This window comes from Mesorhizobium muleiense (assembly GCF_900099905.1).
Lineage (GTDB): Bacteria > Pseudomonadota > Alphaproteobacteria > Rhizobiales > Rhizobiaceae > Mesorhizobium > Mesorhizobium muleiense.
The window spans coordinates 1-57,671 of the sequence record NZ_FNEE01000027.1 but is presented as its reverse complement, the minus strand read 5'-3'; the positions used below and the strand labels follow the sequence as shown (position 1 = coordinate 57,671).

At 63.6% G+C, this 57,671-nt stretch carries 50 protein-coding genes and 1 pseudogene (1 of these 51 running past the window's edge); 25 read left to right on the top strand and 26 right to left on the bottom strand.

Annotated elements, in window-relative coordinates; genetic code table 11:
- The 8 genes in view from BLT09_RS29230 to BLT09_RS29195 are tightly spaced (at most 49 nt apart) and all read left to right on the top strand, a layout consistent with a single transcriptional unit that may run on beyond the window.
- A protein-coding gene (locus tag BLT09_RS29230; RefSeq protein ID WP_091599904.1) for a carbohydrate ABC transporter permease crosses the window boundary here: on the top strand, positions 1–825 show its 3' portion. The gene continues 99 nt to the left of window position 1, outside the view; 825 of the gene's 924 nt are visible here — the last part of the coding sequence; its start codon lies beyond the left edge, outside the window; its stop codon occupies positions 823–825.
- Between the two features lie 9 nt (positions 826–834).
- Positions 835–1,692 carry a carbohydrate ABC transporter permease gene (locus BLT09_RS29225; RefSeq protein ID WP_023800184.1) on the top strand — a complete coding sequence of 286 codons (858 nt, stop codon included), beginning with the start codon at positions 835–837 and terminating at the stop codon, positions 1,690–1,692.
- Positions 1,693–1,698: 6 nt separating this feature from the next.
- Positions 1,699–2,817 carry an ABC transporter ATP-binding protein gene (locus BLT09_RS29220; RefSeq protein WP_091599902.1) on the top strand — a complete coding sequence of 373 codons (1,119 nt, stop codon included), beginning with the start codon at positions 1,699–1,701 and terminating at the stop codon, positions 2,815–2,817.
- A complete protein-coding gene (locus BLT09_RS29215) occupies positions 2,814–3,938 on the top strand; it encodes an ABC transporter ATP-binding protein (protein WP_091599900.1) in 1,125 nt (374 codons plus the stop codon). Before BLT09_RS29220 ends, BLT09_RS29215 begins: the two co-directional genes overlap by 4 nt.
- Complete coding sequence (locus BLT09_RS29210) at positions 3,938–5,491, top strand: FGGY-family carbohydrate kinase (protein ID WP_091599898.1); 1,554 nt, start codon at positions 3,938–3,940, stop codon at positions 5,489–5,491. The genes BLT09_RS29215 and BLT09_RS29210 overlap by 1 nt, the downstream gene beginning before the upstream one ends.
- A gap of 10 nt (positions 5,492–5,501) precedes the next feature.
- Positions 5,502–6,542, top strand: coding sequence for a 2-hydroxyacid dehydrogenase (locus BLT09_RS29205; RefSeq protein WP_091599896.1), 1,041 nt, complete (start codon positions 5,502–5,504; stop codon positions 6,540–6,542).
- A 49-nt stretch (positions 6,543–6,591) separates the two neighbouring features.
- Positions 6,592–8,109, top strand: a complete 1,518-nt coding sequence (locus BLT09_RS29200) for a glycerol-3-phosphate dehydrogenase (RefSeq protein WP_091599894.1) — start codon at positions 6,592–6,594, stop codon at positions 8,107–8,109.
- On the top strand, positions 8,109–9,050 hold the full coding sequence (locus tag BLT09_RS29195) for a sugar phosphate isomerase/epimerase family protein (RefSeq protein ID WP_091599892.1): 942 nt from the start codon (positions 8,109–8,111) through the stop codon (positions 9,048–9,050). The genes BLT09_RS29200 and BLT09_RS29195 overlap by 1 nt, the downstream gene beginning before the upstream one ends.
- A gap of 171 nt (positions 9,051–9,221) precedes the next feature.
- On the opposite strand, the gene fba is transcribed toward BLT09_RS29195, so the two are convergent.
- Positions 9,222–10,286: a class II fructose-bisphosphate aldolase gene (fba, locus tag BLT09_RS29190; protein ID WP_091599890.1), complete on the bottom strand. Its 1,065-nt coding sequence runs from the start codon at positions 10,284–10,286 to the stop codon at positions 9,222–9,224.
- Positions 10,287–10,577: 291 nt separating this feature from the next.
- Here fba and BLT09_RS29185 point away from each other — a divergent pair, with 291 nt between their 5' ends.
- The 3 genes from BLT09_RS29185 to derI all read left to right on the top strand — a co-directional run bounded on the left by BLT09_RS29185 (position 10,578) and on the right by derI (position 12,785).
- Positions 10,578–11,345, top strand: coding sequence for a DeoR/GlpR family DNA-binding transcription regulator (locus BLT09_RS29185; protein ID WP_091599888.1), 768 nt, complete (start codon positions 10,578–10,580; stop codon positions 11,343–11,345).
- A gap of 83 nt (positions 11,346–11,428) precedes the next feature.
- Positions 11,429–12,214: a triose-phosphate isomerase gene (locus BLT09_RS29180; RefSeq protein ID WP_091599886.1), complete on the top strand. Its 786-nt coding sequence runs from the start codon at positions 11,429–11,431 to the stop codon at positions 12,212–12,214.
- Between the two features lie 127 nt (positions 12,215–12,341).
- Positions 12,342–12,785, top strand: coding sequence for a D-erythrulose-4-phosphate isomerase (derI, locus tag BLT09_RS29175; protein WP_027152577.1), 444 nt, complete (start codon positions 12,342–12,344; stop codon positions 12,783–12,785).
- A gap of 112 nt (positions 12,786–12,897) precedes the next feature.
- Here derI and dhaL read toward each other — a convergent pair whose 3' ends face one another.
- The 8 genes from dhaL to oiaX form a co-directional block, all read right to left on the bottom strand.
- Entirely contained in the window at positions 12,898–13,536 is a 639-nt protein-coding gene (gene dhaL, locus BLT09_RS29170; protein ID WP_091599884.1) for a dihydroxyacetone kinase subunit DhaL, read from the bottom strand.
- A gap of 12 nt (positions 13,537–13,548) precedes the next feature.
- A complete protein-coding gene (locus tag BLT09_RS29165; protein WP_091599882.1) occupies positions 13,549–14,556 on the bottom strand; it encodes a dihydroxyacetone kinase subunit DhaK in 1,008 nt (335 codons plus the stop codon).
- A gap of 173 nt (positions 14,557–14,729) precedes the next feature.
- Positions 14,730–17,015 (bottom strand): xanthine dehydrogenase family protein molybdopterin-binding subunit, encoded by a 2,286-nt coding sequence (locus BLT09_RS29160; protein ID WP_091599951.1) that lies wholly within the window; start codon positions 17,013–17,015, stop codon positions 14,730–14,732.
- A 9-nt stretch (positions 17,016–17,024) separates the two neighbouring features.
- Positions 17,025–18,011 (bottom strand): FAD binding domain-containing protein, encoded by a 987-nt coding sequence (locus BLT09_RS29155; RefSeq protein WP_091599880.1) that lies wholly within the window; start codon positions 18,009–18,011, stop codon positions 17,025–17,027.
- A gap of 3 nt (positions 18,012–18,014) precedes the next feature.
- A complete protein-coding gene (locus BLT09_RS29150; RefSeq protein ID WP_091599878.1) occupies positions 18,015–18,674 on the bottom strand; it encodes a 2Fe-2S iron-sulfur cluster-binding protein in 660 nt (219 codons plus the stop codon).
- Positions 18,675–18,764: 90 nt separating this feature from the next.
- On the bottom strand, positions 18,765–19,649 hold the full coding sequence (locus tag BLT09_RS29145; protein WP_091599949.1) for a helix-turn-helix domain-containing protein: 885 nt from the start codon (positions 19,647–19,649) through the stop codon (positions 18,765–18,767).
- Positions 19,650–19,817: 168 nt separating this feature from the next.
- Positions 19,818–21,149 carry a four-carbon acid sugar kinase family protein gene (locus tag BLT09_RS29140; protein ID WP_091599876.1) on the bottom strand — a complete coding sequence of 444 codons (1,332 nt, stop codon included), beginning with the start codon at positions 21,147–21,149 and terminating at the stop codon, positions 19,818–19,820.
- 4 nt (positions 21,150–21,153) lie between these two features.
- A complete protein-coding gene (gene oiaX / locus BLT09_RS29135; RefSeq protein ID WP_091599874.1) occupies positions 21,154–22,404 on the bottom strand; it encodes a 3-oxo-isoapionate-4-phosphate decarboxylase OiaX in 1,251 nt (416 codons plus the stop codon).
- Between the two features lie 141 nt (positions 22,405–22,545).
- Here oiaX and BLT09_RS29130 point away from each other — a divergent pair, with 141 nt between their 5' ends.
- Positions 22,546–23,256: a transcriptional regulator NanR gene (locus BLT09_RS29130; protein ID WP_091599872.1), complete on the top strand. Its 711-nt coding sequence runs from the start codon at positions 22,546–22,548 to the stop codon at positions 23,254–23,256.
- A gap of 18 nt (positions 23,257–23,274) precedes the next feature.
- Here the strand turns inward: BLT09_RS29130 and BLT09_RS36025 are convergent, their stop codons facing one another.
- From BLT09_RS36025 to BLT09_RS29100, 7 genes and pseudogenes are all read right to left on the bottom strand, one after another.
- The gene (locus BLT09_RS36025; protein WP_483127913.1) at positions 23,275–23,379 is read right to left on the bottom strand and encodes a hypothetical protein; all 105 of its coding nucleotides are present in this window, start codon (positions 23,377–23,379) and stop codon (positions 23,275–23,277) included.
- Positions 23,380–24,541 (bottom strand): annotated as a pseudogene (locus tag BLT09_RS29125) (D-apionate lactonase family protein); the annotation flags it as partial.
- Positions 24,538–25,572: a Gfo/Idh/MocA family protein gene (locus BLT09_RS29120; protein ID WP_091599870.1), complete on the bottom strand. Its 1,035-nt coding sequence runs from the start codon at positions 25,570–25,572 to the stop codon at positions 24,538–24,540. The pseudogene BLT09_RS29125 and the gene BLT09_RS29120, both read right to left, overlap by 4 nt.
- Positions 25,573–25,575: 3 nt before the next feature.
- Positions 25,576–26,640 carry an ABC transporter permease gene (locus BLT09_RS29115; protein WP_023800208.1) on the bottom strand — a complete coding sequence of 355 codons (1,065 nt, stop codon included), beginning with the start codon at positions 26,638–26,640 and terminating at the stop codon, positions 25,576–25,578.
- Complete coding sequence (locus BLT09_RS29110; protein WP_091599868.1) at positions 26,637–28,187, bottom strand: sugar ABC transporter ATP-binding protein; 1,551 nt, start codon at positions 28,185–28,187, stop codon at positions 26,637–26,639. Before BLT09_RS29110 ends, BLT09_RS29115 begins: the two co-directional genes overlap by 4 nt.
- Positions 28,184–28,828: a DUF2291 family protein gene (locus BLT09_RS29105; protein ID WP_091599866.1), complete on the bottom strand. Its 645-nt coding sequence runs from the start codon at positions 28,826–28,828 to the stop codon at positions 28,184–28,186. Before BLT09_RS29105 ends, BLT09_RS29110 begins: the two co-directional genes overlap by 4 nt.
- Before the next feature lie 93 nt (positions 28,829–28,921).
- On the bottom strand, positions 28,922–29,863 hold the full coding sequence (locus tag BLT09_RS29100) for a D-ribose ABC transporter substrate-binding protein (RefSeq protein WP_031255363.1): 942 nt from the start codon (positions 29,861–29,863) through the stop codon (positions 28,922–28,924).
- A gap of 561 nt (positions 29,864–30,424) precedes the next feature.
- Here BLT09_RS29100 and BLT09_RS29095 point away from each other — a divergent pair.
- Positions 30,425–32,218 carry a polysaccharide biosynthesis/export family protein gene (locus BLT09_RS29095; RefSeq protein WP_091599864.1) on the top strand — a complete coding sequence of 598 codons (1,794 nt, stop codon included), beginning with the start codon at positions 30,425–30,427 and terminating at the stop codon, positions 32,216–32,218.
- A gap of 62 nt (positions 32,219–32,280) precedes the next feature.
- Complete coding sequence (locus BLT09_RS29090) at positions 32,281–33,039, top strand: hypothetical protein (RefSeq protein ID WP_091599947.1); 759 nt, start codon at positions 32,281–32,283, stop codon at positions 33,037–33,039.
- A gap of 50 nt (positions 33,040–33,089) precedes the next feature.
- On the opposite strand, the gene BLT09_RS29085 is transcribed toward BLT09_RS29090, so the two are convergent.
- From BLT09_RS29085 to mtnK, 3 genes are all read right to left on the bottom strand, one after another.
- A complete protein-coding gene (locus BLT09_RS29085) occupies positions 33,090–33,917 on the bottom strand; it encodes a phosphogluconate dehydrogenase C-terminal domain-containing protein (protein WP_091599862.1) in 828 nt (275 codons plus the stop codon).
- A 302-nt stretch (positions 33,918–34,219) separates the two neighbouring features.
- Positions 34,220–35,311: an S-methyl-5-thioribose-1-phosphate isomerase gene (gene mtnA / locus BLT09_RS29080; RefSeq protein WP_091599860.1), complete on the bottom strand. Its 1,092-nt coding sequence runs from the start codon at positions 35,309–35,311 to the stop codon at positions 34,220–34,222.
- Positions 35,308–36,579 carry an S-methyl-5-thioribose kinase gene (gene mtnK, locus BLT09_RS29075; protein ID WP_091599858.1) on the bottom strand — a complete coding sequence of 424 codons (1,272 nt, stop codon included), beginning with the start codon at positions 36,577–36,579 and terminating at the stop codon, positions 35,308–35,310. Before mtnK ends, mtnA begins: the two co-directional genes overlap by 4 nt.
- A gap of 135 nt (positions 36,580–36,714) precedes the next feature.
- On the opposite strand from mtnK, the gene BLT09_RS29070 reads away from it, so the two are divergent.
- From BLT09_RS29070 to BLT09_RS29060, 3 genes are all read left to right on the top strand, one after another.
- Positions 36,715–38,226, top strand: a complete 1,512-nt coding sequence (locus BLT09_RS29070; RefSeq protein WP_091599856.1) for a sugar ABC transporter ATP-binding protein — start codon at positions 36,715–36,717, stop codon at positions 38,224–38,226.
- A 35-nt stretch (positions 38,227–38,261) separates the two neighbouring features.
- Complete coding sequence (locus BLT09_RS29065) at positions 38,262–39,281, top strand: ABC transporter permease (RefSeq protein WP_236473080.1); 1,020 nt, start codon at positions 38,262–38,264, stop codon at positions 39,279–39,281.
- A 62-nt stretch (positions 39,282–39,343) separates the two neighbouring features.
- Positions 39,344–40,399, top strand: coding sequence for a substrate-binding domain-containing protein (locus BLT09_RS29060; RefSeq protein ID WP_091599852.1), 1,056 nt, complete (start codon positions 39,344–39,346; stop codon positions 40,397–40,399).
- An 88-nt stretch (positions 40,400–40,487) separates the two neighbouring features.
- On the opposite strand, the gene BLT09_RS29055 is transcribed toward BLT09_RS29060, so the two are convergent.
- From BLT09_RS29055 to BLT09_RS29040, 4 genes are all read right to left on the bottom strand, one after another.
- Positions 40,488–40,775: a type II toxin-antitoxin system RelE/ParE family toxin gene (locus tag BLT09_RS29055; protein WP_091599850.1), complete on the bottom strand. Its 288-nt coding sequence runs from the start codon at positions 40,773–40,775 to the stop codon at positions 40,488–40,490.
- Entirely contained in the window at positions 40,768–41,028 is a 261-nt protein-coding gene (locus BLT09_RS29050; RefSeq protein WP_413468400.1) for a type II toxin-antitoxin system ParD family antitoxin, read from the bottom strand. Before BLT09_RS29050 ends, BLT09_RS29055 begins: the two co-directional genes overlap by 8 nt.
- Before the next feature lie 105 nt (positions 41,029–41,133).
- Positions 41,134–43,188, bottom strand: a complete 2,055-nt coding sequence (locus BLT09_RS29045; RefSeq protein ID WP_091599846.1) for a bifunctional aldolase/short-chain dehydrogenase — start codon at positions 43,186–43,188, stop codon at positions 41,134–41,136.
- An 84-nt stretch (positions 43,189–43,272) separates the two neighbouring features.
- Complete coding sequence (locus tag BLT09_RS29040) at positions 43,273–44,238, bottom strand: sugar-binding transcriptional regulator (RefSeq protein ID WP_091599844.1); 966 nt, start codon at positions 44,236–44,238, stop codon at positions 43,273–43,275.
- Positions 44,239–44,375: 137 nt separating this feature from the next.
- On the opposite strand from BLT09_RS29040, the gene BLT09_RS29035 reads away from it, so the two are divergent.
- Genes BLT09_RS29035 through BLT09_RS29025 form a run of 3 tightly spaced genes read left to right on the top strand, consistent with a single transcriptional unit; the run spans position 44,376 to position 46,649 of the window.
- The gene (locus BLT09_RS29035; protein WP_077381476.1) at positions 44,376–44,621 is read left to right on the top strand and encodes a type II toxin-antitoxin system ParD family antitoxin; all 246 of its coding nucleotides are present in this window, start codon (positions 44,376–44,378) and stop codon (positions 44,619–44,621) included.
- Positions 44,622–44,623: 2 nt separating this feature from the next.
- Complete coding sequence (locus tag BLT09_RS29030; protein WP_091599842.1) at positions 44,624–44,953, top strand: type II toxin-antitoxin system RelE/ParE family toxin; 330 nt, start codon at positions 44,624–44,626, stop codon at positions 44,951–44,953.
- A gap of 58 nt (positions 44,954–45,011) precedes the next feature.
- Positions 45,012–46,649 (top strand): acyl-CoA synthetase, encoded by a 1,638-nt coding sequence (locus BLT09_RS29025; protein WP_091599840.1) that lies wholly within the window; start codon positions 45,012–45,014, stop codon positions 46,647–46,649.
- 298 nt (positions 46,650–46,947) lie between these two features.
- Here BLT09_RS29025 and BLT09_RS34535 read toward each other — a convergent pair whose 3' ends face one another.
- Complete coding sequence (locus BLT09_RS34535) at positions 46,948–47,118, bottom strand: VOC family protein (protein WP_167366570.1); 171 nt, start codon at positions 47,116–47,118, stop codon at positions 46,948–46,950.
- Positions 47,119–47,273: 155 nt separating this feature from the next.
- Here BLT09_RS34535 and BLT09_RS29015 point away from each other — a divergent pair, with 155 nt between their 5' ends.
- Positions 47,274–48,797: an MFS transporter gene (locus BLT09_RS29015; protein ID WP_091599838.1), complete on the top strand. Its 1,524-nt coding sequence runs from the start codon at positions 47,274–47,276 to the stop codon at positions 48,795–48,797.
- Positions 48,798–48,960: 163 nt separating this feature from the next.
- On the opposite strand, the gene BLT09_RS29010 is transcribed toward BLT09_RS29015, so the two are convergent.
- Together BLT09_RS29010 and BLT09_RS29005 are read right to left on the bottom strand one after the other, a co-directional pair.
- A complete protein-coding gene (locus BLT09_RS29010; RefSeq protein ID WP_091599836.1) occupies positions 48,961–49,854 on the bottom strand; it encodes a PhzF family phenazine biosynthesis protein in 894 nt (297 codons plus the stop codon).
- A gap of 52 nt (positions 49,855–49,906) precedes the next feature.
- On the bottom strand, positions 49,907–50,260 hold the full coding sequence (locus tag BLT09_RS29005) for a VOC family protein (RefSeq protein WP_091599833.1): 354 nt from the start codon (positions 50,258–50,260) through the stop codon (positions 49,907–49,909).
- Between the two features lie 229 nt (positions 50,261–50,489).
- Between BLT09_RS29005 and BLT09_RS29000 the strand changes: the two genes are divergently transcribed.
- The 4 genes from BLT09_RS29000 to BLT09_RS28985 all read left to right on the top strand — a co-directional run bounded on the left by BLT09_RS29000 (position 50,490) and on the right by BLT09_RS28985 (position 57,568).
- Positions 50,490–51,098 carry a TetR/AcrR family transcriptional regulator gene (locus tag BLT09_RS29000; protein WP_091599945.1) on the top strand — a complete coding sequence of 203 codons (609 nt, stop codon included), beginning with the start codon at positions 50,490–50,492 and terminating at the stop codon, positions 51,096–51,098.
- A gap of 74 nt (positions 51,099–51,172) precedes the next feature.
- Complete coding sequence (locus BLT09_RS28995) at positions 51,173–52,312, top strand: efflux RND transporter periplasmic adaptor subunit (RefSeq protein ID WP_244529167.1); 1,140 nt, start codon at positions 51,173–51,175, stop codon at positions 52,310–52,312.
- A 352-nt stretch (positions 52,313–52,664) separates the two neighbouring features.
- Positions 52,665–55,820, top strand: a complete 3,156-nt coding sequence (locus BLT09_RS28990) for an efflux RND transporter permease subunit (RefSeq protein ID WP_091599832.1) — start codon at positions 52,665–52,667, stop codon at positions 55,818–55,820.
- A gap of 254 nt (positions 55,821–56,074) precedes the next feature.
- The gene (locus BLT09_RS28985; RefSeq protein ID WP_091599830.1) at positions 56,075–57,568 is read left to right on the top strand and encodes an aldehyde dehydrogenase family protein; all 1,494 of its coding nucleotides are present in this window, start codon (positions 56,075–56,077) and stop codon (positions 57,566–57,568) included.
- The last annotated feature ends 103 nt before the right edge of the window (positions 57,569–57,671 follow it).

Below are 57,671 nucleotides of genomic sequence, written 5' to 3'. Positions count from 1 at the left end.
ATCGGCATCCTGATCCCGTTCTTCACATCGGTCGTCTATTCGTTCCAGCGCTACCGGCTGAGCCAGCCCTGGGCGCGGCAGTTCAACTGGGGCGACAACTATATCTCGTTTTTCACCGACCCGAGGTTCTGGAACACGCTGGAGATATCGCTGCTCTATGCCGGCATCACCGTGCTGCTTGAACTGCTTCTCGGTCTCGGCATCGCCATGCTGCTGCAGAAGCGCTCGACGCTGAACAACTTCATCTCGATCATGCTGTTGATGCCGCTGATGACAGCGCCGGCGCTTGCCGCGCTGATGTGGAAGCTGATGACCAATCCCGGCTTTGGCGTGCTGAGCTACCTCGCCAGCCTGATCGGATTGCAGGATTTCCGCTGGGCTTCGTCGCCGTCGACCGCGCTTTTCACGGTGGTGCTTGTCGATATCTGGGTCTACACGCCCTTCATCATGATCCTGCTGCTTGCCGGCCTGCGCAGCCTGCCGACGCAGCCCTTCGAGGCGGCGGCACTTGACGGCGTGCCGCGGAGTTTTGTGTTCTTCCGCATCACCTTGCCGATGCTGACGCCCTACATCCTGACGGCGACGCTGTTTCGCCTGCTGGATTCCATCCAGCAGTTCGACATCATCTATGCCATGACCCAGGGCGGTCCGGGCGACACGCTGACCGTCTTCCAGGTCGAGGCCTATCTCAATTTCTTCCAGTCGACCAATGTCGGCCGCTCGGCGGCGCTGATGATCATCCTGTGGGCGATCACCTATTTCCTCTCGAACATCTTCATCAAGAACTGGCTGCGGCTGCGCGAACGCGCCCGCGGCCTGGCATAGGAGGCCGGGATGGAACACACCTCGCTTCTCGAACGCATCCTGCGTGGCATAGCCCTGACGTTGGTCGTGATCTTCTTCATGTTCCCGATCGTCTGGATCCTCATGATGTCCTTCCAGACCAACGAGACCATCCTGCGGATTCCGCCGCAGCTTGTCTTCAAGCCGACTCTGGCCAACTACACCGCGCTGATCACCGGCAAGCTGACCACGGCGGCCGGCACACTCGACATCGCCTTCATGCGCAACCTGTGGAATTCGGTGTTCCTGTCGGTCACCTCGGTCGCCGTCGCGCTGCTGCTCGGCGTCCCCGCCGCTTACGCCTTTGCCCGGCACAAATTCCGCGGCTCGGAGGACATCGCCTTCACGCTGCTGTCGTTCCGGTTCGCGCCGGCGCTGCTGGTGCTCCTGCCGCTCACCCTCTATTTCCAGAAGCTTGGACTGGCCAACACCTATATCGGGCTGATCTGGGTCTATCAGCTGATCTGCCTGCCGCTGATCCTGTGGATCGTGCGCGGCTATTTCGAGGACATCCCGGCCGATATCGAATACGCCTATCGCATTGCCGGCCATTCCTGGTTCGCCACCTTCCGCAAGATCGCGCTGCCGCTCGCCGGCCCCGGCATCGCGGCTGCCGGCCTGCTCGCCTTCATCTTCGCCTGGAACAATTTCATCTTCGCGCTCGTGCTCGCTTCGGCCGACAAGCAGCCGGTGACGGTCGGCGCGCTCGCCTTCATCACCTCCTCCGGCATCCAGTACGGCCAGATCTCGGCAGCGATCGTGCTGTCGATCACCCCGACGCTGGCGCTCGCCCTTTACGCGCAGCGCTATCTCGTCGAAGGCCTGTCGCTCGGTGCGGTGAAAGGATAGCTCCCGATGGCCAGCCTCGAATTGCGAAATGTCGTCAAGCGCTACAAGAGCCAGACTGTGCTCGACAATCTGTCGTTGAGCGTCGCCGACGGCGAAACCCTGGTCCTGTTCGGACCGTCCGGCGCCGGCAAGACGGTGCTGCTGCGGCTCGTCGCCGGCGTCATCGACCCTGATGAGGGAAAAATCTTCATCGGCGGCGAGGACATGACCGATCTTGACGCCGAGTTCCGCGGCGTCGGCATGGCATTCCAGAATTTCGCGCTGTTTCCGCACATGACCGCCTTCGACAACATCGCCACGCCGCTTCAGGCCAAGCGATCGTCGCAAAGCGCGATGAAGGCGGGTGTCGAGAGCGTCGCCAAGCTGCTGAAGATCGGCCACGTGCTCAGCCACAAGCCACGGGCGCTGTCCAACGGCCAGAAGCAGCGCACCGCGCTCGCCCGCGCTCTGGTCGGCTCGCCGCCGGTGCTGCTGCTCGACGATCCGCTGCGCAACGTCGATGCCAAACTGCGCTTCGAGATGCGGCTCGAACTGCCGAGGCTGCTGGCAGATCGCGGTGCGACCGTCGTCTACGTCACCCAGGACTACAAGGAGGCCATGGCGCTCGGCGATCGCATCGCGGTGATGTCGCAAGGCGTCATCAAGCAGCTCGGCACGCCCGAGCAGATCTATCGCGAGCCGGCCAACATCGAGATCGCGCGGCTGTTCGGCGATCCGACAATCAACCTGCTCGACGTCAAGCCGTCGCGCGATGCCAAGGGCATCTATGTCGGTCTGTCGAATGTCCAGGTCCATCTGACCGGCGCCTATGACGCCACGGTCGGCCGCGATTGCGTGATCGGCTTGCGGCCCGAAGCGCTGCGCTTCGTCGACGAAGGAACATCTGCTGCCATTCCGGTGACCGTCGAGGCGGAGACGCCGCTCAACGAAAAGATCGTCACGCTGGTGCGCACCGTGCGCGGCCGCGAAATCCTGGTCTCCCGGCCGGCCGGAACAGCGGGTCAAACCGAGGGCAGGGCCCATATCGCCGTCGACGGCAAAAGCGCCCTGCTGTTCGATCGTGCCAATGGCGACCGTATCGGCTCGAAAAACGTCGTCAATTTGCGCAGCGGAGAAGCGGCATGAGCCAGAGCGCACTCACCATTTCCGGCGTCGACAAATTCTACGGCCCGATCGACCGAGGTGTGCACGCCGTTCAGAATCTGACAATGGAAATCGACAAGGGCGAGATCGTCGCACTGCTCGGCTCGTCCGGCTGCGGCAAGACTTCGACATTGCGCATGATCGCCGGCTTCGAAGAGGTCTCGCGCGGCAGCATTTCGGTTGCCGGCCGCAAGGTGCACACGCTGCCGCCGGTCAAGCGCAATGTGGCGATGGCGTTCGAGGGCTATTCGCTGTATCCGCCGCTGACCGTGCGCGAGAACATGGCGTTTGCCCTGAAGGCGGCCAGGCTGCCGAAAAGTCAGGTCGACGCGAAAGTTGCCAGCATCGCCAAGCTGCTCGAGATCGAGGACATTCTTGAGCGCTATCCGAGTTCCATCTCCGGCGGCCAGCAACAGCGCGCCAGCCTCGGCCGGGCACTGATCCGCGAGGCCGACCTGCATCTGCTGGACGAACCGATGGGCCAGCTCGAGCCGCAGCTTCGCGCGGTGCTGCGCGGCCGCATCAAGCACTTCATCAAGGAGCGCGGCTTGACCGCGATCCTGGTCACTCACGACCAGACCGAGGCCAATGCATTGGCCGACCGGATCGCGGTGATGGAAGGCGGCGTGCTGCAGCAGTTCGATACGCCCGATATGCTCAAGCAGCGGCCGGCCAACCTGTTCACCGGCACGTTCGTCGGCGAGCCGCCGATGAATGTCTTCGAGGCCTATGTCGGCACGGCCGCCGACAAGATCAATCTGCGGCTGCCCGACGGGCTTTCACTCGACTATGACAAGGACGCGTTCAGCGGCTCGGTTCGCGACGAATTGCTCAAACGGCAGCGGGTCGTCATCGGTGTCAGGCCCTATGCGGTTCGCCGCTCGAAGGACGGCGTGCCGGCTACGGTTTCGGCCAACCAATGGCTCGGCGACCAGACCCATATCGCGGCGGATTTCGCCGGCGGCTCGCTGGTCCTGGTCGAACATGACCGGACCCGGCTGGAGCTTGGCGCGCCGATCAACATCAGCATCGATCCGAAAAATCTGCACGTCTTCGATCAGGCCAGCGGCATGGCCATTTCGCACGGCATGGAGCTTGCCTGATGCGGGATGTGCTGATCGGCATCGACGCCGGCACGTCTGTCATCAAATCCGTCGCCTTCGACACGGCGGGCCGGCAGCTCGCGGCCGCGGCGGTGCCGAACCGGTACGAGACCTTGCCGGGCGGCGGCGCCGAGCAGGATCTGGCACGCACCTGGACCGATACCGCGACCACATTGCGCCAGCTTGCCGACAAGGTGCCGGACCTCGCCAGCCGCATCATTGCGATCGCCGTGACCGGGCAGGGCGACGGCACCTGGCTGATCGACAAGGACGGTGACCCGGTCGCCAAGGGCTGGCTGTGGCTCGACGCGCGCGCTGCCGCCATCGTCGAGGAGATCCGCGCGCGCCCCGATGACCGGCTTCGTTTCGAAAAGACCGGCAGCGGGCTCGCCGCCTGCCAGCAGGGGCCGCAGCTTGCCTTCATGAAGCGCAACGCGCCTGACAGGCTTGCCGGCGCCGCGACAGCGTTCCATTGCAAGGACTGGCTCTATTTCAACCTGACCGGCGAACGCGCCACCGATCCTTCCGAGGGCACCTTCACCTTTGGCGACTTCCGCACCCGCGGCTATTGCGACGAGGTGCTTGAGGTGCTCGGCGTCGCCGACCTCAGGCATCTGCTGCCGCCGATCGTCGACGGCACCAGGCATAGCGCCGGCCTGTCGGCGGCGGCTGCCAAAGCGACCGGGCTGCTTTCCGGTACGCCGGTGGTACTGGCCTATGTCGACGTGGCCTGCACCGCGCTCGGCGCCGGCCTGCTCGACCGCGAGCGCAAGCCTGGCTGCTCGATCATCGGCTCCACCGGCATGCATATGCGGCTTGCTCAGACGCCGGACGAGGTGCTGCTCAACGAGGCCAGGACCGGCTACACGATGACGATGCCGGCGCCCGACGTCTTTGCGCAGATGCAGTCGAACATGGCAGCGACGCTCAACATCGATTGGATCCTTAGCCTCGCCTCCGGCATACTCGCCTCGCAAGGCATCACCCGCAGCAATGGCGAGATGATCGCGTTGGTCGACGAATGGATATCGTCATCGGAGCCGGCCTCGCTGCTCTATCAGCCCTATGTGTCGGAGGCCGGCGAGCGCGGGCCGTTCGTCGATGCCAATGCCAGGGCCGGTTTCGTCGGCATCTCGTCGCGGCACGGTTATGCCGATATGGTTCGCGCTGTTTTTGAGGGGCTGGCATTCGCGTCGCGGGATTGCTACGCCGCCATGGGGCCGCTGCCGAGCGAAATCCGGCTGACCGGCGGCGCCGCCAGAAGCCCGGCTCTGCGCAAGATCCTCGGCGCTGTCGTCGGCGCCGACATTCGCACCAGCCAACGCGAGGAAGCCGGTGCCGCGGGCGCCGCGATGATCGCTGCGGTCTGCGTCGGCCAATACAGTTCGATGGACGAATGCGTCGGCGAATGGGTCACGCCGCTGCTGGGCGCGGCGGAACCGAGCGACCGAAAACTTGCCGCGATCTATGAGCGGGCGGTTCCGTCCTACACATTGGCGCATGAGGCGCTGCGGCCGGTCTGGCGGTCGATGGCCGCGTCCAGGGCAAACTGAGAAGTCGAGCATGCGTAAGAAGATTGCAATCATTGGCGACCGCTTCATGCTTCCCGAGGTCTTTCGCGAGAAAATCGAGAAGGCCTGCGGCGCCAATCTCGACGTTCGCACGCTTGAGGCGGCCTGGCCCGACGAGCCGATGGAATTCGGCAATGCAGCGCTCGGCCTCGACAAGGTGAAGGAGTATTTTGGCGATCCGGACGAGGTGGTCGATTTCATTGGCGACGCCGAGATCTTCGTCACCCAGCTTGCGCCGCTGTCCGAGACCATGATGCAGCGTCTGCCTGCGCTGAAGCTGGTTGCGGTCTCGCGCGGCGGCCCGATCAACATCGACATGGTTGCCGCCAGGGCCCACGGCATCACCGTCGTCAATGTGCCCGGCCGCAATGCAAGTGCTGTGGCCGAGTTCACCATCGGCGCGATCCTTGCCGAGACGCGGCTGATCCGGGTCGGGCACGAGGCCTTGCGCAAAGGGGAATGGCGCGGCGATCTCTACCGGGCCGACCGTACCGGCCGTGAGCTCAACGAAATGACCGTCGGCGTCATCGGCTACGGCAATATCGGCACCAAGGTTGTCCGCTTGCTGCGCGCCTTCGGCTGCCGCATCCTGGTCACCGATCCCTATGTGCAACTGAGCGCCGAAGACCGCAATGACGGCGTCGAACTGGTCGCGCTCGACGATCTCCTGTCCCGCTCCGATGTGGTCACGCTTCATCCCCGGGTGACCGAGGAAACCCGCGGCCTGATCAACAAGGACATCATCGCCCGGATGAAGCCGGGGGTGATCTTCGTCAACACCGCGCGCGGGCCGCTGGTCGATTACGACGCGCTCTACGATGCGCTGGTCTCAGGCCATATCGGCAGCGCCATGCTGGAGACGTTCGCGGTCGAGCCGGTGCCTGCCGACTGGCCGCTGCTGCAGCTTCCAAATGTCACGCTGACGCCGCATATCGCCGGCGCTTCGGTGCGCACGGTGACCTATGCGGCCGAGCAAGCGGCCGAAGAGGTGCGCCGCTTCATCGTCGGGCTCCCGCCGGTCAACCCGTGCTGAAGGTCGCGGCAGCCATGAAACGCAATCCAGGCATAGAGGATCCGGCGAGATGAGCGGCGCCACTGAAATCGTCGATCTGTTCGTCATCGGCGGTGGCGTCAATGGCGCCGGCATCGCGCGCGACGCAGTCGGCCGCGGGCTTTCCGTCATCCTGTGCGAAAAAGACGATCTCGCCGAAGGCACCAGTTCGCGATCGGGAAAGCTCGTCCATGGCGGCCTGCGCTATCTCGAATACTACGAATTCCGGCTGGTGCGCGAGGCGCTGATCGAACGCGAAGTGCTGCTTGAATCGGCTCCGCATATCATCTGGCCGATGCGCTTCGTGCTGCCGCACAGCCCGGACGACCGGCCGGCCTGGCTGGTCCGGCTCGGTCTGTTCCTCTACGATCATCTTGGCGGCCGCAAGCGGCTGCCGGGCACCCGCACGCTCAACCTGCGCACCGCGCCCGAAGGCGCACCGATCAAGGATGCGTTCAAGCGCGGTTTCGAATATTCCGATTGCTGGGTCGACGACGCCCGTCTCGTCATCATCAATGCGCTCGATGCTGCGGAACGGGGGGCCAGGATCTTCACCCGGACCGCCTGCACCGCCGCCCGCCGTGAAAACGGCCTGTGGTCGGTCGAGATGCGCGACAGCCGAACCGGCGTCAGGACCACAGTTCGGGCGCGTGCGCTGATCAACGCCGCCGGTCCCTGGGTCAACGACATCATCAACCGCGTGGCTGGTCAGAACTCCAAGCGGAATGTCCGGCTGGTCAAGGGCAGCCACATCGTCGTGCCGAAATTCTGGGAAGGGCGGCAGGCCTATCTGGTCCAGAACAGCGACAAGCGCGTGATCTTCATCAATCCCTACCAGAACGATCTGGCCCTGATCGGCACCACCGATATTCCCTATGATGGGCGGCCGGAAGACGTAGCGGCGGATGCCAGCGAGATCGACTACCTGATCAAGGTGGTCAACCGCTACTTCAAGCGCGAACTTGCCCGAGACGATGTCATCTACTCGTTCTCGGGTGTCAGGCCGCTCTATGACGACAACGCCGACAATCCGAGCGCGGTGACGCGCGACTATATTTTCGAACTCGACGCATCATCCGGGCAGCCGCCGCTGCTCTCCGTCTTCGGCGGCAAGATCACCACCTTCCGCAAGCTGGCCGAGCATGCGCTGGACCGGATCGCGCCGTTCTTTCCGAAAATGGGCAAGCCGTGGACGTCGAAAGGACATCTGCCGGGCGGCGATATCGCCGACGCCGACTTCGAGCAGTTTCTCGGCGACCTCGGCCGCGAATATCCCTGGATGCCGGCATCGCTGGTCAAGCAGTATGGCCGGCTCTACGGCACCAGGACGCGCGTTCTGGTCGGTGCGTCCAGGTCGCTCACCGAACTGGGCCGGTGCTTCGGCAAGGATTTTTTCGAACGCGAAGCCAGTTATTTGTTCGAGCATGAATGGGCGCTGACCGCTGCCGATATTCTCGAACGGCGCACCAAGCACGGCCTGCATCTGTCCGCCGCGGAAAGAGCCGCCTTCGAGGACTGGTGCGTTGGCCGACTGGTGAGGGCAGGCTGATGACTTTTACGCTTTCCCTCAACACCAATCCGCTGGTCAACCGTTTTGCCGAACCGGACGATCTGATCGACGCGATCGCCTACGACATCGGCATCCGGGACGTGCAGCTCACGCATGAATTCGTCAATCCCGGCTGGCCGGCGGCGACGATCTCGAAATTCGTCCGCCTGTTCCGCACGGCGCTCGACCGCACCGGCGTGCGCGTGACGTCCGGGATGACCGGTCCTTACGGGCGGCTCAACCATTTCGGCCATCCCGACGCCGACGTGCGCCGCTACTACGTCGATTGGTTCAAGACCTTTGCCGACATTTCGGCCGAGCTCGGCGCCAGCGGCATGGGCACGCAGTTCGCGATCTTCACGCACCGGGATTTTGACGATCCCGAGCGTCGCGCGCGGCTTTTCGAGATCGCGCTGGAATGCTGGCGCGACGTCGCCGAGCACGCCAGGGCGGCCGGTTTGACCTATCTGTTCTGGGAGCCGATGTCGGTCGGCCGCGAATTCGGCCATACGATCGAGAGTTGCCGGGCCCTGCACAACGAGATCGAAGCGGCCGGCATGGCCATCCCGCTGAAGATGATGGTCGATATCGACCATGGCGACGTCACCTCGAGCAATCCGGACGACATCGACCCCTATGCCTGGGCCGAAGCCTTTCCCACGGTATCGCCGATCATCCACATCAAGCAGTCGTCGATGAACAAGGGCGGCCATTGGCCGTTCATCGCCGCCTACAACAAGGACGGCCGCATCACACCGGAAAAATTGTTGGAGACGGTTCGCCGCGGCGGCGGCGTCGACAACGAGATCTGCCTCGAACTGTCGTTCCGCGAACGCGAGCCGGTCGACCACCAGGTCGTCGCGATGATCCGCGAGTCGGTCGATTATTGGGCGCCGTTTATCGAGACCGGCAGGGCGGCGATTTTGCCGCGAACAGGATAGAACCGGCGGCGAGTCCCCCTCACCCGGATTGCCAACCGAATTGCAAAGGGCAATTCGGGGCAATCCGACCTCTCCCCGAGGGGAGAGGAGATCGCCAGCGTTGGCGCTAAGCCTCTTCTCCCCAGCGGGGAGAAGGTGGCCGCGAAGCGGCCGGATGAGGGGGAGCCTCACTCAGCCGAACTTCGGGTCGAGACTGCCCGACTTGTAGCGCTTGGCCATTTCCGAGACCGGCAGCGGCTTGATCCTGGGAGCGTTGCCGGCGGTGCCGAACTGCTCGAAGCGCTCTTTGCACAGCTTCCTCATCGCGGCCATTGCCGGCGTCAGATATTTGCGCGGATCGAACTCGCTCGGGTTCTCGGTCAGCACCTTGCGGATCGCGCCGGTCAGCGCCATGCGGTTGTCGGTGTCGATGTTGATCTTGCGCACGCCGTGCTTGATGCCGCGCTGGATCTCCTCGACCGGCACGCCCCATGTCGGCTTCATCTGGCCGCCATATTTGTTGATGATCTCCTGCAGCTCTTCCGGCACCGAGGACGAGCCGTGCATGACCAGGTGCATGTTCGGCAGGCGGCGGTGGATCTCCTCGATCACGTTCATGGCGAGCACCGCGCCGTCCGGCTTGCGCGAGAACTTGTAGGCGCCGTGGCTGGTGCCCATGGCGACGGCCAGCGCATCGACATGCGTGTCCTTGACGAACTGCACCGCCTGCTCCGGATCGGTCAGCAACTGGTCATGGCTGACGGCGCCCTCGACGCCGTGGCCGTCTTCCTGTTCGCCGCCGCCCATCTCCAGGGATCCGAGAACGCCGATCTCGCCTTCCACCGACACGCCGCCCCAATGCGCCATGTCGACGACGCGCCGCGTGATGCCGGAATTATGGTCGTAGTCGGCCGGCGTCTTGCCGTCCTCCTTCAGCGATCCGTCCATCATCACCGAGGTGAAGCCGTGCTGAATCGCGGTCACGCAGGTGGCTTCGTTGTTGCCATGGTCGAGATGCATGCAGACCGGGATATCGGGATGGATCTCGACCAGCGCGTCGATCAGCTTGGCCAGCACGACGTCGTTGGCATAGGCGCGGGCGCCGCGGCTCGCCTGCAGGATGACAGGCGATTTGGTCTCCTTGGCCGCCTCCATGATGGCAAGGCCCTGTTCCATATTGTTCATGTTGAAGGCAGGCACGCCATAGCCGTGTTCGGCGGCATGGTCGAGCAATTGTCTCAATGTGATGCGAGCCACCCAATGGTCTCCCGTATTTGGTTTCAAGCCTATGGTTTGCGAGCTGTCCGGTCGTCATTCAGCCCATTGATGCTTCTGGCCGGATTTCCGGAGAACCGCAACCTCTGGCCATGCCGGCGAGAGCAATTCTTGTTACAAGGCAGCGATCAGAAGCAAGGAATATCCCAAGGAAACATAACACCATCACAAAAAATTTGGCATGCATGCGATTTTATCTGTTATAATAGCTTCTATCAGCCGTTTCTGCCACGGCGGACGCGGCGACACGAATTAAAGGAAACAGGCTGGACGATGAAGAGCGACGGCCGGCGGCAAGGCATCATGGATTTTCTGATGGACACCGGCACGGCCAGTGTCGATGACCTTGCCTCGCGCTTCGGCGTGTCGAAGATGACCGTCCATCGCGACCTCGACGAGCTCGAGGAAAGCGGCTTCCTGCGCAAGATACGCGGCGGCGCCTCGATTCAGCCGAGCGGCCTGTTCGAAAGTGATTTCCGCTACCGTCAGAAGCAGGCCGCCGAAGAGAAGCAGCGCCTGGCGGTTGCCGCCGTGGCTGTCATCGAACCGGGCCAGACGGTGATCATCGACGACGGCTCGACGGCGGGCGGCATTGCGCGCCACCTTGCGGATCTGCGCCCGCTGACCGTGATCTCCAACAATCTGGCCGTGATACAGGATCTGGCCGGCGTTGCCGGTATCACCCTGATCGCGCTCGGCGGCCAGTACAGCAAGAAATTCCACGGTTTCTTCGGACTGCTTGCCGAGGACACGCTGAGATCGTTGCGCGCCGATGTCGCCTTCCTGTCGTCGTCCGCCATCCACGGCGTTTCCGCCTTCCACCAGGACCAGGAAGTGGTCCATACCAAGCGGTTGATGATGGCCGCGGCCGCCCGCAAATATCTGCTGGCCGATCACGGCAAGTTCGGCCGCACCGCCCTGCATTTCCTGACCGATCTCAAGGCGTTCGACGCCGTCTTCACCGGTCGAGAACTGGGACCGCAGATGCGCGAGGCGCTGGATGGCGCCGGCGTTTCGCTGACACTGGTCGAGAAGGACTAGACCATGATCCCGAAAAGTGGGAACCGGTTTTCGGAAAAGATCATGGTCAAGGAAGAAGATAGAGCCCCATCCCGCCTCGCGGGATGGAACAGGCTCTAGAAGGAGGACGCGTGGCTTACTGGGTCGGCACAAGCTGGAAAATGAACAAGACGCTTGCAGAAGCGACTGACTTTGCCAGGGCGCTGGCGGGGTTCGTCCCCGGTTTCGACGACCGGATCCAGCCCTTCGTCATCCCGCCCTTTACGGCGGTCCGCGAGGTCAAGAAAGCGCTGGCATCGACGCGGATCAAGGTCGGTGCCCAGAACATGCACTGGGCCGACGCCGGCGCCTGGACCGGCGAGATCTCGCCGGTGATGCTGACGGACTGCGGGCTCGATCTCGTCGAGCTCGGCCATAGCGAACGGCGCGAGCATTTCGGCGAGACCGACAATACGGTTGGTCTCAAGACCGCAGCGGCGGTGAAGCACGGGTTGGTGCCGCTCATTTGCGTCGGCGAGACATTGGCGCAACGCAACAGCGGCCAGGCCGATGCGGTGCTGGCCTTGCAGGTGCACGGCGCGCTGCAATACCTCGAAGGCCAGGCCAAGGCGGCGACGATCCTGTTTGCTTACGAACCGGTCTGGGCGATCGGCGACAAGGGCATTCCGGCAAGTGCCGACTACGCCGACAGGCAGCAGGCGCTGATCAAGAACATCGCCGGCGATCTTCTGCCGGCCATGCCGCCGGTGCTTTATGGCGGCAGCGTCAATCCGCAAAATGCCGCCGAGCTGATCGGCCAGCCGCATATCGACGGGCTGTTCATCGGCCGCTCCGCCTGGCAGGCGGAAGGCTATATCGACATCCTCGAACGCGCCTCGGCGGCGATCTAGAGCATGATCCCGAAAAGTGGAATCCGGTTTTCGGAAAAGATCATGCCCAACAAAAGTTAGAGCCCCATCCCGATGCCATCGGGATGGAACAGGCTCCAGAGCAATCGAACAGGAAAGGACAGAAAAAATGAAAATAGCCATTGGGGCCGACAGCGCCGGCAAGCCGCTGCTCGACGTCATTGCCGCTCACCTGGCCACCAAGCCTGGCCTCTCCGTCAGCGACGTCAGCCAGGCCGGCTACTATGCCGACCTGTCGCAGAAGCTCGCCCAGACCATCCTCGACGGCGAAAACGATCGCGGCATCTTGTTTTGCGGCACCGGCATCGGCGTTTCCATCTCGGCCAACAAGGTGCCCGGCATTCGCGCCGCACTCACCCATGACACCTATTCGGCGGAGCGCGCGGCGAAATCCAACAATGCCCAGATCATCACCATGGGCGCCCGCGTTATCGGCCCGGAACTGGCCAAGTCGATCGTCGATGCCTGGCTCGCATCGGAGTTCGACGAAAACGGGCCATCGGCCGGCAATGTCCAGGCGATCGACAGGCTCGACGCGGCGAAGCTGGGCTAATGCATGTCGCCCAAAAGCATGCCCTCGGGCGTGAACCGAGGGTGCGCAGCGGTTTTGGGATAACGACATGTATAAAACAGGAGCTTAAGCGCGTCGCATTGATGCGATGCGCTTAAGCCAGGCTTTTTCGCATCGCGCCGATAACGGTGACCGCCGATGCCGCGCCGGGATCGATGTGTCCGAGCGACCGCTCGCCGAGCCGCGACGAGCGGCCCTTCGCGGCGATCATGTCCTTGGTCGCCTCGGCGCCCCGTTCGGCTGCTTCGAGGGCGGCTGCCAGGCTTTCGGACAGGGTCTTGCCGGCGGCATGGGCAGCGGCCGCGGCTTGCGCCGCCGGCAGCCAGGCGTCGACCATCGTCTTCTCGCCGATCTCCGCCTTGCCGCGATCCTGGATGCCTTGCGCCATCGCCTGGAACAGGGCGACGACATCGGCGCCCGCCAAGGTCGCCTTGCCCTTGACGGCAGCCGCACCACGCATGAAGGCCGTCGCGTAGAGCGGGCCCGACGAGGCGCCGACGGCGTTGAGGAACGACTTCGCCGCAGTGTTGAGGAGAACAGTCGGCTCGGTTGCCGTGAGCTCCAGCGGCGCCAGCGCATCGCGCACCGCCCCAAAGCCGAGCGCCATGGCGATGCCATGATCGGCGTCGCCGATGACCCCGTCGAGCTGACAGAGCCTGTCCTTGTCGGCTTCGATCGCCACCGCGATCGCATCGAACATTCTTTTCAGATCGGCTGCATCGATGGATGTCATGGATGCACCCTTTCAGCCGGCGCGGAACATGGCGCAGTCGCAAGGATGGTCGAGCATCGTCTGCAATTCGGCGTCGAGATGCATCAGCGTCACCGAGGCGCCGGCCATTTCGAGCGAGGTGCAATAATTGCCGACCCAGGTCGCGTGAACTGACACGCCGATGTCATCGAGCCGCTGTTTGACGCGCCGGTTCATGATGTAGAGCTCCATCAGCGGCGTCGAGCCGAGCGAATTGATGAGCACGGCGACCTTGTCGCCGCGTGCCGGCGCCATCTCGTCGACGATCTTGTCCAGCATCTCGTCGGTGATCTCGTCGGCGGTTTTCAATTTTCCGCGGGCAATGCCCGGCTCGCCATGGATGCCCATGCCGATCTCCATCTCATCCGGTCCGATCTCAAAATTCGGCCGGCGGGTCTGCGGCAGCGAACAGGGCGACAGCGCCACGCCCATGGTGAAGGTGTGATCATTGGCCTTCCTGGCGATACGCTCGCATTCGTCGAATGACAGCATCCGCTCGCAGGCGGCACCAGCGGCCTTGAAGATGAAGAAATTGCCGGCGACACCACGGCGCTTTTGCCTCTGGTCGCGCGGCGCCGATGCCACGTCGTCGGTGGTCAGCACGGTGCGCACTTCGATGTCATCCATCGCCGCCATCTCTGCGGCCATGTCGAAGTTCATCACGTCGCCGGCATAGTTGCCATACATGAACAGCACGCCGGCGCCGCCGCTGGCCGCCTTGGCGCATTCAAGGATCGGGTCCGGCGGCGGCGAGGCAAAGACATTGCCGATCGCCGCCGCGTCGGCCAGCCCCTTGCCGACGAAACCGAGGAAGGTCGGCTCGTGGCCGGAGCCGCCGCCGATGACGAGGCCGACCTTGCCCTGGCGAGGTCCATCGCGGGCGATGATCGAGCGTGGGCTGCCCTCCATGCTTTTGAGATGGCGGGGATGCGCGGCCAGAATGCCTTCCAGCATCTCGTCGACAGTGCGGTTGCCGTCGTTGATGATCTTCTTGGTCTGCACCGGCAGCCTCCCGATTTCGGTAATTTCGCAGATAGTACAGCGTGTTACCGGAATTTCCACCCGGGGAGGGAGATTTCACGCGGCAATATGTTCCGGCGTGGCCAGTACCTGCACGCAGGGATTGGCAGCCGCTTTGTCCTTGAGCTTGAAATGCCCGAACAAGACTTGCCGCGTCAAATGGCGATCACCGGCAAGGCAGGCAGCAGCTTGTCCAGGGTGATGGGAAAGTCACGCACCCGCACGCCGGTCGCGTTGTAGATGGCGTTGGCAACAGCTGCGCCCGCACCGCAGACGCCGAGTTCGCCGATCCCCTTCGCGCCGAATGGATTGGCCTTGTCGTCATGTTCCTCGAGGAAGACGACCTCCATCTCCGGGACGTCGCCGTTGATCGGGACGTGATACTCGGCAAGATCGTGATTGACGAAGTGGCCGTAACGCCGGTCGAGCACCGTCTGCTCCATCAGCGCCGCACCGATTCCCCAGGTCATGCCGCCGATGATTTGCGAGCGCGCGGTCTTGGGGTTGAGGATACGGCCAGCGCCCATCACCGCCAGCATCCGGCGCATGCGGATCTCACCGGTATCGCAATCGACAGCGACCTCGGCGAAATGCGCGCCATAGGAATGCTGCGAGTAAGCCTTGTATGACGGGGTGGCTGCGCCGGCGGCTACGGAACCCTCGGCCTCGAACCCGTCGGGAGCGATCCGCCGGACGAGGTCGGTCAGGCTTGCCGAACGCTGGCCGAGCCTGACCTCGCCGTCGGCAAAGCTCGCTTCGGTGGCGCCAGCGCCGCGCAACGGCGAGGCTTCGCTCGACCGCGCCGCCTGCAATATCCGTTCCCTAAGGGCGTTGCAGGCGTTGTGCAGCGCCGACCCTGCACTTGCCGCGCCCCAGGACCCGCCGGAGCCGGCGGTACGCGGGAAGCGGCTGTCGCCAAGCTCCACTTTGACGGACGAGATCGGCACGCCGAGGCTGTCCGCGGCGATCTGGGTCAGGATCGTATAGGTGCCGGTCCCGATATCGGTCATGTCGAGCCGCGCCGTCACCCGACCGTCGCGGTCGATCGCAACCCGCGCCGTCGCCGCGCCGATGTAGTTCGGACGGATCGCCGCCGCCATGCCGTAGCCGATGAGCTTGCGGCCCTCTCGGGCGCGGCCCGGCGTCGGGTTTCTTCGCTGCCAACCGAAACGGCGGGCGCCTTCCTCCATGCAGGCGACGAGGTTGCGGGTGGAGAACGGCACGCCGCGCTCGGGATCCTGGGCCGGTTCATTGCGGATCCTGAGTTCGATCGGGTCCAGTCCGAGCCGCTCGGCGAGTTCATCCATGGCGCATTCGAAGGCCAGCATGCCGGGGGCTTCGCCGGGCGAGCGCATCCATTCGCCGCGGTTGATATCCAGCGGGACCAGGCGATGGCGGGTGACACGGTTCGGCGCCGCATAGAGCGAGCGGGCAAAAACTGCCGTTTGCTCGCAGTACTCCTCGAAGCTGGACGTTGCCGACCAGACGTCGTGCGCGATCCCGGTGAGCCGCCCGTCGGTGCCCGTGCTGAGACGCACCTGTTGGATCATCTCTGCGCGATGACCGGCATTGGCGAACATCTGTTGTCGCGTCAGCGCGATCTTGACGGGACGCTGCAGGACCTTTGCAGCAAGCGCGGCCAGGATCGTATCGGCATGGGCAATCAGCTTGGAGCCGAAGCCGCCGCCGATGAACGGGCTGATGATGCGCACACGCTCGGGCGGGATGCGGAGTGTGCTGGCGACCCCCGCCCGGAAATTCGCCAGGGTTTGCGCCGATGTATGGATCGTCAGCTCGTTGCCTGACCAGGCGGCGAGCGTCGCATGGGGCTCCATCGGATTGTGATGTTCGAAGGGCGTCCGGTAAGTGGCATCGACCTTGACCGGAGCTGCGGCAAAGGCGCTCTCGAAGTCGCCGATCACGCTGTCGGTCTCGAAGCCGGCATTGGTCCGCTTTGGTGCGTAGGCGTCGGCCACATGTCCCGACAGATCGTAGAGGCCCGGCTCCTCGTCGTAGCGCACTTTGATGAGGCCGGCGGCAGCACGTGCCGCCTCGAACGTCTCCGCAACGATCAGCGCGACGGGCTCGTCGTAATAGCGCACCCGCTCGCTGTTGAGCGCGGGCCGGGCGCGCGTGAAGACCTCCGGCACCGTCGGCGTGACCGCCGGGCCGAAATCCGGCTGGGCCGGCGCATTCCGGTGCGTCATGACGAGCAGCACTGCCGGCGCCCGTTCGGCTTCGGCCGTGTCGATCTCGGCAATGCGCCCCTTGGCGACGGCAGCGCCGAGAATATAGCCAAAGGCTGTACCCTCCAGCGTATTCTCGTAGGCGTAGGTGGCATCGCCTCTCACCTTGAGCGGACCATCGATGCGATCGAATGGACGCCCGATGATGCCGCTGCGTGTTTCGCGAGGACGGTTTGAGGTCTTCGTCTCTGTCATCATGTCACCTCATGCACTCTCGGCGGCAGCAGCGAGCGTGTGCCGCATCGTCCGTTTCGCCAGCGGGATCTTGAAATCATTGCCGCCATATCCGACGGCTTCGGCGAGCGCGGCTTCGGCCGCGTCGGTAAAGGCGCCGTCGGACGCCGCCGCTCCAGCGAGGGTGCGCTCTGCCTCCGTCGCGCGCCAGGGCTTGGCGGCCACGCCACCCATGGCGATCCGAGCGCTTTGGATACGATCGCCGCTTTTCTCGACGACTGCCGCCACCGATACCAGCGCGAAGGCGTAGGAGGCACGGTCGCGCACCTTGCGGTAAACCTGCCGGCCGGGCGGTGGCGGCGGCAGGGTGACGGCGGCGATCATCTCGCCGTGGTCGAGCACGGTTTCCACATGCGGCGTCGCCTCAGGCAATCGATGGAGATCGCCAATCGGAATCGTGCGGGTCCCGCCGCCGGGCGATATGGTCTCGATCCTGGCGTCGAGCCCGGCCATGGCGACCGCCATGTCGGAGGGATGGACCGCGATGCAGGCCTGGCTGGCGCCGAGCACGGCGTGCATGCGATTGAAACCCTGCAGCGCCGCGCAGCCCGAACCTTGCTCGCGCTTGTTGCAAGGCATGTTGCGGTCGTAGAAATAGGGGCAGCGCGTGCGCTGCAGGAGATTGCCGCTGGTCGAGGCCTTGTTGCGTATCTGGCCGGACGCTCCCGCCAGCAGCGCTTGCGTGAGCATCGGATAGCGCGATCTCACCCGCGGATCGGCGGCAAGATCGCTGTTGCGGACCTGGGCGCCGACCCGAAGCCCGCCTGCCGCCGTCTCCTCGATCCGATCGAGCGGCAGCCGGCTGATATCGACGAGATGCGCAGGGCGCTCGATCTCGAGCTTCATCAGGTCGAGCAGGTTGGTGCCGCCGCTGATGAACTTGGCGTCCGGCCGCTCCGCGACCGCGGCGGCTGCCTGCTCGGCACTTGCCGCACGTTCATAGGTGAAGGATTGCATTGCTCACGCCCCCTCTGCCGCGTCGCGGATTGCAGCGACGATGTTCGGATAAGCGGCACAACGGCAGATGTTGCCGCTCATCCGCTCGCGGATCTCGGCATCGGTGAGAGCGACGGGAACCGCTGCCACGTCGGCGCTCGCATGGCTCGGCCAGCCGGCCCTGGCCTCGCCCAGCATACCGACCGCCGAGCAGATCTGGCCCGGCGTGCAGTAGCCGCACTGGAAGCCGTCGCGGGCAACGAAGGCGGCCTGCACCGGATGCAGCCGGTCGCCCTCGGCCAGGCCCTCGACCGTGGTGATCTCGTCGCCTTCATGCATTGCGGCAAGCGTCAGGCAGGAATTGATCCGGCGCCCATCGACCAGCACTGTGCATGCGCCGCACTGGCCGTGGTCGCAGCCTTTCTTCGAGCCGGTGAGGCCGAGATGGTTGCGCAGCGCGTCGAGCAGCGTCGTCCGCGGGTCGAGTTCGACGGCAAAATCCTTCGCGTTGATCCGCAGCGATATCGGCATCGTTGGCGCCGGCGTCGGCGATGCGGCCGCCGCAACAGCGCCGGCCGGCTCCGCGTATACGGGTATACCTGTAGCCAGAAGCACGCCGGTCGCCACCCCGCCCTCCAGCACCGTTCGACGAGTCGGCCCGCTCCTTGTGTCTGTTTTGGCCATGCATGATCTCCCTGTCGCAGTTCTGTCACCCATCGACCTTGCAGGTGGGGAGGCGCGCGGCGGCTTTCTTTCAAGAAACCGGCGGCAATATCAGGATTCCGGAGAAGAATTCACCCGATAGGCCCGAGGCGTCACGCCCTTGAGACGCCGGAACGTCGTGGTGAAGTGGCTCTGGCTTGAAAAGCCGAGCCGAAAGGCAATGCTGCCGATCGACAAGCCCGTTTCGCTCAGCAGTATCTCGGCTCGCCGGACGCGTTCCTCGATCACATAGGCATAGGGTGCAAGCCCGGTCGTCGCCTTGAATCGGCGCGCAAAACTGTCGACGGCCATATCAGCGACGGCAGCCAACTCGCTTAGCGAAATGTCGGCATTCATATGGGCATCGATGTAACCCCGAACGCGACCAAGCGCGCGACGGCTGAGACAGCCGTGGCGCACCGACGGGTGTTGCTCCCGGTTCAGGGCGGCCACGCGGAGGCTGACCAGGGCGACCAGATGCTCGATATAGGCAGTGTCCGGCTGGTGGCCGAGTGCCATCTCGTCGCGAAGCGAACTTAGCAGCGTGGCGATCACCACGTCTTTCCTGTTCACCAGGATCGGCAGCTCTCTCAGGCGTTCGCAGCCAGGAAGCCTGATATCGGGATCGATCCACAGGGCTGAGTAGGAGAGGTCTACATCGCGATAGAAGCCGTGCCGCTCCGCGCCTGCGGGGACGAAGGTGAGGGCTCCGGGACGGTCCATTCCGTCGTACAGCGATTTTGCCTCGTGCCGGATAGATGTATGGGAGGTTCCGCCTTCTTCGGTCAGCACGATCAGATGATGAGGGGCTGTCCAGCGCAGTTCCGCCTCGCGGCACGCCCACCGCCGGTTGTCGAAAACGATCGAAGAACTGGCCCATGACGCGGTTTGCAGGGGCTCCGACTTCTCCTCCTGGCTCCGAACCCGTCCGTCACCAAGCAATGGTCTGAATGACATCGCGGCATCCCGCTGGTTCATTCGCGGAGCCGTGATCCAGCCCCGCTTGAGCGTTTACGCCGCCCCGCCGCTGCGCGTACGGCGCCTTATGTGGGGCAGCTATCGTGTGTTGGTAACCGCGCCGTGTTCAAGAAGTCGTGAGATCAGGCAAATCCAGCGCGCCTGCTGTCACCCGCCGAGCCCATCGCGGATGGCGCAGAAATAGCGATCGGTACCGACTTGCCCGCCCTTGAGCGCAATCTCCAGTCCGTCGATCGCCTTGACGCGCGAGTGGGCGACGCAAAGCGGCGAGCCCGGCGAGGCGGGCAGCGGCATCCTGACCGTCAGCGCATCGACGCCCATCTGGCCGAGCGCATGGCTCGACGTATCGCCGCCGGCAATGACCACGCGCTGCAATTTCAGTTCGATCGTCAGCTCGCGAAGAAGTTCGCCGAGGCCGCGGCCAAGCTTGTGGCGGGCGCCTTCCTGCCGATCGATTTCGGCGCCCCGGTCGGCTGCGGGACCGAGGGCGGTGTAGAGGACGACGCTGCGACCGGCTTCGAGGCTGGCACGCCCGCTTGCTGCCGCGCGCGCAATCGCATCGCTGGAGGCCTCGGAAACCAGTTCGACAGGGTCCACCGCGACGCCGTCGAAACCGTCCGTCAAAGCATGCCGGATCTGTCGTTCCGTCGTCGGCGAGCAGCTGCCCGAGACCACTGCGATCCGGTCGGCCGCACCCGGCGGCGAAAAGCTGGGCTCGGCACGGACGGTCCGGTTGGCGGCCCATTCGGCCAGCAGCGCATATTCGATGCCCGAAGAGCCGACGACGAATGCGCCCGGCCGGCGAACGCGCCATATCTCCTTGCCGGCAAGCGCCTGACTTTCCAGGCTGGCGACATCCAAAAGCACGATGTTGGTGCCATCGGCGAGCAAGCGATCGAACGCTTCCGAGCGCGATGCCGACTGCAGCGTCGCCAGGTCGACCAGCCCCGAGGTGAGGTCCGTCTGGCGCGACAGATGGATCAGCAGGTCGGATTCATCCATCGGCGTGGTCGGGTGTCGGCTCATCACCGGGTGGCGATCGATACGGAAATATTTGTCGCGGTAGGCAGCAAACAGATGGCCGAAGGCGGTATAGCGCTTGAGCTGCGGCGCGCCGACCACCAGCGGCACGCTGTCCTGGCTAAAAACCGAGCGGCCGATCTCGATAGCCCGGCCGATGCTGCCGATCGCCGGGCTGGAATCGAAGGTCGAGCAGACCTTGTAGTGGCAGATCTCGGCGTTCAGGGTCTTCAGCCAGGCGAAGGCGCGGTTGAGGTGCATGTCCATCCACTGCGGCGTCTCGCTTCGGCTGGTGCCGGCCAGGCCGATGGCACGGCAATGCCCGAACTGCGAAAGCATGGCCTCGTCCGGCTGACGCATGAACAGCACGGTTGGCACGCCGCCGAGCTCGAGCGCCTCCATGACGTCGGTCGAGCCGGTGAGATCATCGCCATAATAGCTCAGAAGCAGGCTTTGCATGGCGTCAGGCCGCTTTGCCGTCGCCGAATTTCTCGATCGACCGCGCCAGTTCCGGGTGGCTCAGGGCGAAGTCTGCCAACGGTATGCCATCGACGGCCGCCTGCCAGGCTTGCTGCACGGCGCGTACGCCGGCGCCCGGTCCGTCAGGATGGCTGACGATGCCGCCGCCGCAGAGATAGAGAAGATCGACCGTTCGGCCGGTTCGCCGGTAGGTTTCGGGGGCTTGTCCACCCCATTGGCCGGAGCCGGCGACCGGCAGCGCGCAATCCTCCGGCGAAAAGATCGGCGTGGTCACCGCCTCGAAGGAACTGATGAAGGACCAGTCAGGCTCCCAGTATTTCGAGGCGATGCCGTTGATCTGGAACTGGTCGACGCCGAGCAGCCGCCAGAACTGCTGCCAGACCTTGAAGTCCATGCCCAGACCGGGGTGGCGGGTGAGGATATCCCAGCCGTTGCGGTGGGCATGGAGCACCAGGCTGGAGCGCTTTCTCAGGTAAGCCATGCCGCCGAAGCCGACGGAATTGATGTTGACCACGGCGCAATTGCCGCCGGCCTTCGCCACCAGATCATGGTTGCGCATCATCTCGTCCGGGTCGGCGTGCGAGATGCCAAAGGCATACATCACCTTTTTGCCGGTCTTCTGCTCATGGTCGAGGACGAGCGGCATGATCGCCTTCACCCGTTCCGACAGCGGCGAATAGGCCGGGCTCATCAACTTCTCGTCGTCCTTGATGAAATCGACGCCGGCGTCGATCAGCTCACCGACCATTTCGGCCGTCTCGTGCGGGCGCAGCCCAAGCGCCGGCTTGACGATCGTTCCGATGATCGGGCGATCCCTGACGCCGGTCAGCCTGCGACTGCCGGCGACACCGAATTGCGGACCCGGATGCGCACCCCGGTATTCCTCCGGCAGCTTCATATCGACGACGCGAATGCCGGACAGGCCCTTGATCGAAAAGGCGCCGCCAATGGCGATGGTCATCAATGCCGAAAGATCGGTGCCGATCGCATCAAGCGGAAATGCGATGTTGACATCCGCCCGCTTGAAGGGCCCGTCGCCGGCTTCGGGAAGGGACGGGCGATCGGCGTCCGGCAGAGGCCGTATCGCCAATACGCGCGCCGCCACCCGGGCCTTGAGCTCCTCGGTCTCGCCGGCCAGCGCGACGAAGGTTCCGGTCGACTGGTCGCTGGCGATCTTGGCCGCCAGCGCCTCGATGCTGCCTGGGGTTTCGATGCGATAGGTGAGGGTGATCATAGTCCGAAAAAAGTTCCCTGATCCTCGAAATCTGGTATAATGAGTACATAAGTATTGCAAGCGATATCCTGCTCGGCCGAGCATTCCGAGATTCGTGATGACGATGCTAAACAGAACCGGTCAAGGGAGTGATTCGCGACGATGAACCGTTCGGAGCCGATCGTCCGGCGCAAACTTTCCGACGAAGTGTTTTTGCGACTGAAGCGCTTGATCACCAGCGGCGAATTGCAGCCGGGCGACGACATGCCGTCGGAGCGCGAGTTGATGGAGCGCTTCGCGGTCGGCAGGCCGGCGATCCGCGAGGCGATGCAGGCGTTGAGCAATATGGGCCTTGTCGCGATCTCGCACGGCGAGCGGGCGAAGGTGCTTCAGCTGACCGCCAAGTCGATCATCAAGCAGGTCGACGCCGCCGCCAAGATCATCCTGTCGTCATCGAAGGACACGCTGGAGCACCTCAAGAGCGCCCGCATCTTCTTCGAGCGCGGCATGGTCAGGGAAGCCGCCGAAAAGGCCGCCGCCGAGGACGTGCAGCGGTTGCGGGCAACAATTGCCGAACAGCGGAGCTTTCGCGGCGATTCCGGAGCCTTCATATCCGCCGATATGAAGTTTCATACCCAGATCGCGGCCATATCCGGCAACCCGATCTATGTCGCGGTCAGCGAAGCAATGCTTGGCTGGTTGAAGGAATATCACACCGAAATGCTGATCTGGACCGGCAAGGAAAATTTTACGCTGCTCGAGCACGAAGAAATCATCAGGCGCATCGAGCAGAAGGATGCGGACGGCGCCGAGAAGGCGATGATCAAGCACCTCGAGCGCTCGCGCGCGCTCTATGTGATGAATTCCGGATGATGAATTCCGGCAGCTGATTCACCCGATCCGGGTGATCGCGTAAGGCGTCATCACCAGGTGGCGTCGCTCGAACCTGGAAATATCAACCGTCACTTCGCTCGCCGTCAGGTTCGCCAGCCACATGACGGTCTGGCCCGCGGCAGAACGGCCGGCCAGCGTGAGCAGCCGCGTCTCATCGCTCGTCCTCGCCGCTACCTGCCTGAAGCCGGCCAGTTCGCAAAGCCCCTGCACGGCCTGGAAGATCGGCCGGGGTTCACCTTCGCCGACGGGTTCCCCGGATGCCGCCAGCACGCCGAACGGTCCGCTGAAGCTGGACAGCGTGAGCATCTCCAGCCCGGCCGGCGCGACCCGCGCGCCATAGCCGATCGTCCATGCTGCCGCGAACAGCCCGGCATGGCGGGGATCCCGGTCGGCCATGGCGATGCGCTGATTGTGCGGGTTGGCCTTGGTCGCGCCGCCATAGGGGTTCTGCCGCATGGCGATGGTCGACGGGCCGATCCGGTAGGGTTTTGCCCCGAAGATCGCTCGCGCCGATCGGGTGATGAACGGCAGCGCCTCCAGCGACTGCATGACGCTGAGATCGTCGGCGGCGTGCACGATCGGGCAGGTGCCTGGCGCACAGTCTGGCCGGCGGGCAGCATGTAGGGCCAAGGCAGCGCCAGCGGCCGGACATAGGTCTTGTAGGACGCGTCCGACCAATTGCGCTGGTCCTCCATCTCGAACGCATCGCCTTCCATCCGGCATTCCGCGGTGACGCCGGGCCGGACCTCATGCGTGATCGCCCGCAGATCCTTGAAAGGCTGCCAGGGGTCGATCAGCTCAGGAAGTTTCGTTGCGACGACGCTGCCGTCGGTGTGCTCGACAGTGACCGGGCTGCCGGCCAGGCCGGCGATCGGATGCAGGATGCAGAAGCCGCAGCGATTGGTCTCGAAAGCGTTTTCGGGAAGCGCGCTCACGTCGAAAACCAGCTGGCCGTCGGCGGAACCTTTGATCGTCGCGCGAAAGTCGAGCCGGCTTCGCTCCGGTCCGACACAGCTTGCCGAATAGCTGACAGTGAAAGTGTCGGCGCCCTGGTCGATGACCAAATCCGTCAGCGCCGGCTCGTAGGTGCCCAGTCGCGATCCCTGACGATATAGGCGATGGCGCGCAGCACCTCGATGCCGCCATGGCGGATGGTGCGCAGATTGCCGTTGACGAAGTCGGCGCTGAGCGCGCCGGCGCGCAAGCTGACTGGCTCGGTCTCGACCGCGTGTGTGCCATAGAGGAGGAAGGCATCCGCGGTCATCTCAGCAAAGCGTCGAGCTGCACCGGTTCACCGCTTGCAGCACCGGCATAGGCGGCCTCGACCAGCGCCAAGGTCTTAAGATTGTCGGCGCCCGAGGTTGCCGGCTCGGTTTTGCTCGCCAAGCAGGCGACCCAGTGCTTTTGGATGGCGACGACGCTTTCCTGGATGTTGTGCCACGGCCGCGATGCCCAGGGCAGCAGCGGCGGCGAGACGTCGCTGACTGCCGTTCCGTTCCTGCCGGTGACGGTGAGCCGGTAATCCTGCTCGAGCCGGATCGTGCCGTCGCTGCCGTCGATCTCGACCAGCGTCTGCGGAAATGGCTCGGCCGCGAGCTTGGTCGCATAGCTGCAGTCGACCACGGACGTTGCACCGCTCTTGTGGTCCATCAGCATGGTAGCGACGTCCTCGCCGGCAATGTTGGGGTTGATGCGAGCGGTTCGGGTCGTGATCGTCGAAACGTCGCCCAGCAGGAAGCGGGCTATGTCGAGACTGTGGATGCCGAGGTCTTCGATGATGAAGCGCTTTCCCGTCGCCAGATAGGGCTGCCCGGAAAACACATCATAGGCCGAGCGGAACGAGATCCGGCCGAAGAAGGGCGTGCCGATGTCGCCGCTGTCGAGCACGGCGCGCACCGCCTGGATCGGCGACTGCCAGCGAAAATTCTCATGCACCATCAACGCCACGCCGGCATCGCTGCATGCCTTCACCATGGCCTTGGCGTCGGCAAGCGTCGGCGCAAACGGCTTTTGGCAGATCGCCGGAACGCGGTTTTGTGCCGCCATCTCGACAAGCGAACGATGGCTCGGCGCGGTGGTGGCGATATCGACGAAATCCAGGCTTTCGCCGGCAAACAGTGCCGCCGCGTCTGTGTAGCGTCGCTCAATGCCGAACTGGTCGCCGAGCACCTTGAGCCGTTCCGGGTCGCGGTCGCAGATGGCGACGATCGAGGCGCTGTCGATGTCGCGCCAGGCATGCATCTGGTTGACGGCAAAGAAGCCGCAGCCGATCAGCGCTCCTCGCAGTTCCGCCACGGGTCAGCCCGCCTTTGCCATCTGCATCAGCGTCACCCGGCTCTGCAGCCGGCGCTGCGCCTGGTCGACGACGACGGCGACGATGATGACCAGGCCCTTGATCACCATCTGCCAGAACGAGCTCACCCCCATCATCACCAGCCCGTCGGAAAGGATGCCGATGACGAAGGCGCCGACGATTGTGCCGCCGATCGTGCCGCGGCCACCCGACATCGAGGTGCCGCCGAGCACAGCCGCGGCGATGGCGTTGAGCTCGAAGCTTTCGCCGGTCGCCGGATGCGAGGCCATCAGTTCGGACGAGATGATCAGCCCGACGACCGCCGCGCAGAAGCCGGAGAACATGTAGACGAACATCTTCACCATGTTGACCCTGACGCCCGAAATCCGCGCCGCCCGTTCGTTGCCGCCGACGGCGAAGATGTGGCGGCCGAGCGGGGTGTATTTGGCCAGATAGGCCGCCCCAACTGCTACGACGACAAGAATCCATATCGAGACCGGCAGGCCGAGCAGCCGGCCGGCGCCGAGGAAGCCGAACCCGGTCGTGCCCAGATCGGGCTTGCCGACGAGGTTCGGAAAGGTGCGACCATCCGACGACAGCAGCGCCAGGCCGCGTGCGACATAGAGCACGCCGAGCGTGGCGATGAACGGCGCGACATTCAGCCTGGTGATCAGCAATCCGTTGACGGCGCCGATCAATATACCGACCGCCAGCGTGATCAGTGCGATCTCGAAGACGTTGAAATAGATCGTGTAGCCGACCTGCAGGTCGATGCCGTTGAGCACGAGATAGCCGGCGACCATGCCGCACAGGCCGACAATCGAGCCGACCGAGAGGTCGATGCCGCCGGTGATGATGACGAAGGTCATGCCCATGGCGAGGAAGGCGTTCAGCGCGACGTGCTTCGACATCAGGATCAGGTTGGCGGCCGACAGGAAATTCGGCGCCGCGATCGAGAAGAAGATCAGGACGGCGATCAACGCAATGAACGTCCTCGCCTTCATCAGCGTCAGCAGCACGGACCCGCTCGAGGCGGAGGCAACCGAAGCCTTGGCCGGGATGTCAGTCATGGGCGTGGCTCCATGTGCGGGACCGGCCCGTGGCCAAGCGCCGATGCGGCGACAAGTGCCGCCTCCGTCGCCTCGGCGCGATCGAACATGCCGGTCAGTTTTCCATTGCTCATCACCGCGATGCGGTCGGACAGCGCCATCACCTCGTCGAGATCGGAGGTGGCGAACAGAATGCCCAGCCCGTCGCGGGACAGTTTGCGCATGGTGCGAAAGACGTCGGCCTTGGCGCCGACATCGATGCCGCGGCTTGGTTCGTCCATCAACAGCACCTTCGGTCCGGTGAGCAGCGCCTTGCCGATCACCACCTTCTGCTGGTTGCCGCCCGACAGCGACGAGACCTCCTGCGCCGGATCGGCGACCTTGATCGCCAGTTCCCGCACCATCTGTGTCACCGCCTGGTTCTCCTTGGCGCCGCTGATATGGAACAGGCGGACAAACCGCGACAGGCTGGCCAGAGTCAGATTGCTGGCGACCGAGAGGATCGACACCAGACCTTCGCGCTGGCGATCCTCGGGGATCAGCGCCAGCCCGCGCCGGATGCGCCGCGTGGTGTCGCGTTCCCTGACCTTCTTGCCGGCAATGAAGATCGCCCCGGTGGCATGGCCGTGGCGCCCCATGATGCAGTCGAACAGCTCGCTGCGTCCGGCGCCCATCAGGCCGTATATGCCGAGGATCTCGCCGGCACGCAGCGACAGCGAGACATGATCGACCGCAAGCCCCCCGGTTACGCGCGGCAGGCAGATATCCTCGGCGCGGAAGATCTCATCGCCCGGAACATGGCCGTCGGGCTTGGCGAAGTCCTTGGCGTCGGAGCCGATCATCTGCCGCACGATCCATTGCGTGTCGACGTTTTTCATCCTCTCCTGGCCGGTGATGCGGCCGTCGCGCAGCACGGTGATGTAGTCGCCGATGCGGATCAGCTCCTCGAGCCGGTGCGAGATGTAGACGATCGCCACGCCGCGCGCCTTGAGGTCGGCGATCACCTTGAACAGGATCTCGACTTCCGCCGCACTCAGCGCCGAGGTCGGCTCGTCCATGATCAGGATGCGCGCATCGAGCGAGACCGCCTTGGCGATCTCGACCAGTTGCTGCTGGCCGATGCGCAAATCCTCGACCAGCATGTCCGGCCGGATGCCGGCCTGCAGGCGCTCGAGAAATTCCGCCGCGCGGCGCTCCTGTTCCCGGCTGTCGATCTTGCGGAACCGGTTGGTGATCTCGCGGGTGGCAAATATGTTTTCGGCGACGCTCAGATTGCCGAACAGGTTCAGCTCCTGGAACACCATGCCGATGCCGCGGTTCACCGCGTCGCCGGATGAGGAGAAGGAGACCTCTTCGCCCTCCAGGAGGATGCGGCCGAGCGTCGGCTGTTCGACGCCGGCGATGATCTTCATCAGCGTCGATTTGCCGGCGCCGTTTTCGCCGACCAGCACGTTGACCGCGCCCTTGCGCACTTCGAAATTCGCGCGCTTGACCGCGACTGTCCCCGAATAGATCTTGGAGACGTCTTCCAGCTTCAGGATGACATCATGATCGCCGGCGGCAGTCATGGCTTCGGCCCCACCTCTGCCTCCGCCGGGGTCACCAGCGGCAAGTCCTGGCCGCTGCCCATGACATAAGCGCCGACGACCCTGGCGCTGCGGCCCTCCAGCGCCTCGCGCGGCAGCTTGGAGAGCACCGTCTTGTCGGCATGGATGTTGAACGCCTTGCCGAACTGGGCGAAGTCGATCTGATTGGTGAAATCGTTGAACTGGATGAAGTCGAGGCTGTCGCGCAGCGCGGTGCCACGCATCGCGGGTCCGATCTGCACCCGTGCATCCGCCTTGCCGTCACCGTCGGCATCGACATCCATGGTTGCCGCGTGTGACTGTGTGTTCGCCGCAACAATCTTGCCTTCGAGGCGAACCGCGAAGGTCCACGGCGAATTCGCTTGCTTCTTCGGATTGCCATACTTGGCGCCGGCAGCCGCAGGATCGGCTTTCGCCAGGGCGTGAACCTCGGGAAACGATCCGGCCTTCTGCTGGAGATAGGGCAGCATTTTGGCAGCCCAGATATCGCCGACCATCTTGTCCGCATTGAAGGCCGGTGCATTGCCGCCATCTTCCGCGGACGGTGTCGGCAGGATCTTGCAGGCAGTCAGGCTGATGCCAAATATCACGGCAACGGTCGCCCAAGTCAGCTTGTTCAACATGTCGGCTTGTTCGGCATGGCGGTCAGGGCACCCGGGAAATGGAAGCAAGGGACGAGCCGGAAGCTCGTCCCTTGCGATTGATGTCACACCGGCTCAGTTGGTCAGCGCGAAGGTTTCCAGCTTGGCGGCATTGTCGCCATTGATCAGGACGCAGTCCATCAGCTGCTTTTCCTCGGCCGGAGACTTCTTGTTCTTGATGAAGTCGTTGGCCTGCTCGACCGCCATCTGCGCCTGCGCATAGGCCGGTTGCAGGACCGTGGCCTTGATGCCGCCAGAGGCGATCGAGTCGCGCACGTCATTCGATCCGTCGAAGCCGACGACGATGACGTCCTTGCGGCCGGCGGCGGCAAGGGCGGCATGGGCGCCCATCGCCATCGTATCGTTGCCGGAGATCACGCCCTTGATGTCCGGGTTGGCCTGGAGGATCGATTCCATCTTGGCATAGGCCTCGGTCTGGCTCCAGTTGGCCGATTGCTGCGCCACCATCTTCAGGTCCGGATAGTCGTCGATGACGTCGTGATAGCCCTTGGAGCGGATGCCGGCATTGGTGTCGGATTCCTTGCCGACCAGCTCGACGTAATTGCCTTTCTCGCCCATCAGCTTGACGAACTCCTGTGCGCCAAGCTGGGCGCCCTGGTAGTTGTTGGAGACGATCTGCGCGACGGCGACGCCGGTGGCGTTGATCTCGCGATCGATCAGGAACGACGGAACGCCCGCGTCCTTGGCCTTCTGCACGGCGGCGACCGAGGCGTCGGCGCCGGCATTGTCGAGGATGATCGCCTTGGCGCCGCGGCCGATCGCCGTGTCGATCAGCTCGGACTGCTTGTTGGCGTCGTCGTCATGGACCAGCACCAGCGTTTCATAGCCGAGTTCCTTGGCCTTGGCTTCCGCGCCGACGGCTTCGGCCTTGAAGAATGGGTTGTCGTGCGAGGGCGTGATGATGGCAATGAGATCCGCCGCATAGGCGGGTGCAGCGGTGCCCAGCGCCAGCATGCCGGCAAAAGCCGCAAATGTCATTCTGCGAGTGAGTTTCATGATTTCCTCCCATTTGAAAAAGCCTGTGCTTCCGCGGCCCAGGCTTAAATGCGTTCCAGTTTGTCAGGCGGATCGCGTCCGGTGTCGCGGATCGGGTCATTTGCCGGCTCACCCGGGCGGATCATCCGGCTCGGTTCCGTCTTCAGCCCCTCCACCTGCTGCCTGCCCAATTTTCAGCCCGGCCTCGGCTGGCCAAAGCCAATCCAACAGCTAAGCCAACTGGTATAATGAGTCAACCACAAATTCAGATGATATGTATCTGATGAGCAGCAAGCGCCACCGGAGAGTCATCCCACCAAGAGCGATACTTCGTTCCCTACGATGCGCCTGCATCTGGCCAGGTCGGAGAACCACCACCTTAAGCGGTACGATACGCGGGCGAGGGCGCAATAAGTAAGTAAGGAGGAGACATTCCTAAGCCTAATTCGGTGCTCAGCGCTACGCGCAGGCTTTGCTAATATCGCCTACTGGTTGTGGAATTTCTCCGCGGCCCCAGCCTGCGCGCGGTTTTTCTAAAAAATCCGTTCGCGGCAAGGGTCGCGTTGCCGGTGAGGTTCAGCTATGACTTTTGTGCAGAGTTTCAGGCCGCCATCCTGCAGCCCCGCGCCAAGCTTTGCTGACCGACGGCATTCGGCTTCATTGCGTGGCATGCGCGGCAGGAGGGGCAGCGCCATGCTGTGCCTCATTTCGTTGTGTATCATCCTGCTGCTGGGATCTGCGGCACACGGTCGGCCGAAGGCTGACGACAGACTTGCTCCGCGAGACACGATCGAACTGCACGTTTGGCAGTGGACTGCCTTGCGCGACGGCGTTCTGGAGGCGTTGCAGCTCAACCATAGTTTCACCATCGACTCGACTGGCACGCTTGACCTTCCATTGATCGGCAGCATTGCCGCCGCAGGTCTGCGTGAGGAAGAGCTGGCAAAGCTGATTTCCGACCGCTTGCAAGCCAGGAGCGGCCGTCAGGAACGGGCTGACATAACCGTCAAACTGATACAAAGTTCGCCTTCCGACCTCACGGCTTCGGTGGAGGTCAAACAAGAAGCCCCCGAACCGCCGGCAGACGCAGCCAGCGACGGCTCTTCGGCCGTGGCTTCGCAACGCGCCAGTGTCGAGAACGGCCAGGCCGAGGCGCAGCCGGGCGTGCGCGGTTCCCACACACCTCGGCAGCCTGCTGCGGAGCAACAGCAAGTTCTGCACGGGGCATTGCTGAATGAGCTGTCCGCCGCTCGCATGGAACTTGCGGCAGCGCGCGAGGAAGCACTTGCGGCTCGCCAGACTGCTCGCAACGATGCCGCGCGACACAATCAGGACCTTGCGACGGCGCGCCAACGGGCCGACGCCTTGGTGCGGGAACTCGATGCGATGCGGACTGACCGCGGTACGCTGGAACAAAAGCTCTTTGCGGCGCTAAGGGAAGTCGACGCGCTCAGGAAGAGCGTGCAGCCGGCTCGCGGTGACCCGGCTCGCGCTGACCATGACGGCCGCGATTTGGCGGCGGCGCGAGCCGAACTGGCCGTGATGCAGCGCGGCGCCCGCGATGCCAGTGCGCAGGCGCGTGCGGTAGCCGACATGATGGCTGAACAAGGACAGGCGCTAAAACAGCAGCGGCGATGGGCCGAAGAGCTCGCGCTCGATCTGGAAGTGGCGCAAAGCCAAGTGAAAGGCTTGAAGGCCAAAGCCATTCTCGCCGATCACGAGAAGGCCGCCATGCTTGAAGCGCGTCACTCCATGGCGGCCTCTGTGGCAGAGGCGCAGCGAGCGCTGGATGAGGAGCGGCACAAGGCTGAGCGCTTCGAACGCGAACTCACCGCGGCGCGCCAGACCATCGACGCGCTTAAGACAAGCGCGGATCTGGCTGCGGCTGCGCGCACCGACGCCATCAGGGAACGACAGGTGGCCGAGGCGGCTTTGAAGCGAGCTGGCGACGCATTCGAACTGGAGCGCGAACGGGCAGATTCAGCTGCTCGTGATCGCGACAGCGCCCGGCGGGAACGCGACGCGGCAAGGCAGGAAGCGAGCCGCGTCTCGATGGAGCTGAGCGTGGCGTTGGAGCAAGAGCGCAACAAGGCCGTCGGCCTGGCCCGCGAGCTCAGCGCCGCTCGAAAGGCGATTGACGTTGAACAGGCCCGGGATGAGCGTCGCAGCGAGCGTATCAACCGCGTTCCGAAAGCGCCTGCCGTCGCAGCTTCGCGTGCAGATGTGTCCGTGCGCTCGCGACCAGCCCGTCAATCGGGGTTGCGGGAAAACCACAAAGTGAAGGCCAAAAAACCATCGCGACCTGTTCTGGTGGCGACCATCGCGCTTCCCGACGCGTTGCTCCCGACGCGACCGCCGAAGCTCGGCGCTCCCTAGCGAGGGCTGATCGTGAAGGGCATTTCGGCGGGCCGAATACATGCCGCAGGAGGAATATGGTGATGAACAAATACGTCGCAGCCGCATTGACCGTCGCGATCGCAATTTGCCCTGCCTCGGCTCTTGAGGCGGGGCTTGGCGGCAAACTTGGCGGTGTCGGGGTCGGTGCTGGCCTTAGCGCCGGCCCGAAAGGCGCCTCGGTGGCGGGCGGCTCGAGCGTCGACGGAGTAGGGGGAGTAAGCCTTGGCGGATCGCTCGGCGCGGGCAAGGGATCGCTCGGTGCCGGACTTGGCGTCAGCGGCAACCTCGGCGGCGCAAGCGGCGGCCTGTCGACAGGTGTCGGGGTGGGCGACCCTTCGTCCGCATCGGGCACCGCTCCAGGAGGTAAGCCAGGCAACCCGGCGCTGGGCGCTGGGCAAGCCGCGAGCAGCAATGCCGGCATCACGCCAGCCACCACCAAGGCCAAGGCTGCGAGTCAATTCGCCATCCTGCCACGCAAGCTCAGGCCTTCCGGAACTGGTCGCAACACGTCGGCGCGGATCACCTATGGCTATCCGTTTATGGCGCCACTGAAAGCCAAACCCGGTATCCCACCAGCTGTGGTGCGCGCCTGCCGCACGGCGATCGCGTCGGCCGCGACGCCGCTTGGCGCCGTGCTTGTTCACGCGGTAAGCGCGGGCCCGTTGCAGCAACGTCGGGGCGCGCTCACGGCGCCGATCGAGGTGCGCATACACTATGCAAGACAAGGCGGCGTCGAGGTTCGGCAGGCGCGAGTCGGCTGTCGCCTCGATGCGGCGGGCAGGGTCACCGCGGTGACATAGGACGCGCCTGTACCTTCTCCTACGAGAGGAGAAGGAGGGCGGCTTCCGCCTCAGGTGATGCGCTGGATGCTCGCTGCAATCTCTTCCGGCTCGAAGACCCGCTTCCAGTCTTCGCGCATCAGCACCGGCTTGCCGAACTCGATAGCCTTGTTGCAGGCGTCGGAGAACACGCCCTTGGTCTCGCCGAAGATGACGGCGCCGAGCACATTCATGTGGCCAAGCAGGAAGTCGAGCGCGGCCTGCTGGTCGACTCCGCGCGCGACGACCTCGTCGACCGCTTCCTTCATGACGACCAGCAGCGAAGCGCAGACGGTCTCCGAAAGGCCCGGCTCGAGCAGCGCCATCTGGTCAACCGTGACGCGATGCGACCGCATCACCGGGGCCCAGATGATCTTGGCGATCGCTTCGCCCTTGGCGAAATCCTCCTCCGGTCCCTGCATCAGCGCGCTGACCATATGCTGCTTGGCCTTGACGCCGCCGAAATAGTCCTTCTTGGCCGCCATGTCCGTCTCGTCGTTGAAGATCGGCGGATGGCAGGGATGGGTGACGAAATAGGTCAGGTCCGGCCGCTTCGGCAAATGACCGGCGAAAGGCGCTGCGGCGTCGAGCACGACCACCATTGTGCCGGGCGCAAGCTTGCCCTCGATGCTGGCCGCGACCTTGCCGATATGGGTGTCGGGAACCGCCAGGATAACCACCTCGGCGCCGTTCAGGGCTTCATCGGCGCTGACCGCGTCGAGGCCCAGCCCGATCTTAAGCCGCTCGCGGCCGGCGTCGCTGACCTCGACATGGCGTACGATGTAGGGAGAGCCGCGAAAATTGGTCGACAGGCGGTAACCCATTTTGCCGCCGGCACCAAACAGCGCAATCGTAGTCATCTAGCCCTACTCCTGATCTTCAACGATGACCCTGCCGATCGTCACCTTAGTAACTGGTATAATCACACTACCATCGATTGGCAACCCGTTTGGGACGAACGCGTTCACGAGAGCCAATTCCGCAGTCCCGCGCCGTCGGCTGCGCCAGCTGGTGGCGGCCTTGTCGGATCATGTGGTGGATCGACATCGCATTTGGCATTGCCGGCGAGGCCGGGTCTTTTCAGGGGTCCGGCGAGCCGTCAGTCTTGATATTTAGGGTCCGCTGCCAACCGTCTCAGCAGTATCCGTGGGAGCAGGATCCATCAGCGTTCGGGAAACATCGCCTTCAAGCCGTCGCGCGACGCCCTGGCGACGCCGCGTTCGGTGATCAATCCGGTGACCAGCCGCGCCGGCGTCACGTCGAAGGCCGGGTTTGCCGCGGGCGTCGTCTCCGGCGAGATGCGGACCTGCGCAATCTCGCCACTCGCGGTCTTGCCCCAGACCAGTGAGACCTCGTCGCTGGAACGCTGTTCGATCGGGATTTCGGCCAGCCCGTCACCCACGGTCCAGTCGATGGTTGGCGACGGCAGCGCGACATAGAACGGCACGTCGTTGTCGGCGGCGGCCAGCGCCTTCAGATAGGTGCCGATCTTGTTGCAGACATCGCCGTCGGCGGTGGTGCGGTCGGTGCCGACGATGACCATGTCGATCTGGCCGCGCTGCATCAGATGGCCGCCGGCATTGTCGACGATCAGTGTATGCGGCACACCGTGGCCGGCCATCTCCCATGCGGTCAACTGGGCGCCCTGGTTGCGCGGGCGGGTTTCATCGACATAGACATGAACGGGAATGCCGGCTTCCGTTGCCAGATAGATCGGCGCCGTGGCGGTGCCGTAGTCGACGGTGGCCAGCCAGCCGGCATTGCAGTGGGTCAGGATGTTGACCGGCTCGCCCGGTTGCTTGCGTGCTGCGATTTCCCTGATGATCTCAAGCCCATTGACGCCGATGGCGCGGTTGAGGCCGACATCCTCGTCGGCGATTTCGCCGGCGCGCCGGTAAGCCGCCTCGGCGCGCTGTCCTGATGGAAGCGGCCGCAGCAAATTGCGCATCTCATCGAGCGCCCAGCGCAGATTGATCGCGGTCGGGCGGGTTTCGTGCAAGACCTCCCAGACGCCGTCGAGTGCCGCATCCGAAGGGTCGTCGGCCATCTGCATGGCGACGCCATAGGCGGCGGTGACGCCGATCAGCGGCGCGCCGCGCACCCACATGTCGCGGATCGCCGTGGCGATGCCGGCAACGGTGTTGACTTTTTCGACGCGGAAATCATGCGGCAGCCAGCGCTGGTCGATGATCTCCACCGAACGCCCGTCATCGCTCAGCCAGATGGTGCGGTAGTGGCGGTCGCCGACGTTCAAATCCTGTTCTCCCGTTCGATCAGTGCGGACAGTTTGTTGACCTCGTCGATGCTGTGGATCTGGCGCCGGTTGACGGCGATGTGACGGCCGAATTTCAGCGCCTTTGCCTCACATGTGGCGCGCAGATCGGCGTCGGCAATGGTCTCGAAATCGGCGTTGTGCGCGAGGCCCAGAATGCGCCTGTGCACCTCGACGCCGGCAAAGCCCAGCATGTCGGTCCACACCTGGTGCAGCATGTGGTCGAGCGCCTGTTCGGCGCCAAGCCTGTCGCCCTGATCCTCGAACAGGCTTTGCTGGTAGAGCATGCCGGTGCGCTCGGTCCGCCACAGATGCGAGAACTCGCTGCGGAACACCGACCATGTCTCGACCGTCACTCCGAGCAGATAGGCGCGCATGGCGTCGCGCGTTCCGTTCTGCTCGTGGCCACGCTGCGAAAAGAACGCCATCCAGAAATTGGCGAGCAGCATGCCGACGTCGAAGGCGATCGGGCCGTAGAAGGCGAATTCGGGATCGATCATCCGCGTTTCTGTCTCGGTGACCATGATCGAGCCGGAATGCAGGTCGCCGTGCAGCAGCGTCTCTGCATTGGCCGCAAAAATGTGCTTAAGCCGCTGCGCCTCGACCTTGAGGTCGCGGTCGGCGCGCAATTCTGCAACGATGCTGTCGAGCTGCGGGCTCGTATGCCGGTTCATCCTGGCATCGAAATACGGGTCCGAGAACACCAGGTTCTCGGTGATGTCGCAAAGCTCGACATTGTCGGCGAACAGCGCCAGATCGGCCTTGCGATCCCTGGTCGCCATATGCAGGTCGGAGCCGCGAAACAGGGTGCGGGCCATGAACAGGCCGATGTCCCTGGCGATGTTGGGCAGTTGCCGGCCCTCGATCAGCGCGCGCCGCAGGATGATGTGCGGCGACAGATATTCCATGATGATCAGCGCCTGGCCTTCGTCGAAGTGATGGATCGCCGGCACCGAACCGGGCGCTCTAGCCTGCTGCCGGGTCAGTGCGTGATATTCGAAGAAGGAACGTTTTAGCGGCAGCGGCCAGCTGTCGCCGACCAGGCGGACATAGGGCAGGGCCTGCTTGACGACGGCCGCACCCTGCGCACCCTCGACGATGAACACCAGGTTCAGATTGCCGTCGCCGACCTCGCGAACCTTCCAGCGGCTCGTGTCCTTGCCGATATGCGAGCACAGCGCCGCGTTGGCGCCGAGGCGTGCCGCCAGTGTTTCGACCGACAGTGCTTCGAACGGCAATTTCCCAGTCATCCTCACCTCCCGTTTACGTGCTCTCATCTTAGTGGAGCCATCACGGTTGGTCCAAGCTAGGAAGCCCTCTGGCAATTGTCAATCGTGTTGACAATTGCCGGAACAGCCCATAGCGTCGTCGCCAGGGAGGAACGAATGGGCAATGATGCCGTGTTCCGCGTCGACGGCCTGAGGAAATCCTTCGGCCCTATCGAGGTGCTTGGCGGCGTCTCGCTCGATTTGCATGCCGGTGAATTGACCGTGCTGATGGGCGCCAACGGCGCCGGCAAATCCACCTTGGTCAAGATCATCAGCGGCGTTTATGAGCGCGGCAGCGGCACGATGAGCCTCGCCGACCAAAACTTCGCGCCGAAAACGCCGGCGGCGGCGATCCGCGCCGGCGTCGTCACCGTCCATCAGAACATCAATGACGGTGTCGTCACCGATCTCGACGTTGCCACCAATTTGACGCTCGACAGGCTGAGCGGCAGCGGCGCGCCGACCCTGTTCAATTCGGGCCGGGTGCGCCGCGAGGCAAAGGCGGTTGCCGACCGCATGGGGCTGATGATCGACCTGAAGGCCCGGATCAGCGATCTCTCGCTGGCCGATCGCCAGATGGTGGCGATTGCCCGCGCCATGGCGCATCAGCCGAAAGTGCTGATCCTCGACGAGCCGACCTCGTCCTTGTCCAGTGCCGAGGCCGACCGGCTGTTCGCGCTGCTCGACAGGCTTCGCGAGCAGGGCGTCGCCATCCTCTACATCTCGCACCGCATGTCGGACATCAGGCGGCTTGCCGACCGGATCGTCTCGATGCGCGACGGCGTCATCTCAGGCGTTTTCGACAGCAAGCCGCTCGATTATGAAGGCGCGGTCAACGCCATGCTCGGCCGCAAGATCCACCTCGACCGGATCGTCGCCAGGAATTCGGCCAGGCCAGTCCTGACGATCGACGGGTTGCGCATTGCCGAACGTTCCAGCCCGATCTCGCTGACGCTCGGCGACGGCGAGGTCGTTGCCATCACTGGCCTCGTCGGCGTCGGCAAGACAGCGCTCGCCGAGACGCTGTTTGGCGCCCGCAAGCCGCTGTCCGGCACCATGGTGCTGAACGGCAAAGCCTATGCACCGGGGTCGACAGGCGAGGCGATCGCCGCCGGCGTGTTTCTCGTCGCCAAGGACCGGGGCGAAAACGGGATCGTCGGCGACTTCAACATCCAGAAAAATATCAGCCTGCCGTTCCACAGGCGGATGTCGCGTTTGGGCGTCCTCAAGGGCCGCGTCGAGCGCGCCATCGCCCGCCGGCAGATCGGGGAGTTGGGCATCGTCTGCCGCTCGGAGAAGGACGAAATGTCGGCGCTTTCCGGCGGCAACCAGCAGAAGGTGATGGTCGCCCGCTGGATGTCGCAGGCGGCAAGACTGTTCATACTGGACGAGCCGTTTCAGGGCGTCGACATTTCAGCCAGGCGCGACATCGCCGCCAAGCTGCGGGCGAGCGCGAACGGCCGTGCGACGCTGCTGTTCGTCACCGAGCTCGACGAGGCGCTGGAGACCGCCGACCGCATCCTGGTGATGTCGGAGCAGACAATCGTCGGTGAGCATCGCAACGCCGACATCGACCTCGAGCGCCTGCTGGCCGAAGTGGCGGGCGGGCCGCTGCACAGCGCAGCGTGAGGCGGGCAGATAATGGGACGTGGAATGGAGAGGGCATGAGTTCGGGTTGGGTAAGGATGGCAGCCGCGCGCGGCCATGCCATCCGCTATGGCTTCATCGTTCTGCTGTTCGGGTTGATCGCCTATTTCGCCATCGCCGCCGATGGCTTCGTCTCGCCGCAGAGCGCCGTCTTCATCTTCCAGTCCGTCGCCATCACCGGCGTGCTGGCGCTCGGCGTCACCGCCACCCTGGTCGTCGGCGGCTTCGACCTGTCGATCGGCTCCGTCGCCACCAGCGCCATGATGGCGGCCGCCTATGTCATGGTGGTGCTGGAGCAGAACGCTGTCGTCGCGGTTGTCGCCTGTCTCGCGATCGGCGTCATCGTCGGCCTCATCAATGGCTGGCTGATCGTCTATATGCGTGTACCGGACCTTCTGGCGACGCTCGGCATGATGTTCCTGCTCGTCGGCTTGCAGCGAATCCCGACCGAGGGCCGCTCGATCGCCACCGGCATGACGATGCCTGACGGCTCGGTCGCCAACGGCACGTTCGGCGCCGGCTTCCTGGCGCTCGGCCGCCACCGCTTCGATTTCTTCATCCCCAACCTCATCCCGGTTTCGGTCGTCGTGCTGCTCGTGCTTGCGGTGCTGATCTGGTTCTTTCTCGAATACACCCGTTTCGGCCGCATGATGTATGCGGTCGGCAGCAACCAACGGGCTGCCGAGCTCGCCGGCGCGCCTGTCAAGGCATACAAAATCTGGGCATACGTTATTTCAGGGGTTTTTGCCTCGATCGGCGGCATTTTGCTCGCTGCCCGGCTTGGACGCGGCGACATCGCCTCGGGTAATAATCTCCTGCTGGACGCAGTGGCTGCGGCACTCATCGGCTACGCGGTTCTTGGCGCCGCCAAGCCGAACGCCTTCGGCACGGCTGTCGGCGCGGTGTTTGTCGGCGTGCTGCTGCAGGGCCTGACGATGATGAACGCGCCCTATTACACGCAGGATTTCATAAAGGGCGTGGTTCTCGTGATTGCCCTGGTCTTCACCTTCGCCCTTTCCGGCAGGGGCAACAGGTAGGATTTCGACGGACAGGATTTTCGACCGGCTAAAATTTGAATTCAACAAGTGGAGGAGACAGCATGAAGATCACAAGAAGAGTTTTGGGGAAGGCAGCAATCGGGTTTGCCGGTGCTGCGCTGCTGATGCAGGTCCCGGCGATGGCGCAGGACAGGCCGGCGCCGTTCGACAAGCCCGGCGCCGTCAAGATCGCGCTGGTCCGCTATCTCTCGACCGGCGACTTCTTCCAGGCCTATCTGTCCGGTGTCGAAGCGCAGGCCAAGGCGCTTGGCGTCGATCTGCGCGTCCTCGACAGCCGTCAGGATGCCGCCCTTCAGGCGGACATGGTCGACCAGGCCATCGCGCTCGGCGTTCAGGGCATCATCATCCAGCACGGCTTGACGGAATCGATGAAGGAAGCCGCCCAGCGCGCGGTCGACGCCGGCATCAAGGTCGTCGCCTTCGACGTCAACCTCGAGAACCCCAAAATACCGCAGATCGAGCAGTCCGACCGCGACCTTGCACGCCTCGCTCTCGAGCAGGCAATCAAGGACAATGGCGAGGGCTGGAAGGCCGGCTACGTCTATGTCGCCGGCATCGCGCCGCTCGACCGCCGCAACGAGACCTGGGTCGAGTTCAAGAAGAAATATCCCGGCATCAACGAGGCGGCGATGTTCGGCACGCTCGACAACCCGATCGCCAATTCCGTCGCCAACCAGGCCCGTTCGGTGCTGTCGGCCAACCCCGACATCAAGGTGATGTTCGCGCCCTTTGACGAATTCGCCAAGGGGGTGAAGATCGCCGTCGACGAGGCCGGCCTGTCACAGGACATCAAGATCTATTCGGCCGACATCTCGACCTCCGACATCGCCGCGATGCGCGAGCCCGACAGCGCCTGGGCGGCAACGGCTGCCACCAACCCGGCCGTCGTCGGCCAGGTTTCGGTGCGCGCGCTGGCGCAGCTTTTGGCCGGCGAAGACCCCGGCCAAAACGTCATCGTGCCGCCGACGCTGATCAGCCAGAAGGACCTGATCGACAAGGACATCAAGAACATGGAAGACCTCTCGGCCAAGCTGCCGCAGTTCGCCCATGCCGATGTCGCGATGCCGGCCTGGATGCCGAACCCCAACGCCAAATAAGCGTACCATCACAGGCCCAAGGGAAGAGCGGCTCGCGGGCGGGCCGCTCTTTTCCAGGTCTGAATGCCTGCGCCGTCAGGCTCGTGGTTTACAGCCAGTGCTCCGGATCGCGCATCCCGTGGACGATCGCCACGACCAGGATGCCTTCCAGCTGCGGTTCGTAGATGACGATGTAGCGGCCCTCGATGAGCACGCGGGCCGTCACACTCAACTCTGGCCTGGCTGTGCCCATCTTGGGGTGCTCCGCCGCCAGTTCCAGTTTGTCAAAAATGCGCATAAGCAGCTTGTCGGCTGCCTTTTCATTCTCGATTGCGATAGTGTGCCAAATATCCCGCAAATCTTGCGAGGCGCGCGGCGTGAGCCGATATCTAGCCACGGGCGCGGCGTTCTGCCTTCAAACCGCGTATGAACTCGGCGGGTTCGACTTCCACCGGCTTGCCGCTGGCCATGCCGTCGGCATAGGCCCGCTTCAAGTGTTCCAACTCCAAGGCGCGCAATTCCTCGCGCTGTTCCCACAGGCGCAGAGCGTCGCGGACAATTTCGCTGTTAGAGGCATATCCCCCGCCTTCGACAGCGCTTTGCAGGCGGGCCGCCTGTTGCGGGGTGAGGGATATGGTAAGGGTGCGCATGGGATGGGTTTTCATGCTTGGCCATGTATCATATCTCACAAGGTCTAACAATCTTTGTTAGGATTCTCCGGTGATCTCTCACCGCGAGAATGGCAAAGTTCCAAGCTACCGCAGCGCCGCCGCGATATTGCCGCCATCCACCGTCGTCACATTGGCGGTGGTGCGCTCTGCCAGCGCCTGATGCAGGAAGGCCTGGGCGACGTCTTCGGCCGTCACTTCCTGCCCGAGCAGATTGCCCGCCATATATTCCTTTTCCGAGACCCCGCGGGCGCTCGAACGGCTGGCGATCATCGCGTCGGTCAACAGCCCGGAACGGATGCGGTCGGCGTTGACGGCATTGGAGCGGATGCCGTGGGCGCCGTAGTCGACAGCATATTGCCTGGACAGGAAAAGCGTCGCCGCCTTTGGCATGCCATAGGCGCCGAACTTCGGACCCGGATTGATCGCCTGCTTGGAGGTGTTGAACAAAAGCACGCCGCCGGTGCCCTGCTCGAGCATGATGCGCACTGCGTTCTGCGCCGCCGACTGGTGGGCGAAGAAATTGAGCTCGAAGCTCTTGCGCAAAGTGGCGTCGTCGAGTTCGCCGATCCTGCCTTCCCAGGCCGCACCGGCATTCGAAACGAGGATGTCGAGGCCGCCGTAGACGGCGACCGCCTTGTCGAAGGCAGCGCGCATCTGCGCCGGGTCGGTGATGTCGGCGCCGACGCCGATCGAACCGTTGCCGGCCTTTTTTGCCGCCTCCGTCGCCCTCGCCGCGTCGAGATCGACGACGACCGCATGAGCGCCATTGTCGGCGAACAGCTTTGCCGTGGCGGCACCGATCGCGCCGGCGCCGCCGGTGACCAGCACAATCTGGCCGGTCAGCGGCTTCGGCTTGTTGGCGGCGAGCTTGGCCTGTTCCAGCGACCAGTACTCGAGCGGGAACAGGTCGGCCTTGGACAGTGGATGGAAATCGCCGATTGCTTCGGCGCCGCGCACCGCCTCGATCCACATTTCACCGACGTCGGAGGCAATCTTCGCGTCCTTCAGCGTGCGGCCATGGCCGAACATGCCGAGCCCCGGCACCAGCGTCAGGCGCGGCATCTGGTCGAGCATAGTGCGCTTCACATCGTCGAGCGCGTCGTTGGTCTCGAAGTAGGCGCGATAGTCCCTGGCGAAGTTTTCGACATGCTGGCGAATGACGGATTTGTAGTCGCCGATCTTGTCCGCGTCCGGCGCCGGCAACGCCATCGGTCCGGTCTTGATGCGGATCGACAGGTCGGGCGTCGACACGCCGCGCCCGGCATAGTCGGCAATTTTTGCCGAATTGATGAAATCGACGATCGCGTCCGAGGTGCGGAAATCGCTGATCATGCGGTCGAAGCGGCCTTCGCCGCGCGCCACCGCCACCGCGCCGCGCAGCATCGGCGCAATCTCCGCAGGCTTCGCCAGCCTGGCCGGCAAGGCGGTTTTTTCGCTACGCGGCTTGCCGTGGCTGGCGATGAAATCCTCGGCGATATCAACATAATGGATCATCCGGTCGTAAGCCTGCTTGGCATCGTCGCCGAAGGTGAAAATGCCATGCTTGTCGAGGATCAGGCCTTCGACCGTCGGGTCGGCGTCGAAGACATCGGCAGCCGCCTTCGCCAGGTCGAATCCCGGCATGATGTAGGGCACGAACCCCATCTTGTTGCCAAAAACCTTCTTGCTCAGCGCCTCGCTGTCGTCCTGGTCGACAATGGCGAGGATGGCGGTCGAGTGCGTATGGTCGACGAATTTATGCGGCAGGAAGGCGTGCAGCAGTGTCTCGACTGAAGGGTTGGGCGAAGACGGATCGATCAGGTTCACCCGCTGCAGCGCCACCATGTCTTCGTCGGAGAGTTTTTTGAGCGACCGCGCCTTGAGCAGCGCGCCGAGCTTGACCGCCGGCAGGCCCTGCGGCTCGATGATGCCCATGTCCCAGCCGCTGCCCTTGACGCAGAGCACGTCCCATTCGTCGCCGACGAGATCGATGGCCTTTGTCTTGCACGATGTGTTGCCGCCGCCATGCAGGACAAGCCGCGGTTCGCCGCCCAGAAGCCTGGTCGTGTAGACGCGCAGCGCCAGGTCGCGTGCCACGCCCTTCATCGCATAGTCGGCAACCAGCTTCTCCGCGTCGCCGTCATTCCACAGGTTCTTCATGTTCGCTTCGTCCGGTTGTTTTTGTTGTAAAACAGGAATGCCGCGACGCCTTGATGACAATGCCTCCGCGGCGGCTTGTGTTCTCTAGGCGACCTTTTCTGCTGCCGGTCCGGCATCGTCGAGCAGCCGTCGCGCCATCCGGGCGCCGACCACCAGATGCGTGCATAGCCCACCCGCGATCGCCGCCACCAGCGGTCCGAACTTGCTGTCCTCCTGCACCACCACGAGACGCTTTTCAATCTTGCGCAGCGATGACAGCTCCGCCGAAATGATCCGCCTGTTGTAGCTGCAGTCGAGCGCCTTGCCTTGCGCGTCGATGATCTGACCGGCGATGACGCCGGCAGCCCCGGCACGACGCAGCACCTCCATTTCGCTGGCAGTCAGCGCGCCGCATTTGACGACATGGCTGTCGGCGTCGACGGTGCCGACCGAGTAAAGCGCCAGATTGCACGCGCTGATGCCCGACAACTGCTCGCGGATCACCGGCTCGTCGCGCAGGCTGCGCGCCAGTTCCTCTGTCGTCAGCACCAGCGGCGCATAGAAATTGAGTCCCTTGGCATTGAGCCGGCGGGCGATTTCCATGGTGCATTGGTCGGGCCGGTAGGAATAGGGGGCTCCCAGATTGCCGCAGAGCTGCACCACCGTGACATCCTGCAGATCGGCATAGGACATGATGTCGGCGATCGTATAGATGGTCCTCCCCCAGGCGACGCCGATGCGATCGCCCTTCTTGATCAGCTCGAGAAAGACGCTGGCCGCCAGCACCGCGATGTCGGTCGACGGATCGGCGACATGGCCGTTTTCCGGCGCTATCCAGACGGCATCGAGCTTCAATGCGTCTTCGAGTTTGCGCGCCATGACGTCGTCGGTGAAAAGCTGGGTCGAGGTCGAGATGTTGACGATGCCGGTCTCGCGCGCTTTGCGCAGATACATGGCGACCGAGGCGCGGGAAATCTTGAGCTGGCTGGCGACCTGGTCCTGGCGCAAGCCGTGGGCATAGTAGAGCCAGGCGGCCTTATGGATAAGCTGTTCTGCCGGTCGGATCGCCATGCCATCTCCTCGCTGACATTATTCACGGCTGTCGACAAAAGTCAAATTGTGGAATCTTGGTGAACTGCGGGTATTGTCGATGCCAGTGATTGCGCCATTTTTGTTATCGGGATAAAAACTGAACAGGAGGCCTGACAATGAACGTATCATTGGGTGAGCGCTGGGAAACTTTCGTGTCCAACATTGTCAAGCGGGGCCGCTACGGTTCTGCCAGCGAAGTCGTGCGCGAAGGCTTGCGCCTGGTCGAAGAACGCGAGGAAAAGCTAAAGGCGCTACGCGCCATGCTGGATAAGTCATTTGCTGACGACGGCGAAGCGACCGAGCAGGACATTGACGCGGCTGTGGAAGCCAAGGCTGAGCAACTCGCAAAGGAAGGCTTCTAGGAGTGCCACGGCTGCGTATGTTGCCGTCGGTACAGACAGATTTGGTCAATATCTTTGAATACGTCGCTCGCGAAAGCGGCAGCCTGGTGCTTGGCCGCCGTTTTGTGGATGCTCTGCGCCAGAAATGCCGTGATCTGGCGAGCTTGCAGGCGACGATCGGTCGTGCTCGCCCCGATCTCCGGCCGGACATCCGGAGTTTCGCTTTCCGGGGATACGTCATTTTCTTCCGCTATAATGGAGATTGCTTTGAGGTGGCGAACAGCATCGAAGGGCATCGCGACATCAACGCGTTATGGTCAGAAGGCGAAGGCGGGCAGGGGCGCCAGGAGTAGCTGAGGCGGCCTCGCTCGCCAGCGTCCCGAAGCGTTCGATAAACATGGGGAGGACGGGATGGGCAATCCCTACGAACAGGATCTCGGCAGGAATCCAGCCAACCACCAGCCGCTGACGCCGCTCAGCTATCTGGAACGGGCGGCAAGGACCTTTCCCGCCCATGTCGCGATCATCCATGGCCGCCAGCGCACGACCTATCGTGATTTCTGGCGGCGATCGCTGAAGCTTGCCTCGGCGCTGCAAAAACGCGGCATCGGCAAGGGCGACACCGTCACCGTCATGCTGTCCAACACGCCGCCGATGCTGGAAGCGCATTTCGGCGTGCCGATGACCAAGGCGGTGCTGCATTCGCTCAACACCCGCCTCGATGCCGCCGTCATCGCCTTCCAGCTCGACCATGCCGAAACCAAGGTGCTTGTCGTCGATCGCGAATTCGGGGGCGTCGTCAGCAAGGCGCTGGCGCTGGCCAGGGTAAAACCGCTGGTCATCGACTATGACGATCCCGAATACGCCACTGATGCGCCCTATCCCAAGGGCGAGCGGATCGGCTCGCTCGACTACGAGACCTTCGTCGCGGGTGGCGACGAGGATTTCGCCTGGTCGATGCCGGACGACGAATGGGATGCGATTTCGCTCAACTACACCTCCGGCACGACAGGCAATCCCAAGGGCGTCGTCTATCACCATCGCGGTGCAGCACTGATGGCCTATGCCAACACCATCCATGCCGGCATGGGCAAGCATGCGGTCTATCTGTGGACGCTGCCGATGTTCCACTGCAATGGCTGGTGCTTTCCTTGGACGCTGGCCGTGCAGGCCGGCACCCATGTCTGCCTGCGCTGGGTGCGGCCGAAGCCGATCTACGACGCCATCGCCGACCACGGCGTCACCCATTTGTGCGGCGCGCCGGTGGTGATGTCGGTGCTGATCAACGCCAGCGACGAGGACAAGCGGCAATTTCCGCAGACGGTCACCTTCAACACCGCTGCGGCACCGCCGCCGGAAGCGGTGCTGTCGGGCATGGCCGATGCGGGTTTTGCCGTCACCCACCTCTATGGCCTGACCGAGACCTATGGCCCGGCTGTCGTCAACGAATGGCATGGCGAGTGGGATGGGCTGGAGAAGGGACAGAAGGCGGCGAGGAAGGCCAGGCAAGGCGTGCGCTATGCCGCGCTCGAGGATCTGACGGTGATGGACCCCGAGACGATGGAGGCGACGCCGGCCGACGGCGAAACGATCGGCGAGGTCATGTTCCGCGGCAACATCGTCATGAAGGGCTATCTGAAGAACCGCAAGGCGAGCGACGAGGCCTTCGCCGGCGGCTGGTTCCACTCGGGCGACCTCGGCGTCATGCATCCCGACGGCTACATCCAGCTCAAGGACCGCTCCAAGGACATCATCATTTCCGGCGGCGAGAACATCTCCTCGATCGAAGTCGAGGAGGCGCTCTACAAGCACGGCGCGGTCGCCTCCTGCGGCGTCGTCGCCAGGCCCGACGACAAATGGGGCGAGGTGCCGGTCGCCTATGTCGAGCTGAAGCCGGGCAGGACGGCGACCGAGGCCGAGATCATCGATCACTGCCGCGCGCTGCTCGCCCGCTTCAAAATGCCGAAAGCTGTGATCTTCGCCGAAATCCCGAAGACCTCGACCGGCAAGATCCAGAAGTTCCGGCTCAGGGAGATGGCAAAGGGGTAGGTGCCGTTAGCGTCACGACGGTGCAGAGCGTTTGATGGCAGCGGGACAGCGCCCCCCTCTGCCCTGCCGGACATCTCCCCCACTTGGGGGGAGATTGGCTGTCATCGCCGCTTTCGCCAACTTTCAACATTGCAGGACTAGCTGGGCGCTAAAACCGCCAATCTCCCCCCTCGTGGGGGAGATGTCCGGCAGGACAGAGGGGGGCGCGAAGGATCACGACAGATCAGAATTTAGCCTGAGCCGCCGCTCATGCCGGGAACCGGCAATTGGGCCCGTTCAGTATTGCGAACAATTTTTTCTACCGAAGATGCGAGAGCAGGTTGAGCAGCTTGCCGGCCGGGTCGGCAATGAAGAAGCGTCTTACTCCCCACGGTTCGTCGGTCCGATCATAGACCACTCTGCAACCGATCTCGTTCGCGCGAAGACAAACCGCGTCGACATTGTCGACCTCGATCGACAGATCAGCCACCGGGGTGCCTGAGCCGCACTCAACAACGTGCCTCGCAACACCCGGATCGGCTGAACGGAGCAAAAAGATCACTCAGTGTCGGATCGAGTGCCTCCCGATCGTCCTCGATACAGAACCGACTCCACGGAAGAAGATCTAGAAGGAGGAGCATTCTGATGGAGCACACTGAGCGGGGCCCCAGGGCTACACGGCGCGAATGGACCGGGCTCGCGGTTATCGCGCTGCCTTGCCTGCTCTATTCCATGGACTTGACGGTTTTGAATTTGGCTGTGCCGCGGTTGAGCGCAGCCTTGAGGCCTTCGAGTTCGCAACTTCTGTGGATCGTGGACATTTATGGCTTTCTGCTTGCCGGATGCCTGATCACGATGGGCACGCTGGGTGACCGCATCGGCCGCCGCAGACTGCTTTTGATCGGCGCGGTAACATTTGCAATTGCTTCGGTCTTCGCGGCGTTCTCCACAAGCGCCGAAATGTTGATCGTCTCGCGTGCGCTGCTCGGGATTGCCGCAGCGACACTTGCGCCGTCCACCCTTTCGTTGATCCGCAACATGTTCCTCGATCCGAGGGAGCGCACGGTTGCGATCGGCGTCTGGATCGCCAGCTTCTCGGCGGGCGCTGCCATCGGTCCGCTGGTCGGGGGCATCCTGCTGAGCTATTTCTGGTGGGGTTCCGTGTTCCTCGTGGCCGTACCGGTCATGGTCGCGTTGCTGGTGTTCGGTCCAATGGTCCTGCCCGAGTATCGCGATCCCGAAGCGGGTCGGCTCGACATCTTGAGCGCCGCGCTGTCACTTGTCGCGGTGCTTTCGGTGATTTACGGCATCAAGGAAATCGCCGAACATGGATTCGGCCTGGAGGCGGCCTTCGCCATTGTCTTCGGCGCGGCTGTCGGCGCCGTTTTCGTCTTGCGTCAACCACGGCTGAAAAATCCCCTGGTCGATCTGCGGCTCTTTCGCTCGCGCGCCTTCAGCGCTTCATTGGCGGTCAACGTTCTCGGCTTCTTCGTCGCGTTCGGCTCATTTCTCTTCATCGCGCAATATCTGCAGCTGGTGCTCGGGATGGGACCCTTTGTAGCGGGCCTTTGGACGGTGCCTTCCGCCATCGCTTTCATCGCCGGTTCGATGCTGACGCCGATCGCGGTCGGTAAGGCTCGCCCGGGCTATGTGATGGCTGCCGGCCTTGCGCTCGCGGCAGTGGGATTCCTTATTCTCACCCGCAGTGGCGGCCGAGCCGATCTCGCGGTCATCGTCACAGGCTACAGCGTCTTCTCCCTGGGCCTTGCACCGGTGTTCACTTTGGCCACCGACCTCATCGTGGGCACCGTTGAACCCGGGCAAGCCGGTGCGGCCTCGGGCCTCGCGGAAACCAGCAGTGAGTTGGGCGGCGCGCTCGGCATCGCGATCCTTGGCAGCATCGTCACCGCCATCTATCGCAGCGGCGTGACCGGGATGGTCGCGGATGGGGTGTCCGAACAAGAAATCAGAGTTGCCAAGGACACGCTTGGAGGCGCCGTCGCAGTTGCAATCGCCTTACCGGAGACGCTCGGTTCCGATCTACTCGGCAAAGCGCGGGAGGCGTTCACTCAGGCGTTCCAGATGACGGCCGGTATCTGCGCGTTGGTGGCGCTGGCTGCGGCCATCCTTGCGGGGGTCCTGTTGCAAAAAGTACGGGGGCAGGTCTGAGGCTGGGCAGCAGCCAGCAAAAGCTGCGACACCAACCGACCCCTGAGGCCTAAGCACGACACGGAACAGAGGAGGAAACCCATGCCGATTTTCGGACTATCGCCTGGAGGTCAAGACGAGACCCTTTCTCGGCCATGGGCGCAAAGGCCGCCGCGGTCAGCGACTAGATCGAAAACGCCCCGCTCGCCACCACGATGCCACGTCCACACACGCTCACCGAGCCGGCATCGACATCGACCTCGATGATGCTGGTACGTCCGAGCGCCGTGCCTTGTTCGACCTTGATGACGCCGGGCTGCGCAACACCGTGTGCAACCAGATGTGCGGCGAGCGGACCAGCCGCCGTACCGGTCGCCGGATCCTCGGCAATGCCGACGGTCGGGTTGAAAAAACGTGCATACGCTGTGGTTCCCCGCTGTAGCGGATCAAGTGAGAAGACGTAGCAGCCTTCCCCGCCGACCTCGTTGAGCAGGTCGAAAAGCTGTTTGGCGTCAGGCGAAATCCGGTCGACGGCTTGGCGATCGCGAATTGGCACCAGGAGATGGGCAGCACCGGTCGAGACCACCTGGCAAGGCAGGACGTCCGTTATTTCTTCAGTATTTAGGCCAAGTGCCGCAGCAAGAGCGCCAGGATTTGAGATCTGCCGGCCGGCCACTGGGGCTTCTTGCCGCATAACGACCTTTTCGAGTTTCCCCTGGCTTTGCCAGATGGCCAATGGATGTACCAAATCGCCGATCTGTTGGTGAAACCATGTTGGGCCATCGCCCAGCTCGAGCCGCCCCGCTGCAGCGAGCCACCACCAGGCCCCTAGCGTGTTGTGGCCGCCTGCGCCGAAAACCTCCACGCCTTTCGGCGTGAAAGAGCGCAATTTCCAATCGGCGTCCGCCCGGGTCGCCGGTAGGACAAAAGTGGTTTCGGACTGGTTGAACTCACGGGCAATGTTCTGCATCAGCTCGAGCGCCAACTCGTCACCGCCATCGACCACCGCAAGGGAATTGCCAGTCAGCGGCTCTACCGCGAAGACATCGACGAAATGAAATGGAATTGTTCTGCTCATGGTTTTTCCTCCGAGAACCGCAATTGGGCCCGTTCAGTTTGCAGAACAATCTCTACCGAAGATGCGAGAGCACGTTGAGCAGCTTGCCGGTCGGGTCGGCAATGAAGAAGCGTCTTACCCCCCACGGTTCGTCGGTCAAATCATAGACCACTCTGCAACCGATCTCGTTCGCGCGAAGATAAACCGCGTCGACATTGTCGACCTCGATCGACAGATCAGGCACCGGGGTGCCTGAGCCGCCCTGGCTGGCGATGCTGATCTGGGGGACGGTGGTTTCGCTGGACGCCAGCGTGACGAGCCAGCCGTGATCCATGACGGCATCGAGCCCGAACAAGTCGGTATAGAACTTCCGAACATCCGGAATGCTGTCTGTTGCGATGTTCGAGACGATGCGCAGCACGGTCATTCCATGTCTCCTTCACAGCTTGGCGTATCTCCACAGCTTCGATGATAACGCATTGCTGCGCTGCGGGGACCCGCAGCAGGCTTCGTTAACGCTGTTCACGCCCAGGTTGTATCAACAGGTGTCGCCGGTCGCCCAGAAAGGTTAACATCACCTGTTGACAGGCGGGCGATTTCGAATTACGAGTGACGAAATTCAAAATTCGTCACTCGTAATGAGCTACTGATACATGATGCATGACACCCTCGACACGACGGCTGACCTGGTCCGGCAGGAGAATGTCGCGCGCATCCTCGATTGCGCAGAGCGACTGTTCCGCCACTACGGCTACGGCAAGACCAATGTCGCCGACATAGCCCGTGAACTCGGCATGTCGACGGCCAACATCTACCGTTTCTTCGCCTCCAAGGTTGAGATCCACCAGGCGGTTTGCGGCCGTATGCTCGCTACCTGCTACCAACTAACCTACGACGCCTGCCATAGTCCCGGAACGGCCAGCGACAGGCTTCGCCGCTACGTGCAAACGCACTATCAGTGGACCCGCGACACCATGCTCGACCAGGAGAAGGTGCACGAAATGGTCGTCGTCGCCATCGAGCGCGATTGGCATGTCATCGAGAAGCATATCGACAGGATCCGCGGCTTGGTCGAGGAGGTGATCCGCGAGGGAATCGCGGCCGGCGAGTTTGCCGACCAGGACCCGGAAGTCGCTTCGCGGTGTTTCGGCGCCGCTATCATCACCCTGTGTCACCCGCAGATGGTCGCCCAGTGCCTTGCCAAGAACAACCGGGCGATGCCGGACGAGCTTATCGAGTTTGCCATCAGGGCCTTGAAGAAATGACCGGCGGCGTCCGCCGCGCGTCGACAATCCATCTCCAGTTCGGGAGTACGCAAGTGTCTTTGTCCAAATCCATCATGAACAGGCTGCCGGCCATTGGTCCGGCTCTGGTCGTCGTCGCGGCGCTTGGGCTCGCCGGTTGCTCGCAAGAAAAAGTGGAAGTCAAGGACATCGTCCGGCCGGTCAAGGTCGTCGAGATCGCCAAGGCGAACGATACCCGTGAGCTCTCCTACTCCGGATCGGTGCGTGCCCGCACCGAGATGAATCTCGGCTTCCGCATCAACGGCAAGATCACCGAGCGCCTGGTCGACATCGGCCAGCGCGTCAAGCCGGGCGACGTTCTGGCCCGCATCGATCCCGCCGACTACGACCTTTCGGTCAACAGCGCCGAGGCCAGCCTCGAGGCCGCCGAGCGGCAGGTCGAGACAACGGGCCTTGCCCGCCGTCGTGCCGAACAGCTGTTTGCCAAGAAGTTCTCCTCGAAATCGCAGCTCGAACAGGCGACGCTCAGCTATGATCAGGCGGTCGCCACCCGCAATTCCGCCCGTTCAGCGCTTGACCAGGCGAAGAACCAGGTTCTCTACACCGACCTCAAGGCGGACAGGAATGGCATCGTCACGTCAGTCACCGCCGATGTCGGTCAGGTGGTCGGCTCCGGCACGCCGGTTGTGACCGTTGCCGTCGATGGCGAAAAGGAAGTGCTGATCGCCGTGCCGGAAACGGATATCGCCCAGTTCAAGCCGGGCAAGGACGTCAAGGCAAGCTTCTGGTCCGACGAAGCGCTGACGCTCGACGGCAAGGTCCGTGAAGTCGCCGGCAGCGCCGATCAGCAGTCGCGTACCTTTGCCGTTCGCGTCAGCCTGCCCAGCGATCCGCGCGTGCTTCTCGGCATGACCGCGAATATCGAGGCTTCGGCCGCCAACAACAGCCTGCAAAGCGTATCGATCCCGTTGAGCGCGCTGGCGCAAAAGGACGGCCAGCAGATCGTCTGGACCGTGGACCGCAACGGCGAGACCGTCCATGCGCGTCCGATCAAGGTCGCCGAGTTCACCGCCGACGGCGTGCATGTTGCCGAAGGATTGAAACCCGGCGATGTCGTCGTTGCGGCGGGCACGCAATTCATGACCGAAAATCTGAAAGTCAAGCTGGCCGGCGATGCGGTGCAGCAGTCGGCATCGGCGGACGATGATGGCGACGCCGTCAGGCGCGTGCGCTGACGGCCAGGCAGAAAACGGCTTTTCCTCGCATCGGCGCAAGCCGCGAGGTCAAGCGGTTCACGGTTTCCGGGCGGCAGGCGCCCGATTGTCGAGACGTCAGGTCGATGTACCCCCCCCGACATCGATCCTGGCGCCCCACCGCGATGAGTGTCTCTCCGCTCGGAAAGCCTCGCCGCCCGGAAGCCAGAGCATGATCCCGAAAAGTGGAAGCCGGTTTTCGGAAAAGATCATGCTCGAACAGGAAAGATGGAGCCCCATCCCGATCCTATCGGGATGGAACAGGCTCCAGCATTAGAAGCTCCGTGGGCATGCCATGTGCGTGCGCTGACGATCAGACAGATGGACTGGCGCTATGACCACCGACACCACCGACACCAATGAAAAACGGCCCTTCAATCTTTCGCGGTGGGCGATCGGGCACCCGAGCATTGCGCGGTTCCTGTTCGGCCTGATCATCGTTGCCGGTGCGCTCGGCCTGATGCGCATGGGCCAGAAGGAAGATCCGGATTTCACCTTCCGCGTCATGGTCGTCCAGGCGGTCTGGCCCGGTGCCTCGATCCAGGAGATGGAGGACCAGGTCGTCAACAAGATCGAGCGCAAGCTGCAGGAAACGCCGCATCTCGATTTCGTCCGTTCCTACACGCGCGCCGGCAGCGCCATCATCACCTTGCAGGTGGAAGGCGACACCAATCCGACCCAGGTCGCGGATGCCTTTTACCAGGTACGCAAGAAGGTCGGCGATATCGCCAATGAGCTGCCCCAGGGGCTGCTTGGGCCTTACTTCAACGACGAATTCGGCGACACTTTCATCACCCTGCATTCGATCAGCGGCGATGGTTACAGCTATCCCGAGCTGAAGAAATTGGCCATCCAGGCGCGTGACATGCTGCTGACCACGCCCGGCGTCGAGAAGGCCGTGATCATCGGCGACCAGCCGGAAAAACTCTATATCGACGTTTCGTCCAAGGTGCTTGCCGAGCGCGGCCTGACACTCACCGATCTGCAGAACGCGATCAAGGGCCAGAACAATGTCGATCCGGCAGGCTCGGTCGACACCGGCCAGCGCTCTGTGCGCATCTCGGTCGAGGGCAGCGTGACGGAGGCAGCCGACATCCGCGAACTTCGCCTGCGCGCCGGCAATCAGGTGACGCGCCTCGGCGACATCGCAACCGTGACCACAGGTCTCGAGGATCCCTATCAGCGCAAATACCGCTTCAACGGCCAGGACAGCGTCCAGGTCGGCGTCGTCATGGCCAAGGGCTTCAACGTCACCGATGTCGGCAAGGAGGTCGAGGCGACCTATCACCGCTTCGAAGAGGCCTTGCCCTACGGCGTTTCGGTCGATCAGATCGCCGACCAGCCGGAAGTCGTGCGGGACGCGGTGAGCGAGTTCATGACGGCGCTCGGCGAGGCGCTGCTGATCGTGCTTGTCGTTTCGTTCCTGACGATCGGCTGGCGTTCGGGCCTGGTGATCGCAATCACCATTCCGCTCGTTCTGGCCGCCACCTTCGCCATCATGTACGAGATCGGCATCGATCTGCAGCGCATTTCGCTTGGCGCGCTGATCATCGCGCTCGGCCTGCTTGTCGACGACGCGATGATCGTCGTCGAAATGATGGAACGCAAGCTCGAGGAAGGAATGGTCAAGATCGAGGCGGCGAGCTTCGCTTACACCTCGACGGCCTTCCCGATGCTGACCGGCACGCTGATCACCACCGCCGGCTTCATCCCGGTCGGCTTCGCGGCTTCGACGGCCGGCGAATATGTGCGCACGCTGTTCTACGTCGTCGGCATCGCGCTGGTCGTCTCATGGTTCGTGGCGGTCTATTTCACGCCGTGGCTTGGTCACATGATCCTCAAGCAGCGAAAACACGCCGGCAGCCATCACGATGTCTTCGACACGCGCTTTTATCGCCGGCTTCGCGCCACCGTCAGCTGGTCCGTGCGCCACCGCATCATCGTGCTGGTCATGACGCTGGTGACCTTCGTCACCAGCCTGTGGGCGTTCCAGTTCATCCCGCAGAATTTCTTCCCGCAGTCGTCGCGTCCGGAAATCCTTGTCGACCTCTGGCTGCCGGAAGGCACCAGCATCAAGGAAGTCGAGACGCAGGCCAAGGCGCTCGAAACCAGAATGATGGACGACAAGGACAAGCGCTTCATCGCCACCTATATCGGCGAGGGCGCGCCGCGTTTCTTCCTGCCGCTCGACCAGCAGCTCCGCAATCCGAATTTTGCCCAGCTTCTGGTGATGGCCAATGACGAACCGGCCCGCGAACGGCTGATCGTCAAGCTGCGCACCATTCTGGCCGAGGATTTCCCGTCGGTCCGCGCCAAGGTCGACCGCCTGTTCCTCGGGCCGCCCACCGGCTGGCCGGTGCAGATGCGCGTCATGGGCCCGGATCGCCAGGAGGTGCGCCGCATCGCCGACGAGGTGAAGGCGAAGTTTCAGGCAAATCCGCTGCTCGGCGCCGTCCACGACGATTGGCTCGAGCCGGTGCCGGAGATGAAGCTGGTGATCGACCAGGATCGCGCCCGTGCGCTCGGCGTCACCTCGCAGCGCATCCGCCAGATGCTGCAGGCGACCATGTCGGGAGCGCCGCTCGATGATTTCCGTGATGGCGAGGAGACGGTTTCGATCGTCGCTCGCGAGCCGGAGGCAAGCCGCCACCTGCTGTCGGCGGTCGACTCGATCTCTGTCCCGACGGATTTCGGTGGCTTCGTGCCGCTGTCGCAGGTCGCCAAGGTCGTCCCGGTGCTGGAGCAAGGTGTCGAATGGCGGCGCGACCGCCTGCCGACCATCAGCGTGCGCGCCACGCTGCCGGACGGCGTGCAGTCGAACGATGTCGTCATGAAGATGTACAGCGAGATGCAGGGCCTGCGGGACGGTCTGGCGCCTGGCTATAACATCGAGATCCAGGGCGGCGCCGAGGATTCGGCCGAAAGCCAGGCCTCGATTGCTGCGAAAGCTCCAATCATGCTGGCCGTAATCGTCGTGCTGCTGATGATCCAGCTGCAGCATTTCGGCAAGGCGATGCTGGTGCTGGCGACCGGTCCGCTCGGCATCATCGGTGCTGCGGCGGCACTTTTGATCAGTGGCGCGCCGTTCGGCTTCGTCGCCATTCTCGGCGTCATCGCGCTGCTTGGCATCATCATGCGCAACTCGATCATCCTGGTTGACCAGATCGACCAGGACATCGCAGCCGGCATGGAACGCTCGGAGGCCATCATCGGCTCGGCAGTCCGCCGTTTCCGGCCGATCATGCTGACGGCGCTGACGGCGGTCCTGGCACTGATCCCGATCTCGCGCGGCGTCTTCTGGGGGCCGCTCGCCTATGCCATGATGGGCGGCATCCTCGTTGCCACGGTGCTGACCATCCTCGTCCTTCCGGCAGGCTATGCCTTGTTCTTCGGCCGGGAGCGCAAGAAGGTCGAGGACGCGGCGCCGGCCGCCGAGCCGAAACTGGCGGAAAACGATGACCAGCCGCAACTGCCCCTGGCGGCTGAATAGGGTCGAGGCAGTCGCGCAGGTTGGCGCCGCCCTCATCTGGCTGCCGCCATCTTCTCCCCGTATAGTGACGGGGAGAAGGACGCCTGCGCAAAGGATTTCGCCAATCTCCAGCGCTGCAAAAAAGCGCCGAGCGTGCGGCCAGCCCCTTCTCCCCGTCACTATACGGGGAGAAGTGCCCGGCAGGGCGATGAGGGGCGGCGCCGAGATCGATAATTAATCTCAAGTGAGGCTACCGCGCGCCGGAGGAGGACGTCATGACCATAGCTCAGGCACCGGTGGCGCTGCGCCGGCCGATCGACGGACGCCACCGCAAAATGTTCGTCGATGGCGCCTGGGTCGACGCCCGCTCTGGCAGGATCATGGAGACCCGCAATCCGGCCACCGGCGCGGTCATTGCCACGGTGCCGCGCGGCGACCGCCAGGATGTTGAGCTGGCGGTGGCCGCAGCGCGCAGGGCCTTCGACGGGCCGTGGAGCCGGTACAAACCCTATGAGCGGCAGGTGCTGCTGCTCAGGATCGCCGATCTCTTCGAAAAGCACTGGGAGGAGATCAGCCGCTCGGACACCACCGACATGGGCATGCCGATCGTGCGCACCCTGGCCAACCGCAATCGTGTTATCGGCATGCTGCGCTATTATGCCGGCATGGCGACCTCCCTGCACGGCGAGACGATCGAGAACTCGCTGCCGGGCGAAATCGTCTCCTTTACGCGCAAGGAGCCGGTCGGCGTCGTCGGCGCCATCATCCCGTGGAACGCCCCGACGGCCGCTTCGATCTGGAAGATCGGACCGGCGCTGGCGACCGGCTGCACCGTGGTGCTGAAACCGTCGGAAGAGGCGCCGCTGACGCCGCTTCTGATCGCCGACATCATGAACGAGGCCGGCGTTCCGCCAGGCGTCGTCAACATCGTGACCGGCACCGGCGCCGAGGCAGGCGCCGCCCTTGCCGAGCATATGGGCGTCGACAAGATCGTCTTCACCGGCTCGACGGCAACCGGCCAGTCGATCGTCCGCGCCTCGGCCGGCAACCTCAAGCGCGTCTCGCTGGAGCTTGGCGGCAAGTCGCCGGTCATCGTCTGCGCCGACGCCGATCTCGACAAGGCGGTGCCGGTGGCGGCGATGTCGGTGTTCGCCAATTCCGGCCAGATCTGCATCGCCGGCTCGCGCCTGTTCGTCGAATGCTCCATCCATGATGAATTCATCGAGCGGCTGGCGACCTATGCCAAGGGTCTCAGGATCGGCGACGGCATCGATCCGGCGACCGAGATCGGCCCACTCGTCTCCGAAAAGCAGCTGCAACGGGTCGCCTCGTATCTCGAGGCCGGCGCGGCGGAGGGCGCGACCCTCGTCACCGGCGGTCAACGCCTCATGGAAGGTGCGCTGGCCGCCGGCAATTTCGTCGCGCCGACCGTCTTTGCCGATGTCTCGGACGACATGAGGATCGCGCGCGAGGAGATCTTCGGGCCGGTGATTTCGGCGCTGCCGTTCGATACGCTCGATGAGGCGGTCGAGCGTGCCAACAACACGCCCTACGGTCTTGCCGCCGGGGTCTTCACCCGCAATGTCGCCACCGCCCACCAGCTGTCGCGAAAAATCCGCGCCGGCTCAGTCTGGGTGAACACCTATCACGCCATCGATCCGGCCGTGCCCTTCGGCGGCTACAAGATGAGCGGCTACGGCCGCGAGGGCGGTGCCGAGCACCTCGACGAGTATCTCAACACCAAGGGCGTGTTCATCAAGATCGATTGAGCGATCTTACCTTCTCCCCTTGTGAGGGCTTTGCACGGGGGCCGAAGTTTGGCGCAGATGGCGCATGGGGCGTTTTTTGAAACGCAATCAGGCCACATTGGCC

Coding starts and splice junctions, on each gene's coding strand:
- BLT09_RS29225 (WP_023800184.1), top strand. CDS start 835: ATGGAACACACCTCGCTTCTCGAACGCATCCTGCGTGGCATAGCCCTG.
- BLT09_RS29220 (WP_091599902.1), top strand. CDS start 1,699: ATGGCCAGCCTCGAATTGCGAAATGTCGTCAAGCGCTACAAGAGCCAG.
- BLT09_RS29215 (WP_091599900.1), top strand. CDS start 2,814: ATGAGCCAGAGCGCACTCACCATTTCCGGCGTCGACAAATTCTACGGC.
- BLT09_RS29210 (WP_091599898.1), top strand. CDS start 3,938: ATGCGGGATGTGCTGATCGGCATCGACGCCGGCACGTCTGTCATCAAA.
- BLT09_RS29205 (WP_091599896.1), top strand. CDS start 5,502: ATGCGTAAGAAGATTGCAATCATTGGCGACCGCTTCATGCTTCCCGAG.
- BLT09_RS29200 (WP_091599894.1), top strand. CDS start 6,592: ATGAGCGGCGCCACTGAAATCGTCGATCTGTTCGTCATCGGCGGTGGC.
- BLT09_RS29195 (WP_091599892.1), top strand. CDS start 8,109: ATGACTTTTACGCTTTCCCTCAACACCAATCCGCTGGTCAACCGTTTT.
- BLT09_RS29185 (WP_091599888.1), top strand. CDS start 10,578: ATGAAGAGCGACGGCCGGCGGCAAGGCATCATGGATTTTCTGATGGAC.
- BLT09_RS29180 (WP_091599886.1), top strand. CDS start 11,429: ATGGAACAGGCTCTAGAAGGAGGACGCGTGGCTTACTGGGTCGGCACA.
- derI (WP_027152577.1), top strand. CDS start 12,342: ATGAAAATAGCCATTGGGGCCGACAGCGCCGGCAAGCCGCTGCTCGAC.
- dhaL (WP_091599884.1), bottom strand. CDS start 13,536: ATGACATCCATCGATGCAGCCGATCTGAAAAGAATGTTCGATGCGATC.
- BLT09_RS29160 (WP_091599951.1), bottom strand. CDS start 17,015: ATGACAGAGACGAAGACCTCAAACCGTCCTCGCGAAACACGCAGCGGC.
- BLT09_RS29155 (WP_091599880.1), bottom strand. CDS start 18,011: ATGCAATCCTTCACCTATGAACGTGCGGCAAGTGCCGAGCAGGCAGCC.
- BLT09_RS29150 (WP_091599878.1), bottom strand. CDS start 18,674: ATGGCCAAAACAGACACAAGGAGCGGGCCGACTCGTCGAACGGTGCTG.
- BLT09_RS29145 (WP_091599949.1), bottom strand. CDS start 19,649: ATGTCATTCAGACCATTGCTTGGTGACGGACGGGTTCGGAGCCAGGAG.
- BLT09_RS29140 (WP_091599876.1), bottom strand. CDS start 21,149: ATGCAAAGCCTGCTTCTGAGCTATTATGGCGATGATCTCACCGGCTCG.
- oiaX (WP_091599874.1), bottom strand. CDS start 22,404: ATGATCACCCTCACCTATCGCATCGAAACCCCAGGCAGCATCGAGGCG.
- BLT09_RS29130 (WP_091599872.1), top strand. CDS start 22,546: ATGAACCGTTCGGAGCCGATCGTCCGGCGCAAACTTTCCGACGAAGTG.
- BLT09_RS36025 (WP_483127913.1), bottom strand. CDS start 23,379: ATGTGGCTGGCGAACCTGACGGCGAGCGAAGTGACGGTTGATATTTCC.
- BLT09_RS29115 (WP_023800208.1), bottom strand. CDS start 26,640: ATGACTGACATCCCGGCCAAGGCTTCGGTTGCCTCCGCCTCGAGCGGG.
- BLT09_RS29110 (WP_091599868.1), bottom strand. CDS start 28,187: ATGACTGCCGCCGGCGATCATGATGTCATCCTGAAGCTGGAAGACGTC.
- BLT09_RS29105 (WP_091599866.1), bottom strand. CDS start 28,828: ATGTTGAACAAGCTGACTTGGGCGACCGTTGCCGTGATATTTGGCATC.
- BLT09_RS29100 (WP_031255363.1), bottom strand. CDS start 29,863: ATGAAACTCACTCGCAGAATGACATTTGCGGCTTTTGCCGGCATGCTG.
- BLT09_RS29095 (WP_091599864.1), top strand. CDS start 30,425: ATGACTTTTGTGCAGAGTTTCAGGCCGCCATCCTGCAGCCCCGCGCCA.
- BLT09_RS29090 (WP_091599947.1), top strand. CDS start 32,281: ATGAACAAATACGTCGCAGCCGCATTGACCGTCGCGATCGCAATTTGC.
- BLT09_RS29085 (WP_091599862.1), bottom strand. CDS start 33,917: ATGACTACGATTGCGCTGTTTGGTGCCGGCGGCAAAATGGGTTACCGC.
- mtnK (WP_091599858.1), bottom strand. CDS start 36,579: ATGACTGGGAAATTGCCGTTCGAAGCACTGTCGGTCGAAACACTGGCG.
- BLT09_RS29070 (WP_091599856.1), top strand. CDS start 36,715: ATGGGCAATGATGCCGTGTTCCGCGTCGACGGCCTGAGGAAATCCTTC.
- BLT09_RS29065 (WP_236473080.1), top strand. CDS start 38,262: ATGAGTTCGGGTTGGGTAAGGATGGCAGCCGCGCGCGGCCATGCCATC.
- BLT09_RS29060 (WP_091599852.1), top strand. CDS start 39,344: ATGAAGATCACAAGAAGAGTTTTGGGGAAGGCAGCAATCGGGTTTGCC.
- BLT09_RS29050 (WP_413468400.1), bottom strand. CDS start 41,028: ATGCGCACCCTTACCATATCCCTCACCCCGCAACAGGCGGCCCGCCTG.
- BLT09_RS29045 (WP_091599846.1), bottom strand. CDS start 43,188: ATGAAGAACCTGTGGAATGACGGCGACGCGGAGAAGCTGGTTGCCGAC.
- BLT09_RS29040 (WP_091599844.1), bottom strand. CDS start 44,238: ATGGCGATCCGACCGGCAGAACAGCTTATCCATAAGGCCGCCTGGCTC.
- BLT09_RS29035 (WP_077381476.1), top strand. CDS start 44,376: ATGAACGTATCATTGGGTGAGCGCTGGGAAACTTTCGTGTCCAACATT.
- BLT09_RS29025 (WP_091599840.1), top strand. CDS start 45,012: ATGGGCAATCCCTACGAACAGGATCTCGGCAGGAATCCAGCCAACCAC.
- BLT09_RS29015 (WP_091599838.1), top strand. CDS start 47,274: ATGGAGCACACTGAGCGGGGCCCCAGGGCTACACGGCGCGAATGGACC.
- BLT09_RS29010 (WP_091599836.1), bottom strand. CDS start 49,854: ATGAGCAGAACAATTCCATTTCATTTCGTCGATGTCTTCGCGGTAGAG.
- BLT09_RS29005 (WP_091599833.1), bottom strand. CDS start 50,260: ATGACCGTGCTGCGCATCGTCTCGAACATCGCAACAGACAGCATTCCG.
- BLT09_RS29000 (WP_091599945.1), top strand. CDS start 50,490: ATGCATGACACCCTCGACACGACGGCTGACCTGGTCCGGCAGGAGAAT.
- BLT09_RS28995 (WP_244529167.1), top strand. CDS start 51,173: ATGAACAGGCTGCCGGCCATTGGTCCGGCTCTGGTCGTCGTCGCGGCG.
- BLT09_RS28990 (WP_091599832.1), top strand. CDS start 52,665: ATGACCACCGACACCACCGACACCAATGAAAAACGGCCCTTCAATCTT.
- BLT09_RS28985 (WP_091599830.1), top strand. CDS start 56,075: ATGACCATAGCTCAGGCACCGGTGGCGCTGCGCCGGCCGATCGACGGA.